Origin of the sequence: Clostridioides sp. ES-S-0048-02 (assembly GCF_020658495.1) — a bacterium.
Classification (GTDB): Bacteria; Bacillota; Clostridia; order Peptostreptococcales; family Peptostreptococcaceae; genus Clostridioides.
In genome coordinates this window covers 1-57,671 of the sequence record NZ_JACVWH010000001.1, presented here as the reverse complement: position 1 = coordinate 57,671, position 57,671 = coordinate 1, and the positions used below count along the sequence as shown (strand labels likewise).

Here is a 57,671-nt window from a genome sequence, read left to right as displayed (position 1 = left end):
GCACATTCAGCAATTTTACATTGTATAACTTCTGCTTGTATGTTATTTTCTTTAACCAATCTTTCTACTTTGTCGCAAACTACTGTTGATGTTGCAATTCCTGCTCCACATGCTACTAATATTTTTTTCATATTATCCTCCTACGATTTCTATAATATTTTATAATTCAAAATACGATTTTTATAATTAAATAAATTTCTCATATCTTTATTTATATATAAATAATTATACCATTTTATATCAAAATAATATCTTAAAATTATTCTTTTAATATGTTTTTTATTTCACTATCATTTAATTTTAAAGTATTATTTTTTATACAATATTCTATGTACTTTGATACATTTTTATAGTCATTCAAACTAAACTGCTTAATATTTAAATCATATTCTATGTCACTTATAATACCTATCAAATCAGATTTATTTGATAAAATATCCTTATACTTATCCTTTCTAATTACCTCTAATCTTTTAAATCTATAATTTTTATATCCTTCTATAATAATCAAGTCCATATCTTCATAAAACTTAATCATTTTATATAGTGGATTTTTATCTTTTAACTCTTCAATATATGCTAACCTCTTATTTGATATTATACAAACTTTCCTCGCACCTGATTTTCTATGTTTATAAGTATCTTTCCCTTCCTCATCTATCTCAAAATCATGGCATGTGTGTTTGATAACTCCAACATTATACCCTTCTTTACTTAATTCTCTTACTATACCTTCAATCAACGTAGTTTTACCTACTCCTGAATAAGAGACAATTGATAATACATTATACATAAAACCATATCCCCTTCATAAAACTATATAACAACAACATCTACTAATTGATTTTCTTTTATTATTTCTCTCTTTTTTATCTTAATCATGCAATTGCTTCTCAATGTTGCAGATAATCTAGCCTTGGCATCTTTTTTATCATTTAATGTAACATATAATTTACCTTCATCTGTATATAATTTTCCACTTACAAATCTATCGTTATTTGAGACTTTGTTAAATTCTCCTTTAAATATAGCTTTTATATAATGATTGCTGTCCTTATATGTTAAATACTCAATCACAGGAACAACTACATTATCAAATACCACAATTGCCGCATGTGGATTGCCAGAAAGCCCAAACAATATTTTTTCTCCCAATGTAGCTACATAACAAGCTCCTCCAGGTTTAATATTTATCTTCCAAAACAATTCTTTTGCTCCTATGTTTCTAAATACATCTGGTATTAAATCTTTATCTCCAACAGATACACCACCTGTAGTAATTAAAAAATCTACAGTTTCTAGCATATCCTTTACTTTTTTTTCTAATTCTTGTATATCATCAGTACAATTACATATTGTATCTGCTTGTATTCCAAGCTTTAAAAGCTTTGAATATAATGTATATCTATTGCTATCATATATTTTGCCATCCTCCAAAGTTTCATTTATATCTTGTAATTCTGTTCCTGTATTTAAAATACCAACTTTTAAATCATCATATACAGTTAATTTAGATATTCCAAGACTCGCTAATACTCCTATACCATCATACCCTATATTTTGATTTTTACTAATAATTAATTGACCTTTTTTTATATCCTCACCTTTAAATATATAATTGTCATATTCCTTTAGTTTTATATTTAAAGTTATCATGTCTTCTCTAGTTGTCACATCTTCTTTCTTTACTACACAGTTTGCTCCCTTTGGAATTTTTCCACCAGTCATTATCTTCACTGCTTCATTTTTATTTAATATACCATCAAACACTTCTCCTGCATATAATGTTCCTATAACCTTTAAATTTTTATTTTCAGAATTTGCATCATATGCATAACCATCATATGGTGACCTGTCAAATGGAGGACTATCAATTGTTGAATATATATCTTCTGCAACTACTTTATTTACTGCTTCTATAAGATTAACTCTCTTAATCCTACTTATTGGTATAACATTTTCTTCAATAATTTTTATGGCATCTGCTAATCCTATCATTTTAAATACACCCCAATATATTTTTTATTTAAAAACATTCTTAATGTAGTATAATTGTAAATTGCAATAAATCATTTTAGCTTATATTTAATTATAACTAATTGTTATCTATAATTGCAGTTTAAATTTAATAAATCTTATAAAATTATCATTAATTGTATTAATTTCAATTTTATACATTTTATAAAAAAAAACTGCTTCAAGTTAGAAATTTACTTCTACCTTAAAACAGACTTGTATGCTTTAAAATTCATTATTCTAATAAAGCTCCTTTTATTATTTTTACAACTTTATCACTCTCAATAGTTTTTATAGACTTTATTTTATTATCTACTATACTTATTGTAAGTATTTCTTTGTCTAATAATTTATTATCTTCTTTTAATCTATAACTCTTCACTACCCTATTTCCTTCATGGTTATATGCTGTTAAATTATAATTGGCATTACCCACGATTTCATTTATCCTAGATTCTTCAACTCCAATATACTCTCCCAAGTCAATGTTTTTATATTCCTCTAAGGATACAGCTGATTTTTCATTATCATTTGTTTCAATCATAATACCATAGCTTTCATCTATAGCTGTTATACTTTGTGATGAAAAGGAATTTGTTTCAACATTAACAACTTTATTTTTATTAATGTTAATGTATAAAGCACTTCCATCTAATTCATTGTTTCCAGTATATTTAGGGTAAACTAATGTCATATAACTTGATGTATTTATATCTTGCATTGTATTTGATTTTTTTAAATTCTTATTTTTTATATAATAAATTGTGTTATAAGGTATTCCCATATTTTTTATAACATATTTATAATCTTTATCCATCATTTCATTAACATCATTTTGAACTTTTGTCATAGTTTTTTGCTGTGTTGCTTTACTTGCTACTTGATTTTTCTCTTTAGTAGTTTCTTTATGACATCCAACAAGTACAATCCCTAAAATAGTTACACAAACTAATGACCTTTTTAACTTCATAAATCAATCCTCCTTTCTTAAATTTTATAATATTTATCTATATCTCATTGTGTGATTATCTTTTTTTTCAATAATTACGTTTATTATTTTATAAAATAATTATATAATATTTATTTAAATTTAATAAGATTAAGAAGCTATCTGTAATTTTTTTGTAACAAAACACATTTTAAAGTTGAATTTTGAAAATTCAATTTACAAGATACTTGTGGTAAATATCCTTATAACATTATACCAAATTATTCCTAAACAATCAAAAACTCCATAAACATTTTAAGGTTTTCTATTTCAAAAAATCACCTTTAACTATTAATTTATCAAATATGTTATAATAGTTTTAGATAATTTAAGGAGGATTAAATAATGGATTTTAAACAACTTGAAGTATTTGTTGCTGTTGCAAAACATCAAAGTTTTTCAAAAGCTGCAAGAGAACTTTTTTTAACTCAACCTACTGTAAGTGCACACATACAAAATTTAGAAAGAGAGTTAGAAACTGTACTTATAAACAGAAGCAACAAAGTTATTACACTCACAAAATCTGGTGAAATTCTTTATGAGCATGCCATATATATATTAAATAACTGCAAACGTGCAATTTATGATATAAAAGAATATTCAGGTAAAATAGAAGGCATTATAGATATAGCATGTAGTTCTATACCTGAAACTTATATTTTACCTGATTTTATGAAGAATTTTTCTATGAGTTATCCAGATGTAAAATTTTCCATAAGCCATTATGATTCTCAATATGCTATATCAGAAATTTTAAATGAACGGATAAGCTTTGGATTAGTTGGTTCTAAAATTAACAATCCTCAAATCGAATATCTAGACTTATTAGATGATGAACTTGTACTTATTACTCCTTCAGATTTTAAAATTGATAACAATAACAATTACATTGATATAGAAGAATTGGCTTCTGTCAATTTTATTATGAGAAAAGAAGGCTCTGGTACTAGAAACTTAATACTAAACACACTTAGCAAAAATAACTTTCCGGTAAACAAATTAAATGTAATAGCTCATGTAGAATCAAATGAAGCCATTAAAGAAATGGTTAGATTAGGCCTTGGTGTATCTTTTATATCATATATTTCAGCTATTGATTATCTAAATGCAGGCAAAATAAAATGCTACAAAGTAAAAGATGTTGATTTTACAAGAAAATTTTTCTTTATTTATTCTAAAAAGAAAACTTTTTCTCCATTGGAAGATAAATTTCTAAACAGACTATGTGAGTACTTTGAAATCATAATATAATAATTTTAATACACGACACTCAAATTTAAATTATAAGCTGTTAAATAATAAAATAATAAATAAGTAGTATTATACTATGTTCATTTAATTAATGAGCATAGTATAATACTACTCTATTTGCTTATTACTTATTACTTATTACTTATTACTTATTACTTATTACTTATTACTTATTACTTATTACTTATTACTTATACTATTGTATATTAAACTTATAAATTTATATTAAACTTATAAATTTATATTAAAAAACGATTTATATCCTTTGTACATTTCATATATATCTACTTTAGAAACAATCTCATGCGGTGCATGCATATTTAAAACACCAACACCACAATCTATAACCTCTGCACCTTGATTTGCTAAGATATAGGCTATTGTTCCACCTCCACCTTGGTCCACTTTACCAAGTTCAGCAGTTTGCCATACTACATTACCCTCGTTAAAAATTCTTTTTACTTCTGATATAAACTCAGCATTAGCATCATTACATCCACTCTTACCTCTCGAACCAGTATACTTATTTAAAACTATTCCATTTCCCATATATGCAGAGTTTCTTTTTTCATATGCCTCATCAAAATTTGGGTCATATCCAGCTGCAACATCAGCTGATAATACTTTACTATTTGCTAAAGCTCTTCTTAACTTAATATCACAGTAATCGCCTTCTAAAGCTATTAACTCAGCCACAGTATTTTCAAAAAACTTTGAATGCATACCTGTATTTCCTTGGGAGCCAACTTCTTCTTTGTCTACACATAATGTAACTGAAGTAAATTCTGGTTGTCTAGTCTCTAGTATAGCTTTTACAGCAGCATATGAACATACTCTATCATCATGACCATATCCTAATACCATTGACCTATCAAACCCCAAATCTCTTGCCTTCCCAGCTGGAACTACTTCAATCTCAGCGCTTAATAAATCTTCTTCAACTATACTATATTTTTCATTTAAAATTTTTAATATATTTGCTGTTATAGGTTCTTTTTCTTCGCCATCCAAAGGCATATTTCCAATTAATACATTTAAAGCTTCACCACTGATTCCTTCTGACAATTTCTTTTGCATTTGGTTTCCAGCTAAATGAACTAATAGGTCAGTTACACAAAACACTGGGTCACTGTCTTCTTCACCAATAGATACATCCACCTTTGTACCATCATTTAATATAACTACTCCATGTAAAGCAAGAGGAATAGCTGTCCATTGATATTTTTTAATTCCTCCATAGTAGTGAGTCTTAAAAAAACCTAGATTAGCTTCTTGATACAATGGGTTTGGTTTTAAATCTAATCTTGGAGAATCTATATGACTACCTATAATCTTCATACCTTTTTCTATATAGTTTTTACCTATTACAAAAAGTGCCACTGCTTTTTCTTTATTTATAGCATAAATCTTGTCCCCATGACTTACACTTCCATTTTCCATAGCTTCATCTATTGAAATATAACCATTTTCTTTAGCCAATTTTATAATTTCTTTTACTGAAAGTCTTTCAGTTTTTGATTTACTTAAAAAATCCATATAATTGCGAGCATATTCCATAACCTGTTCAATAGCATTCTCTTTTTTTTCAATTTCCCATGCATTCTTAAATTTATGCTTTAAGTCCATGTTTTCCTCCTATTAAGTTTTAATTTTTATTATTTTTCATATATTGTTCATATTCTTCTGGTGAGACTACTTTAACACTATCAAGTCTTGATTTAAAATGAGCTCTAAAATTTTCTAAATATTCCTTTCTTAAAATCTCCCTTTCTTTGATTTCATCATCAGAAAGAGCTCCCTCTTTATTTTTCTTTGCTAATTCATTAATCCTATCTAATTTCTTCTTGTCAAACATTTTTTCCTCCTAAAAAACTTCTATTTATTAATAAAATAATTTATTACTTTTTATATCTAACTTATTTTTATATTCACAGAAAAACTCTTCTATATTATCACTTATTATAGATATTCCCTTTTCTAACTCTTCCATACTTGGACGAGCTATATTTATTCTAAAAAATCTATCATCCACTAGATTATCAAAAAAATAAGTCCCTGGAAGCATGGATACTCCTTTATTTAACATAAAACTTGTAAAGCTTTGTGATGTATACCCTCTTGGCAATTCTAAAAAAAAGTTTATACCTCCACAAGATTTTCTAACTTTTAATTTACCACTCAATTTATCATTAATCAAGTTTTTTGCTAACTTGTACTTATCAGTATATATCTTCTCTATATGACTTAGATAATTCTTCCAATTGAAATTCTCCATATAGTAATACATTGATTTTTGAATAAGACCTGGTGTTGATATGTCTGATGAATATTTAGCCCACAAAACTTTTTTTAATAATTCATTTGGCATTTCTACAATTCCTATTCTTAAGCCTGGCATAAGTATTTTTGAAAAACTCTTTATATATACTACCCTATTTTTATCATCATAGCTCCTGACTGTCCTATTATCCTCTGAATCAAATATAAAATCACTGATAAAATCATCTTCAATTATATAAAAATCATGCTCTTCTGCCAATTCTATTAGCTTCTTTTTTTTATATGTAGAATAAGATATACCTGTTGGATTTTGAAAATTAGGCATAATATATATAAGTCTTGGTTTTATTTTTTCCAATTTTAATTTTAAAATACCTATATCAATTCCATCATCTAACATAGGTATAGATATTATTTTTGCACCTCTACTTTTAAATACTTCAATTGCTCCATTGTAAGAGGGTTCTTCCATAAAAACAACATCAGAATAACTTATAAGCCCTTTACAAACTATATCTATACCTTGCTGTGCTCCTGAGATTATTTGAATGTTTTCTTTAGTAGTATTTATATTTTCATCACTTAAATACTCTACCATCTTTTCTCTTAACTCCTCAGAGCCTAGCCCTTCATCGTAATCAAATATTGAACTTCCATCTTTAGATAATGCCATGTTTACAGCATTTTTAAATGAATCTATAGGAAACATATCATTAGATGGATTTCCATTATCGAAATGAATTAAATCATCTCTTTGTCTAATATTCTTGTTTTTCCCTTTATCTATACCATTTTTATAAGAATTTGAATTTGATACAAAAGTTCCACTTCCTATAATTTTATATACATATCCTTCATTTTCCAAAAGCTCATATACTTTAACTATAGTAGTATTATTTACATGTAAATAATCTGATAACTTTCTTATTGGTGGAAGTTTTTCATGCTCAACTAGTTCTTTGTTTATTATTAACTGCTTTATATGATTAAATATTTGTATATATTTAGTTGACTTCCTTTCACTTAAATCTATTTTGTATTTTTCCACATTTATCACCGCTTATTGTTTTTATATTTTATTGATGCCTTAGCATATATTTGATATTATTTAGTATGTATATATAATACCAAAATTTTTATAAAAAGGGGAAATATTTATGTTTTACGACTATCACATGCACTCAAGTTTCTCTACTGATGGAAAATCTACAATGGAAGAAATGATAAAAAAATCTATAGACCTTGGTATAAATGAAATTTGTTTCACAGACCATGTCGATTATGATGTTTATGCGGATGATTCTTTTTCGATTGTTTACGAAGATTATTTTAAAAGTCTAGAAACTCTTAAAAATAGATATAAAGATAAAATATCAATAAAAAAAGGGATTGAATTTGGAGTTCAAACTCAATTAATAGATACATATAGAAAAGAAGCTCATCAATATCCATTAGATTTTATAATATGCTCTATTCATGCTATAGATACAATGGATTTATACCTTGGTAGCTATTTTGAAGGTAAGACTCAACATGAGGTCTATGAGAACTACTACCTTTATTTGTATAATATTGTTAAAAACTACAAGGATTACTCTGTTTTAGGTCATTTAGATTTAATTAAAAGATATGCACCTTATGATACCATCCTAGATGACAGACTATTTTCAGATATAATTGAAGAAACTCTCAAGCAAGCTATCTATGATGGTAAAGGTATCGAAATAAACACATCTTGCTACAGATACAACCTGCCAGATTTAACTCCATCTAGATATATCCTTCAGATGTATAAAGATTTAGGAGGAGAAATCATAACCACAGGCTCAGATTCACATCATGTAAGTCAAGTTGCATATGAATTTGATTACATATATTCATTACTAAAAAACATGGGATTTAAGTATGTATCTAAATTTAATAAAATGAAACCAGAATTTATAAAATTATAAATTTTTACACCTCCTTATGAATATATTTAAAAGATAAGGAGGTGATTTTTTTGAAAGTACCTTATTTAGTACTATCAACAGTTATTTTATTTATGTCTAACTTTGTCGTAAGAATATTTGGATTTTTATATAAAATATTCTTATCAAGAGCTTTAGGCGAAACAGGTCTAGGTATATATCATATGATTTTTAACTTTTTAATGATTTGTTTAGCTGTTACAACAACTGGAATACCTACTGCACTTAGTTGTCTAGTTGCAAAAAGAAAAGCTTTAAATGATAAGCACAACACTAATGCTTTGTTTATATCAACTTTATACATATCATTTTTTGTAGCATTAATTATATCTATAGTTGCATCTTTCAATAGTTCTTTTTTATCACTTAAGTTTCTAAAAGACCCTAAATTGAACTTATTTATACTAGCAGTTTGTCCTGCCATAGTTATAATAACACTTTCAAATGTACTTAGGGGGTATTACTACGGCATAAAGAACGTAAAAGTTCCTGCTATTGGACAAATTATTGAACAGATGGGTAAAATTCTATTTGTTTTTTTACTCGTTATGTATGTAAATGATAAGTCTATGAATTGTTATATTGCTCTTTTAGGTATATCTATTGGTGAATTGAGTAATATCATATTTATGCTCATATGTTTATGTCGAGATTCTTCATTTGACAATAAATATATTATAAGTATAAAAGATTTTTATACTTCCTCTATGGAAACATTGAAAATGTCCATACCTATAACTTGCAATAGAATGTCAAATATACTTTTACAATCTATTAGCTCTATGATGATACCATCAAGATTAGCATTATCAGGCATGACTTATCAACAATCATTAAGTATGTATGGTGTCGTCAGCGGGATGGTAATGCCATTTATATTTTTACCATTTACTGTTGGCTCAGCACTTATTGTAAATTTGATACCTACTATATCACAAGAAATGGCCTTAAGAAAACGTAAAAGTGTCCTAAAAAAAATAAAGTATTCTGTACTCCTAACTTTGTTTGTAGGTATACTATCATCAGTGTTTTTTTATTTCTTTGGAAAAGATTTATGTATACTAGTATTTAAAAATAAACTTGCTGGAGAATATTTAAAAGCTATGTTTTTAGTACCACTATTTATGTCACTAAATCAAACACTATCTGGTATTTTACATTCAATAAGAAAAGAATTAGCTTCAAGTATAAACACTATCATTGGTATGTTAATTCAGCTAGTAGCTCTATATGTATTTCTTCCCATTCCAGGACTTAATATTTATGCATACATATACACAATGACAATAGTATCAATATTTACTTGTTTATTACATACTATAGTACTTTTTAAATCTATAAAATCTATACATTAGTTATAAATAACGTGAAGGCTACCAATGTAAATCATCTACTATTGGTAGCCTTCCTTAAATGATTTTTATTTATAATTTAAACTGTCTATATATCTACCTATCTATCTGTGGCAACCTGAATTTCCACTTCCATGATTAGGTCCACATTGCGAAAAATCACATACTTTAGAGAAAGTATCAACAAGTCTTGGTTGGATTGGGTTTGGTGATGCTAAAACTACTATTTGTTCACTTATTAATGTGCTAACTGTTTCTTGTAAGCAAAGTACTAAATCTATATCATTTGGTATAATTAATTCATACATAGGTTCACAACATTCATTACATTCTAATTTTAATATAGATTTTCCTATACAATCTACAGTTAAGTTAGTTTGGTATTCTTGTCTTAAAGTGACAGCTCTTCCGTCAGCTGGCAAGCATATTGGTGCTGAAAGTGTGTTAAAAGTAAATTCTACAAAATCAACTCTTCTCTTACATCCACCTCCTGCTCTAACTGCTGGGAAAGCTAATGCAACGAATTCTGTACATCCACATCTACCTCTTAGTTCTAATACTAGATTACGAACTGCTACAGTTAAGCCTCTTTGTTTATAAGCTACTGATTTGCCTTTTCCTTGTCTACAACATTCAGCGTTTCTTTCTCCACATACTGCATATTCAAAAGTTGTTTCACAGTTTCTTCCTATTATATCTCCTAATGGATCTAAATCGAAATCTTCTAAAGTTGTCATTCCTGTGTCTATAACTATTCCATCATTACTTAAGCATATTTTATCTATAGTTACACTTGCTCTACCTGCACTTGGAACTGAACCAAATACTTCTACTACTTCTGTTTCAAAAGTTAATGGTTCTCCATTTGGTCCAGTTGCATCTGTAAATGTTTGGAATTGCATAGTATCAAAAATTCTATTAGCTTCTATTGCAAATGGAACTGCATTTGCTACAGAAAAGTTTCTTGGAGATATAGGATTACAGCAGTTTGGTCCACATTTGTTTTCAAAACATTCATCTGAATCCATTTGGCATGGTTCACAATCACATTTACAATTATCATGGCATCCACAATTGTCATCACATGGATTAGGTTTGCATGGATTAGGTTTACATGGATTGCATGGATTAGGTTTACAATCATCATGACAATCACAATTATTATCATTGTTACATCCATTATGATGATGTGATTTTTTGAATCCTCTCATCTCATCTGAACTTATTTCATCTGTATACACTTCTTCTTCATTCATTGTAGACATTGGCTGATTTAGCATTCTTCTTTTATTTTTTTTGTAATCTTGCATTTTTCATTGCCCTCCCTGTAAGCGATTCTTATTAAGTCTTCGGCTTTTTATAGCCTAATTAATACTATGCACTTATAATCCTAATTGTTACTTAGCTTTTTAAATTTCTCAATAATTAGGTATATTTGGTAGAAAAATGCATTTTAATAAAAAAAAGTACTACTATTTAAAATAGTAGCACTTTTTTTGTCCCGAAACACCGGTGGCTAAGTAAATTCACACCCTAGGCACTCCCAGGTGGGTGACTTGCCAGTAACCTTTAACGTCCAAACTAAACAGGCATGTTATAATTTACTAGACACGGTCTCCCGTATTTCATTTGTAGGTTGAATTTAAAAAAGCCTTATCGTATGTTTCAGGATTTCATATTATTATTATATAATAAATTTTGAATTTTTTAAAGTGGTTTTATATAGTAATTAAGATAATCTTATTCTAGTATTACTTTTTCTTCCTTTTCTCTTTATGTATTTAGTTAATTATTACTTTCTCTTAGCTTTACTTCTAGTATTTTTTTCATTACGATTATGTTCATGCTTTTGTTCATTAACATCATATAATTCTTCATCATATACTATATTTTCATCATTTTCTGCATACTCATGGTCTGTTTCTTCATCTTCTGTTAATTCTTCTTCATTATCATCTATCTCATCTTCATAATCTAATTCTTCATCTTCATATGTTGACTCTTCATCTTCTTCATTATTATCTTCATATTCATCATCATCATCATTATTACTATCATCACCTCTTAAAAGATTTCCTAGCAGTTTAAGATTATTCATACTACCTAGATTATTTATATTTGCCAAAGAACTTAAACTAAATCCACCTTCACCAAAATCATCAGGTAAAAACAATTCTGCAAATAAATCTATCTTTTTTTTCATTCCTATAGCCTTTTCAACAGAATTTTTTCTCTTTTCTGGAAATACATCTATAATTTCTTTTATCATCATATTTTTTTTGTCTTCACTATCCATTTTTCTAAAAAAATCTGTTTCCTCTTCAACATCTACCACATCTATATTGTTAAGTTTCTTTATGCCTCTAACTAAGTCCAAAATACTTTCTATTTTTACTAGTATTTTCCTTTCATCTCTTGACATGTATTTTTTAGTTCTTGTTATTATTTCCATTCCCATTTCTAGGTCTTCTTCACTCAAATCCATAAGTCTTAGACCTCTTTTTATATCATTTGCATCAAACCTTAAAGTTTCATGTATAGCTTTTGATAATTTCTCATTTGAATTTTTTTTGTTTTTTCTGGCTCTATTATTTTTTTTTGATTTATCTTTATCATCAAATATAGAGATATTACCATTACTCAATGCAATCACTCCAATCAAAAATAGTAAGTTATTCAAGACAATTCCCCCTTATATTATATAATTGCCCTATATTAAAGTATGTTTTTCATATTTTAATGTTCCATTTTTAAAGCTCAGTGCATATATATTATCTATAAGAATTTTTATTTATATTATATATCACTCACAATTCACCACTTCAATATTATTTCTATATATAAATAGTATGAATATAATTCAATATATATTTATAGAAAGGGGTTTTTTTATGAAAAAAATAGATACAGATTCATTAGAAAAGATGGCTAAGCAAAAAAATATTGACAAGGATAAGATAGAAAAGATTGCTGATAATTACAAAGGGAAATCAGAAAGTGAACTTATGGAGGAACTTATAAAGATAGGTAAGAACCTAGATGGAAGAGAGGAAGTAGTATCAAAATTCAAAGCATTTTTAGATGACAATCAACGTAAAAAATTAGATACTATAATGGATAAAATATCAGATGCAGAGACTCAAAGAGATACTAAACCTGCTAAAACTAAAAAGACTAAGCAACCAACTAAAGGTAAATCAAATACACCTGCACCAAAAAATACACCAAATAATCAACAAAAAAAATCTAAGAGTATATTTAAGAAAACTAAAAAATCCAATCCTCATGAATAAACAAAAATAAACTACTTTTAAGGCTTAAAGTTATTATTTTTAACTAAAATATTTTAATTGCATATTATTTAAACTAAAAATCAGGTAGTGTTTTAAACACTACCTGATTGACTTTAATAACTTTATTTCTTTCTCTCTATAACACTTTCTCTATCAACAATTTGATAAGGTAATTCTATTTTCTTGTTTTCAATTAATTCTTTATTGATTAATTTAATAACCATTCTTATTGCTACTGCTCCCATATCATATAAAGGCTGATAAACTGTAGTAAGCTTAGGCCTATACATCTTAGCTATCTTAACATCATTAAATCCTGCAACTGATATGTCTTCTGGAACCTTATATCCAGCATCACAGATAGCATTTATAGCTCCTATAGCAGCCTCATCACCCGTAACAAAGGCTGCATGAGGTATTATTCCTTCATCCAATAATTCTTTCATACTATGGTATCCACTTTCATAATCAGTTCCACCATATTTGATTAAACTCTTGTCCAACTCTATATTATTACTTGAAAGTGCTTCTTCGTAGCCTGAAAGTCTTTCCATTTCTAAAACAGTATCATCTTTACTTGTCATTATAAAAGCTATCTTTTCATGACCTTTCTTTATAAGATGTTCTGTCATATCAAAAGTAGCTTCTTTATTACTAGTGCTCACTGTGTATATATCATAATTTCTAGCAGTTTTACTTATATATGTTGCTGGTATACCACAATTTTGTATATAGTTGATATGCTCTTGTTCAACTACCCATGAAATCATAACTATACCTTCTACTTGTTTTGCTCTTAATAGATTTATACTCTTTAACTCTTGTTCTTTATCAGAGTATGTATTAGCTAAAAGAATATCATAATCATACATTTTAGCAACTTCTTCTATTCCATTTAATATCTCATTAACAAAAGAATCTGAAACTTCTGGAACTATTACCCCTATTAATTGACTCTTTTTAGTTACTAAGCTTCTTGCAAGTGGATTTGGAATATATCCAGTTTCTTTTATAACCTCTAAAACTTTTTGTTTGACTTCATCAGTCACAGGTTTTGAATCATTTATAACTCTAGATACTGTAGATATTGACACGCCTGCTTGTTTAGCAACATCTTTTATCGTTATATTACTTTTCATTTTCATCCTCCTAATTTTGCTAAATTTATCTAAATCTGAACCAAATTTATACAGGTTCTTATTTTAACTATATTTATATAAGTTCTTATTTTACCATAAAAGCAAGTACATTTAAATACATTATATTTTATATTATACCCTATATTCAACAATTTTAATAATATTCATTCTTAATTTAAATTACATTAAAAAATAAAATAAAAAAATGCTGGTATAAAACATACCAGCATTTTTTCACTTTAACAGTTTAGTTTTAGCAGCCGCAGCCACAACCATCATCACCATCAAAGAATCCACCACATGAACAAGTTATTAATAATAGTATTAAGAATGGTATCCATGACATTATATCGATATCTCTCCAACAATCTTCAAAAGCTAAGAATAGGAAGAATAATACGATTATCCACCATCCTCCCCCACCAAAACATCCATCGTTTCCAAAAAATCTATCTAACATAATAAACTCCTCCTTTTTTAATAATTACTACTCTTATTCTAAACATCCACTACAGCAGCAAAGTATTAATAAAACTATTAAGAATGGAATCCATGCCATTATGTCAAATTCTGCCCAGCTCTCTCCAAAAGCTAAAAATAGGAAGAATAGTACGATTATCCACCATCCTCCTCCACCAAAACATCCATCTTCTCCAAAGAATCTATCTAACATTCCACGTTACCTCCTGTTGATATTTTGTTGAGCTTTTCGCTCCTAACATATACTATGCATTTGGTTTCCATTTTGCTAATGTATTTTTATTATTTTTTTATTTTTTTTATCTTAACTAAAAAAGGCAAAACCATAACTTGTATAAGTTACTGGCTCTGCCTATTTAATAATCAATATTTTTTAGCAACAACAACCATCATCGAAGTTAAATAACAACAATACTATTAATATAACCCATATCCATATATTGTCATCGCATAATAAGTCTTCTAAAATGTCTGTACATAATAATAAGAATACTATAACTATTATTATCAACATTTTATTACTAAAAAATCCTTCGCATCCTCCAAAGAAACGTTCCATATTGTCTTCTAATTTTGTCATAACTAATCCTCCTTGAATCATTAAGAGACTAACTTTTGTCTCTTTAATTAAATATATGTAGTAATAGACAGATAAGTTACTTCTAAAAAGTTTTTATTGATTAATTTATTTATTTCTTTTTCTCCTAGTTTATTGTATCTATCAACTTCATCTAAATAATCCTTTTTTTCTTCTGATATAGTATAAATTAAACTTTCTATTGATTTTACTTTGTATTCTTTATATCTTTCTATCAAGAAGGATGTTTTTGAATTTTCTATGCCTTTCTTTACATGCATTAATCTTGATATATAATCGTCCTTTTCATTAGATACATAGCTTTCCTTCTCTGCTACATCTTCAAGAATTAAATTGGTTTCCATTACATAGTCCTCTATTCGTTGCATATCTAAAGTTATTGAATTATAATAAAAATTTACTGCTATAAGTAAAAATATTCCTACAGATGTTAGTAATAAGCCTACATATTTCATAGCATTTCCTCCTAAGTTATATTTGTTATCAATAAAGTTTATTCATCAAATAAGACTTTATTACTACCTTTATAAAATTTTATTATTTTTTACTAATTGCATATTGAAAAATTTTTGATATTATATTAAACTAACATTAAAATTAATTAAAACTGCTGTAGGAGGCTTAAAATGTTTGAAAAAATAAAAGAAATAATAGCAGAACAATTAGGGTTAGACAATTTAGATGAAATAACTATGGAAGCATCTTTAATGGAAGATTTAGAAGCTGATTCATTAGATGCTGTTGAGATTATAATGGCTCTTGAAGATGAATTTGGTATAGAAATACCAGATGAGGAAGCTGAAAACTTTAAATGTATTGGTGATATATGTAAATATATCGAAGAAAATAAATAACATCATTTTGTCTACAAATATAAATAGTCTGTGTATACTTCTACTTAATATTTCTATTAGAAGTTTACACAGACTAATCTACATTTTATTTATAACTATATTAACTATACATTTCTTCTAACTTAATTTATATCCAATCATATAAATTACTCAAATTAAGATTACTTTTCTTCATAAAATGTTACATTCTTTATTACTATATCTATAGTTCCATCTTGATTTTGCTTTACAGTATATTTCATTGGGTCTTCAAAATCAGTTAGGTTCCCTTTTATATCAAAGCCATTATCAGTTTTTATACTTCTCTTTTTGAGCTTTTTCTCAACCCATTTTTTATCTATGCTAAAACCTTCATCAAGACCTTTTTCTTCCATATGCTCTTTAAAACTACCTTTTAATTCTTCATCCTTAATTGAATTATCAACAAAATCATTTATATCAATTTCATGTTTTTCTTTTAATGTATAATTTAATATACTTCTTACATCTTCTGCTTGTTTTATATCATTACTAAGAGCATTAGTTATCCAATTTTCGGCTGTATTTTTAAATACTTTTGTCTTATACTTATCATCATCTATTTTTTTAGCATGCAAAAATTCTGTTACAAACTTTGATTCTGAACCCTCTTTTTCTGCATCTTTGTCTAAGAGTCTTAGATGAAACTCATCATTCATTCCACTTAATCCAATTAAAGCTCCTTGTTTTTGTCTTAAAGTTTCTGGAATACCAATTTCATTTGATACCATTTGAATATTAAATTTATCATCTACAAACTCAATTGAATGAGTATACAATTTTTTATAATCTAATTTCAATATAGCAACACTCTTTTCATCTTTTACAGTATACAAGCAAATTGCCAAATCACAAGATTCTAATGCTACATTAATCTTCATAACATCAAACAGATAAGATGCTATTTCTTTAGAGTTTTTTAAAAATGAACTTTCATCATATATTATTTGTTCACAACAATTTTTAATTAAATTGTCATTATAATCTTTAAAAATCCCTTTTCTTAAATCTTCATCCTTTGAAATTCTCTTTATTGCTTTTTGAAAAAATCCATCTACTTCTTGATTAACTTTACCTTCAAAATCATTTAATATTGGAACATCACTATTCTTATCCAAAACATGTATTATAAATTTATGTATTATCATATATATCACCCCATCTATCTTAATTTCGATATTAACTCTTGCATATCCTTTGGTATATCTGTTTTAAATTTTAAAATTTCTTTTGTTCTTGGTTGTTCAAACTCTAAGCTATATGCATGAAGAGCTTGCCTATTTATAAGATTTCCATCTATATAACCATATAACTCATCACCTATTATTCCATGACCTATATGAGCCATATGAACCCTTATTTGATGTGTTCTACCAGTTTCTAGCTTTACTTCTAGTACAGTTGCATTTTTTAATCTTTCTACTACTTTATAATGAGTAACAGATGCTTGCCCTCTTTCATCTATTACTCTCTTTATTGAATCCTCTTCAGGTCTATAAATTGGTTCATTTATAGTTCCCTCATCTTCATCTATAATCCCATTCACTACTGTTATATATGTTTTTTCAACTTTGTTTTCACTCATTGATGTAGACAAAGTATGGTGGGCATAAGCATTTTTTGCTACTATAACAAGTCCTGAAGTGTTCATATCAAGTCTATTTACAAATCGTATTTTTACATTTTCTTTATGCTTCTCTATATAATAACTAATACCATTTGCTATTGTATTATCATAGTGACTTTTAGTTGGATGAACTACCATAAATGGTGGCTTATTTACCATAATTATATCAAAATCATCATATATTATTTGTAAATTTAAATCTTGTGGCTCAAAATTTGCTTTTTCTTCTTCTATTTTTACCTCTATTAAATCCCCACGAGACACTTTTAAACTTGGCTTTTTATATACACCATTTACTAATACACTTTTTTCTCTTTTCATTTTTGATAGTGACCTAACCGAAAAATTTAGCTTGTCCAGCAAAACTTCTTTTAGAGTCATTTCTTCTTCATTTGTATAGGATATAAGATTATATTTTTGATTTTCTTTTTTAAACAAACTTTTACCTACTTTCTTTTATATCTTCAAAACCATGATATTATATATTTTACACTATTTTTGTTTAATAGATAATAATTATTTTTTAACCATAAAAACCTGTAAGAATAACAAATAGTTACTCTTACAGGTTAAGTTCATGGTTAAATGTTTAATTTTTAAAAATTATAATCTAAAACTATCTTTTAACTATTAAAGTAGTTCCCATTCCACCACCTATACAAAGTGTAGCTAAACCAGTTTTAGCATCTCTTCTCTTCATTTCATATAAAAGTGTAGTAAGTATTCTTGCTCCTGAGCATCCTATTGGATGTCCTATAGCTATTGCTCCACCGTTAACATTAACTTTAGCCATATCTATGTTTAAATCTTTTACTACGGCTATAGATTGAGCAGCAAATGCTTCATTAGCTTCAACTAAATCTATATCTTCAATAGTCATATTAGCAGCTTCTAAAGCTTTTTTAGTTGCTGGAACTGGTCCATAACCCATTATTGTAGGGTCAACACCAGCTGTTCCATAAGAAACTATAGTTGCAAGAGGTTCTATTCCTAATTCTTCAGCTTTTTCTTTAGCCATTACTACTAACATAGCAGCACCATCATTGATTCCTGATGCATTACCAGCAGTAACTGTTCCATCTTTTTTAAATGCAGGTCTTAATTTAGCAAGTTTTTCTATTGTAGTACCAGGTTTAATATACTCATCTTTGTCTACTACAGTGTCACCTTTTCTTCCTTTTATAACCACTGGAACTATTTCTTCGTCAAATTTTCCTTCAGCTTGAGCTTTTTCAGCTTTATTTTGACTTGCAAGGGCTAATTCATCTTGTTCTTCTCTAGTTATATTCCATTGCTCTGCTATATTTTCAGCAGTTATACCCATGTGATAGTTATTGAATATGTCTGATAATCCATCTTTTATCATTGAATCAACAAAAGCAGTATCACCCATTCTTGCACCATATCTAGCACTTGGTACTAAATAAGGAGACATACTCATGTTTTCAGCTCCACCAACTAGCATTATATCAGCGTCCCCTAATGCTATAAGTTGAGATGCCATTGAAACAGATCTTAATCCAGAACCACAAACTATATTTATAGTCATAGCTGGTTTTTCTACTGGTATTCCTGCACCTAATGCTATTTGTCTTGCTATATTTTGACCAAGACCTGCTGTAAGTACTCCTCCTAAAAGTGATTCATCTATCATATCTGGAGTTATATTAGCTCTTTTTATAGCTTCTTTAGCTGCTGTTATACCTAAGTCTACTGCTGAAACTGATTTAAATGCTCCTCCAAAACTTCCTACTGCTGTTCTAGCTGCACTGGCAATTACTACTTCTCTCATATTCATTACCCCCATTAAATTAGATTTTTATCAGATTTTTGAGATTGTTTTTTTTTAGACAATATCAGTTAAATTTTTTAGATTTCAGTTCTTATTTATTATAATCATAGAATCCTATTTTAGTTTTTCTTCCTAATTGATTAGCTCTAACCATTTTAGCTAAAAGTGGATGAGGTCTATATTTAGTGTCTCCAAATTCAGTGTATAAAACGTTCATTATAGCTAAAACAACATCTAATCCTATTAAATCACCTAATGCTAAAGGTCCCATTGGATGGTTTGCACCTAGTTTCATAGCTTCATCTATTTCTTCTTTACTTGCAACGCCATCTGCATATATACCAACAGCTTCATTTATCATAGGTATAAGTATTCTGTTTACTACAAATCCAGGAGATTCAGATACATCTACTGGTACTTTATTGATACTCTTAGATAATTCAAATACTGTATCAAAAGTAACTTTTGATGTTAATTGACCGCTTATAACTTCAACTAATTTCATCATAGGAACTGGATTGAAGAAATGCATTCCTATAACTTTATCTGCTCTATTAGTAGAAGAAGCTATTTCTGTTATAGATAATGATGAAGTATTTGTTGCTAAAATAGTATCGTCTTTACATAACTCATCTAATAATTTAAAAACATCTTTCTTTATGTTCATATCTTCTACAGATGCTTCTATTATTAAGTCCATGTCTTTCAAATCTTCATAGTTAGTAGTTGAACTAACATGACTTAATATTTCTGCTTTTGTAGCTTCGTCCATTTTTCCTTTAGTAACCAATTTAGTTAAATTTTTATCTAATAAGCCTAAACATTTATCTATAGCACCTTGAGTTCTACTCTTTAAACATACATCATGACCACAACTTGCAAAAGTTTGTACAATACCACTTCCCATAGTTCCACTACCTATTACAGCTAATTTCATAGTTATAACCTCCTGTTATTTTAGTATTTATATTCTGTTAACTAGATTAAAGTATTTATTCAATCTAGTTAACAGCAAATATATTTTTAATTAGATTTGTTTATCCTTTTATAAAGTTAGCTTCTCTTTTTTCAATAAAAGCTGACATTCCTTCTTTTTGGTCTTTAGTTGAAAAACAAAGTCCAAAGAAATTAGATTCTATATCTATTCCAGTATCTATATCAGTTTGAGCACCAAGTTGTATAGCTTCTTTAGAGTATCTAACTGCAAGTTGAGCATTTTTAGCTATTGTTTTAGCTAGTTTTTCAACTTCTTCCATTAAAGCTTCTGGCTCGACAACTTTATTTACTAGCCCTATTTTTTCAGCTTCATCAGCTTTTATAACTTGACCTGTAAAGATTAATTCTTTTGCTTTTGCCAGTCCAACCAGTCTTGTAAGTCTTTGAGTTCCTCCATACCCTGGAGTTATTCCAAGAGTTACTTCTGGTTGCCCAAATTTAGCTTTAGCAGATGCAATTCTTATATCACAAGCCATTGCTAGTTCGCATCCTCCACCTAAAGCAAATCCATTTACAGCTGCTATTATTACTTTTTTACTATCTTCTATTTCTCTAAAAGCTTTAGCTCCTAGAAGACTAAAATCTTTAGCAGCTACGGCATCTAAATCTTTCATATATGCAATATCTGCTCCAGCTACAAATGCTTTTCCTTCCCCTGTCAGTATTACTACATCAATAGTTTCATCATTATTAATATCAGCAAATACTTCATAAAGTTCTTCTAAAGTTTTTGAATTTATTGCATTAAGGGCTTTAGGTCTATTCATTTTCACTGTACATATATTTTCATTTACTTCAACAGCTATATTCTCATAAACTTTAACATCGCTTGTACTCATAATACCCTCCCCAAGAAATTAGTTAGCTAAAACTTCACCTTTTTCTTTTGCAACACTTAATTGACTTATAAGTTCTGGAAGTACTTTGTGAACATCTCCAACTATACCAACATCAGCATATTTAAATATTGGAGCTTCTGGATTTTTGTTTATAGCAACTATAAACTCAGCATCTTCCATACCAGCTATATGTTGTATTGCTCCAGATATACCACATGCTATATAAAGGTCTGGTCTTACAGTTTTACCAGTTTGACCAACTTGTCTTGCTTTATCTAACCATCCTGCATCTATAGTTGCACGAGAACCAGAAACTTCTCCACCTATAACTTCAGCTAATTCATAAAGTATATCTAAATTTTCTTTTCCGCCCATTCCACGTCCAGCAGAAACTAATATTTTAGCATCTTCTATTTTAACTTGTTTTTTAGCTTCTTTTATTATTTCTACAACTTGAACTAATTTGTCAGCCTCAGTAAATTCTACTTTAAAACGATTAATTACAGCTTCTCTAGTTTCATCAACTTCATTTTTCTTCATAACGCCTGGTCTAACTGTAGACATTTGAGGTCTGAAATCTTTGCAAACTATTGTTGCCATTATATTTCCACCAAAAGCAGGTCTTGTCATTAATAATAATTTTGTATCTTCAGCTACTGCAAGTCCTGTACAGTCAGCAGTAAGTCCTGTATGTACTCTAGCAGATACTCTAGGTGCTAAATCTCTACCTATTGAAGTTGCTCCAAATAATACAACTATTGGGTCCGCTGCTTTTATTGCTTCATATGCAGCCTTTGTATATGGTTCAGTTGTATACACTGCTAAAGCTTCATCATCTACTACTATTACTTCATCAGCTCCATAATGTGCTAATGTATCTATTAAATCTTCTACCTTACTACCTAAAAGTAATGCAGAAACTTTTGTATCATAATCTTTGGCTATTTCTGTTGCCTTTCCTAATAATTCTAAAGAAACAGTTTGAATTACATTTTCTCTTTGTTCTATTACTACTAAAACATTACCCATTCTTTATCCCCCCTTAATTATATGATATATTTTTCTTTTAATTTATCTATAATAATTCCAGCTGATGCTTTTGCATCTTCGTTGTATATTGTACCAGCTGGTTTAACTGATTTCGTAAATGATTTAAATACGCTAGTTGGAGAACCTTTTAGACCTAAGTTAGAAGGGTCAACTTCTATATCTTTTACAGTCCAAGTTTCTACTACATCATTTTCAAAAGAATCATATATTCTTCCAACCTTCATGTATCTTGGTGTGTTCATATCTTTAAGAGTTGTTATAAGGCATGGCATTTTAACTTTTAAGTCATGACAACAATCTTCAAATTGTCTTTTTACTAAAACATATTCGCCTTCAGTTTTTATTTCTTCAGCATATGTTATTGATGGAAGTTTTAAATGTTCAGCTATTTGAGGTCCAACTTGTGCAGTATCACCATCTATAGCCTGTCTTCCAGCTATTATAATATCAAAATCTATATTTTTTAATGCTCCTGCTAATGCTGATGAAGTTGCCCAAGTATCAGCACCTGCAAAGGCTCTATCTGTTAATAATATTCCTCTATCTGCACCCATTGCTAAAGCTTCTTTTAAAGCCATATCTGCTTGAGGAGGTCCCATTGTTATTACAGTTACATGAGCTCCCATTTCTTCTTTTAATCTTATCGCTTCTTCTAAACCTGCTTTATCATCAGGGTTTATTATACTTGGTACTCCATCTCTAATTAAAGTACCTGTATTAGGATCTAGTTTAACTTCTGTTGTATCTGGAACTTGTTTTATACAAACGACTATCTTCATAAATCCTTCCTCCATATCTATTTTAATATCGACCTATTGTGTATATTTTAATATCTCTATTTTAATAATTTTCCTGAAATAACCATTCTTTGAACTTCACTAGTTCCTTCATATATTTCAGTTATCTTAGCATCTCTCATCATTCTTTCTACTGGATAATCACGAGTGTATCCATATCCACCATGAAGTTGTACAGCTTTTGTAGTAACTTCCATAGCTGTTTCTGCTGCAAATAATTTTGCCATTGCTGCTTCTACTCCATAAGGTTTTCCTAAGTCTTTATTTATAGCTGCTTGATATACAAGATGTCTAGCCGCTTGTATTCTAACTTCCATATCAGCTAATTGGAATTGTGTATTTTGGAATTTTGATAGTGGTCTACCAAACTGTACTCTTTCTTTTACATATTTAACTGTTTCATCAAGAGCACCTTGTGCTAAACCTAAAGCTTGTGCTGCAATACCAATTCTACCACCATCAAGAGTAGACATTGCTATCTTAAATCCTTGGCCTTCTTTTCCAAGTAAATTTTCTTTAGGTATTCTACAATCTTCAAATATTAATTCACTAGTAGCTGAACCTCTTATACCCATTTTCTTTTCTTTAACACCAAAGCTAAATCCAGGAGTTCCTTTTTCAACTATAAATGCTGAAATTCCTCTATTACCCTTAGATTTATCAGTCATTGCCATTACTACATATATGTCACCAGCTATTGCATTTGTTATAAATATTTTTGAGCCATTAAGTATGTATTCATCTCCATCTAAAACAGCAGTAGTTTGTTGTCCAGACGCATCTGTACCAGCATTAGGTTCAGTAAGACCAAATGCTCCTAATTTTTCACCACTTGCTAATGGTCTTAAGAATTTTTGTTTTTGTTCTTCATTACCATATTGATATATAGGCCATGAACCAAGAGATGTATGAGCTGATAATATAACTCCTGTAGTTCCACAAACTCTAGACAATTCTTCAACAGCCATTATATAACCTACAGTGTCTCCACCTTCTCCACCATACTCTTTTGGATACGGTATACCCATCATTCCTGCCTTTGCCATTTTTTCCACTGTTTCATAAGGAAATCTTTCTTCTTCATCAAGCTCTGTTGCTAAAGGTTTAACTTCATTTTCAGCGAAGCTTACATATAACTCTTTAAGCATCTGATATTTTTTAGAATTTAAATCCATAATAGCCTCCTCAGTATTTTATAAATATTTTATTTTCATTTATTAATTAAAATCTCGGCAACATCTATAATAAAGTATTTGAGTATACGTCGAGAAATTTATAACCTTAATTAAAGTCCGCCCTATATTTATATGCAATTATATTAACCGATTATGACATTAATTTAATTATAAATTGTTAATTTAAAGTCAACTGTTCTTAAAAAAAATCTCGCTTTTTGGAATTTTGTGAAATTTCAAGCTAGAATAAGACTTCTCTCACAATGGTTATAGATAAAATAATTTGTTTATGATGTTCATTCTAGGGTATATCAATAGTAAATGTTATGTATATTAGTATTTCAACCCATATATAAATTTTTTCTATCATATCAAAATTATTTTAATAGAGCTAAATAATCATATTTTTTCGTGATTATTTTTGTTTTTTAAATATCTTACATTTATAATAGTATCACTCAAAGGATAATTTTTCAATAATTTCTAATTATTTTTTTAACAATATTTACTACATTTTTTCCATTTTTTTGTCATTTTTTTATTATTTTGAAGAAAAATCAGAATTTTTTAACTTTTTTTTGGATTATTAGTTTAAATTAGATTTTTCTCTTAGATTTATAAATATTTTCCACATAAAAATATCCCCACACAGACTGTATACAGGGATATTTTTTTACTAATTTTCATTATATTTTTTACCAATTTTTACAAACATCTACCCATTTCTCACACTTAGAAAATTTCTCCATTTCATCACATGTAAGTTCTATTGCTGAATTACTGCTACCACATGCAGGAAATACTGTATCAAATCTCTTCATTGAATCATCTAGATATACTTTTAAAGGATTTTTTAAACCAAATGGACAAACACCACCAATAGCATGTCCAGTAAAATCTAGAACTTCTTCTGGTGCTAACATTTTAGCTTTACAACTAAACTCATCCTTGTATTTTTTATTATCAATCTTAGCATCTCCAGCTGTAACAATTAAAATTGCATCCTCTCCTATTTTAAATGAAAGAGTCTTAGCGATTCTAGCTGGAATAACTCCTGCTGCTTCTGCCGCAAGTTCTACAGTAGCACTAGATTGTTCAAACTCTAGTATGCTATCTTCCCTTCCAAATTCTTTAAAATACTCTCTTACATTGCTTATTGACATTGAACACCCTCCTAGCCTGAATATTTATAAATTTCATACTATTTTAATTATATATGCAATAACTTTATTTTTCAATTTTTTCAAATTACTCCATAACATTAGAATTCCATACATCATTATTTTTTCTAACTACTAGATATAAACCTTTTGCGATAGGCATTTCCACAGTAAATTCGCCCTTATATTCTACACTCATACCAGAGTCATTAAAATACCTGTAGTCAAAGTTTAACCCCTTTGGAATCACAAAATCGACATAACCTTGATTATTCGACTTTATCCCATAGTTTAAGGTTTTTTCAGTTATAGAATTTTTTTCATTAAACAAATCTATATTTACATAATAAGAGCATTTATTCTCTCCTTTTTTACTCTCAATACAATTCTCAAATCTCATTTTTGCACTGTTTAATCTATATCTGTATTTACTATTATTACTTATTTTGAATCTTATAACAGTACCAATTTCTTCGCTTCTTCTGCTATCAAAATCAAAAACAATTTCCTCTAAATGATTTATTTCATAATCTTTGACACTTACCATATCTCTATATGCTAATTTATTTATAGCTATGAATAGTGTAAAAACTCCCAAAATAAAAATTGAAACTTTTATAAACTTATTCATTTCTAATCTCCTTATATTTTACGCTATAATATTAATTAAAAACTTTTATAATTAAACTTATTTTTTTTTGAAATCTTAATAGAAAAATACATAGATATTATAAAAATCATTATAGTCAAAAATGTAATACTATATAGATTTATATATCTAGTATTAGTCATATCAGTAATATAATTTGAAAGGTATACGCCTCCTACCTTACTATAATTAACATGCTTTACTTGATATACTATCATACTAACCATTCTTAAAATACTCCCATATACAAAATAAACTAAAATACTTATTATTAATCCACAAATTTTCATTTTGCCATATCCAAATTTAAAAAATAAAGGAAGTACTATTGATAAAATTGCTAAAAATATATTTATAGAAAAGAACACATCATTTAAAACCATGCTTCTAAAAAACACTAATGATGTCAATTTACTTATTAAAGATGCAATTGTTGTTATAAAAATTATTAATCCCACACCTAATAAATACTTTGAATACACTATATCTTCAATACTAACTGGCATACTTCTTATAAATATTCTTGAATCACTTTCATAATCACATTCAAATGTATTTACAAAAATCAAATAACTTATGACAACACTTACAGTATAATACGAAATTGAATTAAGGAAAAAATAAAAAATAAAAAATAGCAATATGTACTTCAAATTACGAATCCCATCTGAACTAACTCCTACTATTAAATCTTTTCTTATCAAATTGAACATTATTTCACCTCATTTACATAATAATACATTAGTTCTTCTATAGTAGGATTTTTAACTTTATGTTTATCAATTTCTATCAATAAGCTTTTTACTTTTAAGCTATCTCCAACTTTTAGTAGTGCTTCACTATAATATTTATACTCTTTTACACCCACTATATTTTCTTTAATTTCGTCTAATTCTGCTTTATTTGCCCTAATTATTTTATATTCCTGCTCTATCATATCTTTCTTTATTGTAAAAATTTGATTTCCTTTATTTACAAAAATAAGATAATCCGCAATCCTAATTAAATTATCAGTATTGTGAGTTGAAATTATTACACTACTACTTCCATTTTTCACAAAATCTTTTAGATACTGCATTATTTCTTTTCTTACAATTGGGTCTATTCCAGCGGTTGGTTCATCCAAAATAAGTAGTTTTGCATTATGGCTAAGTGCATTTGCTAGCATAAGCTTCTCAGATTGTCCTTTGGATAAATTCTTAATATGTATATTTTCTTCTATTTCAAATTTTTCAAGATATTCATCAAATCTTTCTCTATCAAAATTACTATAAAATAAAGATACTATTCTTCTAAACTCTTTCACCTTCAAATGCGGATAAAATTGTAAAGAATCATATACAAAACCAATATTGTTTTTAAAACTTACTGGAGAGTTGTCAATTGTTTCATTACAAAGTTCAATTTCACCTTCATCAGCATCAATAATCCCCATTATAATTTTTATTAAAGTTGTCTTTCCAGAACCATTTGGTCCTATAACTCCAATAATCTCTCCTTCTTTTAATTCCAAGTTTATATTATTTAATTTAAATTTACCTAATTTTTTTGTGATATTTTTTACCTTAAACACGTCTTCACCTCTTATGTAATTTTTTATACCCCCTATACATATTTTAACACATTCACAACAAGCTAGGTCATTTATAAATTTATAAATTAAGAGTTATAAAACTATGTTATAATACAAAGTATGAAGAGGTGAATATATGAAAAGAATTATAACTATAAATGCAAACCAATTAAATAAGTCCCTTGAGACTAAAGAACTCTTAACTAGAAAACTTGTCAACGCTGGCTTTGAGGTGTATTCAGATATTTATCCAGATACAGAACTTATTATATCAATTGGCGGTGATGGCTCTTTTTTAAGAACAGTTAGAGATTTCGATTTTCCTGAAATTCCCATAATGGGTATAAATACAGGACATCTGGGATTTTTTCCTGATATTTTACCAGATAAGATTGATAGCTTTATTGAAGCTTATATAAAAAAGGATTATATTATTCAAGAAATGTCACTTCTTAATGCTGAAGTATATACAACTACTAGCGGCTCTAACATGCTTGCTGTAAATGAAGTTGTTATAAGAGGAGACAAGTCTAGAACTATACATCTTAATCTAAGCCTTGATGATAAACATATACAAAATTTTAGTGGAGATGGTATGATTATTTCTACTTCCACAGGTTCAACCGCCTACAACTATTCTGCTGGTGGTAGTATTGTTGATATAAAACTTGAACTTATGCAGATTACACCTTTACATCCAATAAACACTAATGCATATAGATGTTTTACATCAAGTATAATATGTTCAAATGAATCTGTTATAAAAATTGCACCAGAATACAGATTTGAAGATTCATTATTGATTGTTGTTGATGGTGTTGAACACAGATTTAGACAAATTGAAAATATAAAAGTTAGCATGTCTGATGCAAAAATAAAATTACTTAGGATGTCAAATTACGAATTTTGGCATAGAGTATCTGAAAAATTTTTATAGACTGCACTTAGGAGGATTTTAATATGAAAATAGGAATAATGAGTGATACTCATGGTAGTTTACTTTACTTTGAAAAAGCATTAAATGTATTATCTGATTGTGATATTCTTTTACATGGAGGAGATGTATTATATCATGGTCCTAGAAATGATATTCCAGAAGGATATAACCCTAAAAAATTTATTGAAGTATTAAACAAATTAGAAAATATTATAATTGTTAAAGGTAACTGTGATGCAGATGTCGACCAGATGGTAATAGAACATCCTATTCAAAGTCCTTATGTCATAAGCCAATTTGGAGAAATTAGGATTATATTAAATCATGGTTATACAGAAACAGAAGAAGAAATTATTGATAAATCAAAGAAAATGGGTGCTGACATATTAGTTTTAGGACATACTCATGTAAAGAAACTATATATGGATGACAATTTAATAGTTATAAACCCTGGAAGTACTTCTATCCCCAAAGATGGAAGCCATTCTGTAGCAATTATAGATATTATAAAAACTGATGATGAAGATGAACTTGAACTTGATATCAATTTAATCGATATTAATACTGGAAATATAATCAACATTAACTAAATGTAGTATTCCATAAGAATGTATTAAAAACGTTAAAGGCTAATACTTAAAACATATAGAGTAAATTTAATTACAAAAGTAAAATATATTATAAAAAGACACTTTACACTAAAGTGTCTTTTCTATTCTATATCATCATAAAACTGTATAACAACATACGATATTGTAAAGTATCACAAAATTTCTACTAATTATGTTTTAAATAACTTCATCTGTATAACCTACAATATTATAAAGTGTATATTTGCACAAAAACAAGTAAACTAGGCTATTTGCAACTTAATTAGAATTTCAAATACATTAATTCAAACTTCTAATTAAACATAACTTAGTTTACTTGTCTCTATTATATAATATTGCTAATTGATAAAACTACTGTAATCCTAATGCTTCTGTATAAGGATTACTATTTTTTCCTCCACCAACTTGTACAAACTTATTTGCTTTTACTTTCTTTATAAAACTTTGTTGCCCATTACTTAAACTTCCACTTGCAAGAATGACAGGCGATTTTGTTTTTGCTGCCAATACTCCAGCAGCAAGCCCATCAACTAAATCAGCTTCTCTACCACTTCCATCCTTTGCAAAATACATATTACTAACCTTACTTAATTTTCCATAAAATTTTTCTAAAACTTTAGCATTTGTGTCTTTTCTATCTGTTCCAGCTAGTCTTTCTGAATTTACTAGTTGTCCCTCAAGTTTTTTGCTTATATTATATTCTCCACCTATTATGTATGTCTCATTTGAATTTTGTGTTATAAAACTTTTAGCCTCACTTCGTATACTATCTTTACTTGCATATATTATAGCCATATTATCACTTGCAGCTGGACTTGATATAGAAGTTGCATCTGCTAGACCATTATAGCCATTAACTACTGCTATTTTTGAAACGCCTAAATCTCCTGTATCATCCAATTGTTTAGTAAGAAGCAAAGAAGTTTCTTCTCTATCTGCTCCTCCAATTCTGCTTACTAAAACACCTGTATCTTCAAGATATTTTTTTACATTTGATGAAATTGCTCCTTCACTTCCAATTAAAATAATTTCTTCAGGATTAAGTCTTGTTATCTCATCTGCTACATTTTCTGGTACATTATTTTTATTAGTAAGTAGTATTGGAGCATCCAATTTGCTTGCCAAAGGAGTTGAAGCTAGTGCATCTGGTAATGAATTTGAATTTACTAGAAAAACCCTCTCTGAGCCATTATTCCATCCACTTTGAGATATTTTTATAGCTGTATCAAATCTATCTTCCCCAATTAACTTTTCTCCCTTTGGAGATTTTCTGTTTTGAATATAGCTATTCATATTTTCCTGCGAATTTTGATTCTTGCTAGTTGTATCTGCATATACACAGCTAGGCATTACAAGCCCTAATACAAGTGCAAATACCATTATTTTTTTAGATTTAATTTTCAATATAATTCCCCCTTATTTAAAATATTAATACTTATAGACACTCTGCAATACTTATTTATACCCCAAAGTAAATATAATTACCTTTTATCAAGATAATTATAAAATAGCTACATCATCTTAAATACAAAACAAACTTATAATCCATTTGTTTCATAAAGAATGATATAGCTATTATAACTTTAAACTCTTAATTTTTGAATACTTTTTAACTAAACTCTTTCAGCATATTTTTCAGCTATTCTTATAATTAATTTAGTAGCTTTCTCCATAGAACTAACTGGAATACATTCATTTTTACCATGGAAGTTTAATCCTCCCGTAAATATATTTGGACAAGGTAGTCCTTCAAATGATAGTCTTGCACCATCAGTACCACCTCTTACAGGAACTAAACGTGGCTTTATGCCTACTTCTTCCATTGCCTCTTTGGCTATATCAACGATGAACATAACTGGCTCAATCTTTTCTTTCATATTATAATAAGAATCTTTTAAGTCTAGTTCCACTCTATTATCATATTTCTTATTTATTTTTTCTATATTTTCTATCAATATAGATTTTCTTTGTTCAAATTTTTCTCTACAATGGTCTCTAATAATATAAGCCATGCTTACAGTTTCAACATTTCCATTTATAGTATTTAGATGCCAAAAGCCTTCATAACCTTCTGTTGTTTCTGGTCTTTCATCCGCTGGGAACATTTCTGATATTTCAGCTGCTATATGTATAGCATTGACCATTTTATTCTTAGCTGAACCTGGATGAACGTTTCTACCATGTATAGTAATAGTTGCATTTGCTGCATTGAAGTTTTCACATTCAAGTTCTCCAACTACTCCTCCGTCTAAAGTATATGCATATTTTGCTCCAAATTTTTTAACATCAAATAGATTTGCACCTCTTCCAATTTCCTCATCAGGTGTAAATCCTATTTTTATATCTCCATGCTTAATTTCAGGATGATTGATTAAGTATTCTATTGCAGTTACTATTTCGGCTATTCCAGCTTTATCATCAGAACCAAGCAAAGTTGTTCCATCAGTAACTATTAAATCATCTCCTTTAAATTCTACTAATTCTGGAGAATCTTTTATATAGGTAACAACATTTAATTCTTCATTTAAAACTATATCTTTTCCATCATAATTTTTTATTATTCTTGGTTTAATATCTTTTCCACTTATATCTTCAATTGTATCCAAGTGTGATATAAACCCTATAGTATCTACACCTTCAACATTTCCTTTTAAAGTAGCCATTACATAACTGTTTTCATCTAAACTTACTTCATCAATACCAATTGATTTTAACTCTTCAACTATATATTCAGCTAAAACTCTTTGACCTTCTGAAGATGGACAATTTTCACATTGAGAATTCGATGTTGTATCAAATGATACATACTTTAAAAATCTTTCTACTACTTTTTGCTTCATGAATATACCTTCTTTCTTACAATATTAATGGAATTTTTATTTATTAGTGAATAAAATTTTACTACAAAAATATATTAATTATTTATAGTTAAAAGATATCCACCTTCTTAAGTATATCATGCATACATACCAAACCCAAACAAAAAATTACTCCTATTATTCCCTTTACCTGAATTCCAATAAAAATTGCAGCCAGTGTTGCTAATGGATTTAACCCAACATTTACTGATACTAATTTAGGTTCAAGTATTTCTCTTATCAGAGACAAAACAAAAAATATTATAGTCATACTTACAGCTATAAAATAATTTTTTATAAGAAAATAGTACACGATTATTGGAAGGTATATTGTTATTATTCCTAAAAATGGAATTAAGTCCATTAAAGCTCCTACAAAAGCTACTATAAGACCATATTTCAATCCAAATATAGCAAAACTTCCCCATATAGTAAAAAAAGTTATAGCCATAAGTATTGTATAAGCTCTTATATACCCTACAAGAGAAAGACCTGCTTCCTTCTTTACATTCTTTACCTTTTTTCTTACATCACTAGTAAACATATTATAAAAATTATTTTCAATTTTATCTAAATCTTTTGCTATAAAATATGTAGCAATAAACAAAGTAATTATAAATATTATAATATATGGAATAGAAGTAGCCAGTCCAATTATACTTGTAAGGAGATTTTTTGTAATATGCATTACTTCATTACTAAACTTACTTACTAATTGTTCTATATCAAAGTTAGCTATTTCTTGAAATGATTTCATATAGTTATTTACTTTATTTAAAAAATACATAATTGTATTGCTTATATCTTCAGGGTTAGCAGATATATTATTTAGGAATCTCATTAATTCTTTCACTGAATTTATTGCTATTATTGTAGTAACTGTACTTACTACTGCTACTGCAAGAAAACTCAAAACTAATGTAGATACACCCTTATTGATGCTAAACTTATTTTCTAATTTTTGGGATATAGGATTAATCATAAGAGCTATTATTCCACCTAAAAAAAATGGAGCTATGTATGGAAACGCTTTATAAATAAAAATAAACAACAATGTGTATATACAAAAAAAGATAGTGTTATTTTTTAATTTGTATAAAAAATCATTTTCTAATATATTCATCTTAAAAATCTCCTTCCTTCTAATTTATATTTCTATTTTGTCCATTTAATACTAGTTTTATTTGAATATAAAATAAAAATAAGTGCATTAAATATAGAATTTAAATTCTACATTCAATGCACTTATAATAAATTTAAGAACATTATTACATCATGTATATATTCTTATTTTTTTTATTCTGTTTTTTTCTATACTTTCTATACAAAATCTTATATTATCAACTTCAATTACTTCATTTTCTTCTGGCAGTCTGCTTAAATGTCCAATTATAAACCCACCTATAGAATCAAATTCTTCAGATTCTAAGTTTACACCTATAAGTTCATTGACATCACCAATTTTAGTACTTCCATCTACAATATACTCATCTTCTTTTATAACTTGTATTTCATCTTCTTCTTCATCATATTCATCTTCTATATCACCAACAATTACTTCTACTAAATCTTCTATAGTCAAAAGCCCAGATGTCCCACCATATTCATCTACGACTATAGCCATTTGACTTTTTTCAAGTTTCATCTCTTCAAGAAGCTGTGTTATCTTTTTAAACTCATATGTGAAAAATGGTTCTCTCATATAATTTTTAATATCAAATGACTCTATTTCCTCATCTGATAAAAATATAATATCTTTTATATTAAGTATTCCTATAATATCATCTACAGTTTCTTCATATACAGGCATTCTACTTAGTTTTTCTTCTTTAAATACTTGTATGATTTCATCGTAACTATCTTCCATATCTATAGCTACCATATCTATTCTCTGTATCATTGCATTTTTAGCTTGCATATCTCCAAATTCAAATACATTATTTATGATTTCTCTTTCTTCCATTTCAAGGACGCCTTCTTCATGGCTTACATTTACCATAGTTTTTAATTCCTCTTCAGTTATAAATGACTTGGCTCCTTTATGTGTTATACCAAACAATTTAAATATAACATTCGTAATTATATTAAATACCCATACTACTGGTCTTAATACAAATATAATTACTCTTATAGGCTTAGATACCAAAAGAGAAACCTTTTCTGAGTTACTTGCTGCTATAGTCTTTGGAGTAATTTCACCAAATATTAACACTAGTACTGTCATAACAGCTGTAGCAATTGCTACTCCTTTTTCTCCCATCAACCCTATAAACAGTGACGTTGATATGGATGTTGCTGCTATATTTACAACATTATTTCCAACTAATATAGAACTTAAAAGTTTATTTGGGCTTTCTATTAATGAACTTACTAACTTAGCTCCTTTGACTCCTTCATCTTGCATATATCTTATTCTGATTTTACTTAAAGACATTAAAGCTGTCTCTGATGCTGAGAAAAATGCAGACCCCATAAGTAATACTACTAAAATTATAATCTGGACCAAACTATTGGGCGATTCCAACACTTACCACACTCCTACTTACTTGTTTTTTTATATTGACATTAATTATAAATAAATTTAATATTAGTTTTAATTATATCACAATTATATATTTTTTGGAAATGTTAGATAATATATTCAATTAACATATTGTTTCTAACTGTATTCAATTTTTACTTTTGAACCTACACCAGCTTCACTTGATGAAACCAATAACTTAACAGGAACCCTATTTTTAAGTTCTTCGACATGACTTATTATACCCACACTTAGATTATTACTATGCAATCTTTCCAATGATTCTATAACAATCTCCAAAAGTTCACTGTCCAATGAACCAAATCCTTCATCTAAGAAGAAGAATTCAAGCGGTGCACTTCCTTTTAATTGTATTTGAGATGAAAGAGCAAGTGCTAATGATAGTGAAGTTAAAAATGTCTCTCCTCCAGATAGAGTATCAATACTTCTTCTTTCTCCTCCATTAAAATTATCTCTCATTACAAAATTGAGTGTTGAGTCAATTTCAAGTGCATATCTTCCTTTAGTTATTCCTTCTAGTCTTTTTGATGCTTCTAAAGCTATATACTTTAGTTGATTTGTAGAGACATATTCTACAAATTTATTTCCTTGTATACATTTATCTAATTCTTCTAACAAATCTACTTTATGTTCAACCAATCTAAGTTCCTTATTAAAATCATTTATCTTATCTAAAGAATCTTTTAATGTTAGCAACCTATTTTGATTAGCTCCAATGTCTTTGGATATATTTCCTATTTCTACTTTCATATTATAAATATTATCTTTTAATTGTTCAAAGTATTCTTTTTTAATAATTCTTCCATTTAATTTTTCTTTTGATGATTTTATTTTAAATGATAATAACTTTTGTTCTTCTTCATATTCTAATATTTCTTCAATCAATTTTTTTACTTCTTCACTTTCTAATAACGCTCTTTTTACTGCGTATATACTTTCAAACTTATTTTCTGCTAGCAGTTTATTTAATATTATTTTTTGTTCTTTATATTGTTCTTTAGCAGTTTTAAGTCTTCCATCTATATTGTGCTTTTCAGCAAGATTTTTTTCATATTCTGACCTTTGTTCTTCTAGCTTTACTTTACTAGACTCTTCTTGTTCTAGTATCTTGCATATACGTTCTTCAACACTATGTAAAAGATTTTCAGCTAAATCACCTTTTGTTATGTTAATTACTTCTTTATACTTACTGTCTCTATTCACTTTTTTTTCTACATATAACTCTCTAGCTTTTATTAACTCTAATTCTATTTCATGTAACTTACTTTCTTGTTCTCTTATTTTAATATCTAATAAATCTCTGTTTTTTAATAAGTTTGAGTATCCAGTATTTAATAATTCTAATTTTTTTTCATTTTCTCTTATTTCTTCTACTTTTGATGATAGATTTGAGACTTTAGTAATTGTTTTTAATCCTAAATACTCTTGTTTTAATTTCTTACATTTATGTTCCAGGTTTTCAATTTCGATATTTAAGTCTTTTATTAATTTCTTATAGTTATTCAGACTTTCATTTATCTTTAATTCTTCTTTTTCAATTCTATTTTTTTCTTCTTTTGCCAATGTTATTTTATTTTCGGTGCTTTCCTTCTCTTTTTCCCACTCTTGAATATTAGACTTAAGTACAGCTAATTTTCTTTGTTCATCATCAAGTCTTTTAAATAATTGACTTGATGGAATTTCCCCAAGCTTTCCTTTTACATCTTCCAATTCTTTAGTTTTCATTTTTTCTACAGACACATAACCACTTACTTTAGAATTTAATTCTTCAATATTGTGTCTTATGCTTACTTTTTCTTTTTCCAATTTATCCAATTTGTCTTTGACAAAAACTATATTTTCATCATAATTAGTTATATTATGATTTTCATGGTGCTTTGAACCACAAACTGGGCATGGCACATTTTCTTTTAATTCACGTCTAAGTTCAGAAGCCAAATTCAAGTATTTCAGTTCTTCCAACTCTTTCTCAAGGTCTTCTCTATTTTTTCTATTATTCTCAAGCTTTTCATTTACTAGACTTAGCTCTCTCTCAATATTAAATTTCTTTTCTAAAACTACCTTTAATTCATCTTGTATATTATTTTTCTTACTTTCATTTTCTTTGGTATTATTTGCCTTATTTCTTAATTCAGTTACATATTCAGATTTTAAAAGCAAATCTTCACTTTTACCAGGACATTTCTTAAGAAGAACATCTAAATGAAGAGACAAACTTTCTAGGTTATGGTTGATATCATTTTTATCTCTATCAATATATCTAACTTTTAAATTTATATCTTCTGTATCCTTAGATATTTCTCCTAGCTTATTTATTTTTTGAGTTTTCTCTTCTAGTACTTTATTATAATCTTTCTCATATTCATATGCTAAAAATATTTTTTGTTTTAATTCTGCACTTATATTTACTTTATCTATTTTTCCTTCAACTTCTTTTACAGACTTAATAACTGCTTCTTTTCTAGATTCAGAATCTTTTTTTAGTTTTTCTAACTCCATTTTGTTTTTACTTAAATCAAGGCCATTTTCTTTTAATTCTTTTAATTCCTTATCTAGTAAAACTAATTCTTCTTCTAGTTTTATTGCTTGTTGTAACTTTATTTTTTCCTCACTTAACTTAGGAACTTCTTCATTTTTAATTCGACTTATTTTTTCATATCTATGCTTTGTAACTTCAAGTTCTTGATTTAAAATTACTAATTTTTTATCTAAATTATCTACTGTGAAACTGTCCTCTTTTATTCTTTTTTCTAAATTTTGAACTGTGCCTATATATGGGTCCACTCTTCTTGCATTATTATCATTTTCTACAAGATTAGTTTTTTCTTTTATCTCATTGCTTTTTAGATTAAGTTCATTTTTTCTAAGCTCATTTTTCTCTAGTTTCAATTGTTCCTCATATATTACTTTACTCTCTTCATAAGATTTTTGAGCTAAATCTAAAGTTTTATTTTTATCTTTTTCTAGTTTTTTTAACTCTATTAGTTCTTGATTGATATTATTATACACTTCTTCTGTAATTCCATCGTATTGACTTAATTTTGATTTCAAGTCTTTTAACTTTTGCAAATGTAAATTTTTTCTCTTTTTTACCTTATCTCCAAGACTTCTTCCATACTTTTCAAGATTGAAAATTCTCTCTAACATGTCTCTTCTATCTGCACGTGATAATCTCAAAAACTCATTGAATTTGTCTTGTGGTAAAACTACTGACCTCGTAAAATCGTTTGATGTTAGTCCTACAACTTGAGCCACTTTTTCATTTACTTCAACAACTTTATCAGCCAAAACATTTTTTGTATTATCATTTAACACCTCTACTAATCTAGCGCCAGAAGTTTTTGTTCCTGTTTTACTTCTTACAATAGTTCTATCTACAATGTATCTTCTTCTTGTATTTTTGCTTCCTATCTCAAATTCATATGATATAATTGCTTTGTCACATACACTGTTTATATATTCTTTTGTATTTCTAGATATATTTCCATACATAGCAATGGTTATGGCATCTAAAATTGTAGATTTCCCACTTCCAGTAGTCCCAAATATTCCAAACAAACCTCTTTCAATTAGCTTTTCAAAGTCTATAACTTGTTTATCAATATAACTATTAAGTCCAGTCAGTTCTAATCTAATTGGTCTCATCTGTTGATTCACCTTCTTCACTTATTATATCTAGAAATAAATCCATAAGTTCTCCTTTTGGTTCTACTCCTCTACTAAAGGAATAAAATTCTTTGAATAATTCTGCCATAGACTTTTCTTTTATATCTACACTTTCTTGTTCATAACAAGATGTTATTATCGGTTTTATCTCTATTATGTCTTTTAATAATTCTTTCATTTTTTTAATTTCACTTTGAGATATTATCTCATCAGTATTTATTTCAAAGTATGACCAAATATCTCTACCTTGATTTTTCTCACATATATCTAAAGCTTCATCTATACCATTACATTTAAATACTTCTATTGGCTTGTAATTATTAAAATAAATTTCCTCGATATTTGGTTTTTCTCCTGCTTTTATATCCACTATATACGCACCTTTAGTATATGCTCTTTCATCTTTGCTGTATTGAAGCGGAGAACCAGAATAATATGCATTTAAACGTTCAGAAGCTTTTTGTTGTTTGTGCAAATGTCCTAATGCAGTATATTGAGCTTTTTCTGGTAAGTCTTTTTTTTCAACCAGAAAGCTTCCCCCTAGTTGTATTGGTCTCTCTGATTCTGTACTCTCTCCACCTATTACAAATATATGTGATACTGCTATATTTATAGTATCGCTTCTAAAATTTTCTCCTAAACTTCTAAATATATCACCTACTTTTTCAGAGTAAGTCTTTTGCTTTTCCAAATCATCTTCACTTGAAAAAACCTCATTTAATCTTTTTTCACTTGGATAAGGTAATGTAGCAATTACAACACTTTCTCCATTTATATTTAGTGTTGTGCATCCTTGTACAGCCTCTATTATTTCAAACTTTTCATACTTAGCTCTTTCTGTAGAACTTGATGGATAACCAAATATAAGTATACCCTGTTCATGTGCTAAAGGTGTTATTGCAGAAAGTCTCTCTGGATTATCATGATTCCCAGAAATTATTATTACACATCTTTGTCCATTATTAGCAAGTCTTGAAACAGTTCTATAAAACAGTTTTTCTGCTTGAGCTGGTGGATTAGAATTATCATATATATCACCAGCAATTATTACCATATCAACTTCATTTGATTCTACTATTTGTATGAAGTCCTCACAAAATTTTGCCTGCTCTTCAATTCTAGAGTGGCCTTCTAGGTATTTCCCTAAATGCCAATCTGATGTATGAATGAATCTCATTTTTTCCCTCCCCATTTATATTTATGTCTAATTTATATCAAAATAATTAATAACAAACAGCCTCATCAATTCCAAATAAATATATACATTTTTCTTTTACTGATTTTCCAGTTAAAGTTTCAACAACATCTGCATATAAATCTAATTGTCTCTTATATTTCTCTATTATCTGATTTATATTTTCTTCATTTACAAAATCTGTTTTATAATCTACTAAAACTATCTGATTATCTTCTTCAAAATAAGCATCAACTATACCTCTTAACATGACACTTTCTTTGTCATAAATTTTCTTATCATCATTTTTTATCAATTCTTCATAAAGATATATATCTTTCATATTTACTTGTGCATAAATTGCCTTTTCTCTATTTATAAGTTCAGCATTTAACATCCTTTTTCCTATATTAGATGTAAAAAATTTATATATTTTATAAGGATTTACTATACTAGCTTGCTTTTCTGTTATTATACCCTTTGAAATAAAACTTTTTATTTGCATCTTTATATCACTTATGTTGTTTACCTTCTTTAAATCTAAAACTTCCATAACTAAGTGAATTATTGTACCTCTTTCTGCTCCATTTATTTTTTCTTTTTCTTCATCATTTTGAATAAATAGAGGTTTTTTTAAGGTTATTTTTTGTTCGAATATAGTATTTATCAACTCTTCTTCATAATTATTTTGTATCTTTTTTATTTCTGTAACTGATATACTAGCAGGTTTTTTTGTACTAAATTCATATGGATATATATAGTTTAACTTTTCTTCTATTTCAGCATAATAATCGCTATCAGGCTCATCTACATCTATTTTTTCAAGAATTTCTTCAATACTTTCTTTTTCTTCATCATTTTTCTTTTGTATTAAAATATCATCCTTATTCCATAACTTTCCATACCATTTTGAATTATGTTCAACATTAAATGGCACATCTAATCCCATATCTTCCAATAAATTAGATAAATCTTTATGTTTTAATACACAAGGCATTATCCAATCTAAGAAATTCTTACTTTTTAGTATTTCATATTGTGATATTGTATCTAAATTTTCAATTCCATTGGACCATTTTTTCATGCTATCTTGTACATTTCTAGTAGAGCCTGTTATAATCAGTTTCTCTTTTGCCCTCGTAAATGCAACATATAAGACTCTCATCTCTTCTGATAAATTTTCTATATTTATTTTGCTTTTTAGTGCTTCTTTAGCTATACTTGGAAAAGAAATTCGTCTCTCATAATCCACAAACTGAGGTCCATATCCTAAGTTATGATGATATAAAATACTCTTTTTAAAATCTTGAGTATTGAAATTTTTTCCCATAGCACAACATATAACTATTGGAAATTCTAGACCTTTACTCTTATGGATACTCATTATTCTAACAACATTTGCATTTTCTCCAAGTGTTTTTGCACTCCCCATATCAGAGCTAGATTTTTTTAATTTCTCTATAAAATTTACAAAGTTGAATATTCCCTTAAAGCTAGTCTCTTCAAATTGTTTTGCTCTCTCAAAAAGTACTTTCAAGTTGGCTTGTCTTTGACTTCCACCTGGTAATGCTCCAACATAAGCATAGTATCCAGTTTTTGTATATAAATACCATATAAATTCATCTGTACTCATGTACATTGATTTTTCTTTGAATTCTTTTAGTTTAATCAGAAAGTCTTTGCTTTTATTTATACATTCTTCACTTGGTACAAAATCCGACTTATTTTCATTCTGTGATTCTGTAAATTCATCATACTCTGATGTACTTTCTAAAACTTCATAAAAAGTTTTATCTTTATTTTGAATTCTAATATCAATTAAATCTTCTGGTGTAAATCCAAATATAGGTGACTTTAACACAGCTATAAGTGGTATATCTTGCATTGGATTATCTATTATCTGAAGTAATGATAGTATTGTTTTTATTTCAATTGTATCAAAATATCCAACTCCAACATCAGCATAAGTAGGTATATCCATATTCATCAACTCATCTGCAAACACAGGTGCCCATGCAGATGTAGCTCTTAAAAGAATCACTATATCCTTAAATTCCACAGGTCTATAGGCATCAATTCCTTTATCATAAACTTTTTGAATCTTTCCGTCTTCATTGGCTCTCATTAAATCCTTAATAATCTTTCCAACCATTCTAGCTTCAAGTTGTATATTGTCTAGTTCTTCATCTTCTTCTACTTCATTTTCTTCATTATTAACATTATTATCTTTATTATTTATAATATCATTACTAGGTTTAGTATTTTTTTGTATAAGGTGTATTTCTGTTGCTCCGCCAACAATAGAGTTCTCATCTAAATCTGATTTAAAATCTGCACCCAAATTAAGTCTTTCTTTTTCTGTATATTCAATCTCTCCTATATTCTCATTCATTATATTTTCAAATATATAATTTACAGAGTCTACAACTTCTTCTCTACTTCTAAAGTTTTTATAAAGCATTATTTTTCTGTGAGAACTTCCTTTTTCATCTTTATAGTTATTGTACTTTTGTAAAAACAACTCTGGTTTTGCTTGTCTAAATCTATAGATACTCTGCTTTACGTCACCAACCATAAATCTATTTGGAGTATCTATGTTTGCTACAGTTTTGAGCAGTACTTCTTGTACAAGATTGCTATCTTGATATTCATCTATAAATATTTCATAGAAATTATCTCTATACCCCATAGCTATATCAGAAGGTACGATATTTCCGTTCTCATCTATATTCGTAAGTATATTTAAGGCAAAATGCTCTATATCATTAAAATCTATTATTCCTTTTTCACTTTTTTTATTGCTGTATTCTTCTTCAAATCTTAGAACAATATTGGATATTGGTTTAACTATATTATAAAGATATTTAATTTCGTCTTTAATAGATTCGCTATCTTTATTAAATGTAGCATTTATTATACTTTCTAAAGATTTTTTAATTTTATCTCTTATTACTTTTGCTTTTTCTTTTGATTCTTTTATATATGAAGGAGCATCTTTTGGTATCCTTTTTATACCTTTTACATAGTTTTCAAAAGACATACTTGACATCTTCTTATGTGCCTCATTCCATGATTTATTACATGCTTCTGAAATATCAACCACTCTCTTATACTCAATCGAAAGCTTCTCTGTAAAAGTTTCTAGCTCTTCTATTGACTTAACTTCTTTTAAGGCCTTTTCCATATTTGAGCAAATTCCATCAATTTCTATTTTTACAGTGTCTAATATAGCTCTAGCCCAAATAGATTCTGAAAAATCAAAGTCCTCATCAATGTTAAATCTCTCTGCTGAATCAACAAGCCATTTTTTAGGCTCAGGAGAAGCCATTGCAAATGAATATATTCCTAAAATAATATCCTGAACCTCTTTATCTCCGCCTCTTTCTGCATAACTTTCAACTAAATTTAAAAAACCCTCTTCTCTTTCTTCATATAATTTTTCAAATACTTCTTCTATTGCCTCTTGTTTCAAAATAGCGCATTCAGTTTGGTCTCCTATTCTAAAATTAGGGTCTAGGTTTATTCTATGGAAGTTTGATTTTATAACATCTAAACAAAATGAGTGTATTGTTGTAATACTTGACTTATTTAATAAGACAAGTTGATTTTGTAAATGTTTATTTTCTGGATTTTCATCTAATGCTTTTCCTATAGCATCACCTATTCTCTCTCTCATTTCTGATGCAGCCGCATTAGTAAATGTAACTACTAATAATTTATCTATATCAATTGGATTTTCTCTACTTGTTATCATTTGAATTATACGTTCAACCAGTACTGCTGTTTTTCCCGACCCAGCAGCAGCTGCAACAAGTAAGTTACAGTCTCTACTTTCTATAACTTCTGTTTGCTCTTTTGTCCATTTAGGAGAACTCATCAATCAACATCTCCTTCCATCATTTTTATTATCTCTTCATTGCTCTTATTATTTAAAATTTTATATTTATTATCTTTCATAGTTGAATCAAATTGACATATAGCTGAATAATCACAAAAATCACATGATGTTCCCTCTTTATGTTTATATGGAGATATCTTTATTTCACCACTCAACATTTCTTCACATAAATCCTTTATCGAATGTTTTACATATTTTCTAAGTAACCTAAAATCTTCATAACTTACTGTAGATGTGCTTTTACCTACATTTCCATCCTTTGTAAGACCTACTGGTATTACTAATGAATTTTTTCTTTTTCCATCTATCAATGACTTATCCATCTCTTTTATTATATGAGAATCTTTTACCACAAGCCCTTTCATTCTAAGCTCTTTTAATATTGCTTCTTGAATTTCAGCGTCATCTTTATCTTCATTAAACTTTGCTATTGGGTTATTTATTCTACAATATAATATTGCTGCTGGATTTAAATTTATATCTTCTTCTTCTTTTACACTTTCAAGGATTGCATCAAGATATACAAGTAATTGTAATTGTAGGCCATAGTATATCTCTGTTAAACTTATAGCTTTATTACCTGATTTATAATCTACTATTCTTATATATTTGTTTTCACCTTCTTCAAACTCATCTACTCTATCTATTTGACCGATTAAATTTACTTCTTCTCCATTATTCAAAACTATTTTTATAGGAGGGTATTTACCGTCTTTACCAAATTTAACTTCATAATCTACAGGTTCAAATGAACCTTGTTTTATCTGTTGGCTAATTATATTTATAGCTGTTGTAAGCATATTCTTCAATCTATACGCAAGATATTTATATCTTTCAGAACTATTTAATATATATCCTGGTATCTTTGAGATTATTTCATCAACTATAATACCTACCTTTAATTCTATATATTCTTCATCAATATCTTTCCACAATAAATTATCTTGTGATAGTTCTTTTGAAAATCTATCTAAAATATTATGAACAAAGGTTCCTAAATCTGGTGGTGTAAATGAATACTCTTTACGCTTTCTGGCTTTAAGGCCATATTGTATAAAATAAGCAAATGGACACTCTGCATATTTTTCAAGCCTAGACACACTAAGAGAATTACTTTTATATAATGACCTTATTTTTTTCTCTTCAATCCTATGAACTTGATTGGTATAACTAAGACCTTTTATAACTTTTTTTGTTATAGAACTATATAGTTCATCCTTTAGATAGTATCTATATATATCTAACCAGATACTATTCATTTCTTCTTTGCTATACTCATCACTATCGTAGTTTTTTATTACACTTATAAGCTCGTTAAATGTAGGTGATTTTACAGTTATTTTTTTAAGTATATCTTCATTAGTTCTTTTATCTTCTTCTATCAAATAACTTTTATTTTCTACATTTGGGAATATTTTCTTCAATCTTGATACAATTATTGAAGGTCTAAGTGTCTTACCCTCATGGTCAGATATAGGATATGTTATAATTAGATTTTCAGATGTTGAAGTAAGGGCTTTATATACTAAAAATTGTTCTTCAAAACTTCTAGTTTTACTATCTATGTCAACTTCAATACCTTTATTTCCAAGACTCTCCCTATCATTATCACTTAATATTCCACTATCTTTTGTAATTAAAGGAAATACACCATCTGTAGTTCCTATTAAGTATAAGTATTTTGTATTTGGATTTTTCATTCTGTCCACACTACTTACAAGTACTTGGTCTATACTAGGAGGAACTAGCCCTAACTCATACTCATCAAAACCAAGAGTTATTAATTTTATAAATTTTTCTAAGGATATTATTTCTTCACCCATAAGTTCCACCATTTGGTCTAAAACATCTACTACTATATCCCAAACTTGTGAATACTGATTAGCAACATCGAGTTCTCCTTTATCCTTAAAATTTACTATTAAACTCTCTATAGTTTCTGGCATATTTATATCTAGTAAAAACTCATATATATACTTACAAATTTCTTTTACTCTGTTTTTTCCCTTTAATTTTTCTTGTAAATTTATTATTGGCTCTAATACTCTATTTTTTATTTTATTTATTTTATCTTTTAATTCTACCTCAAATTCACTTTCTTCATTAGTAAGACTTTGTGTTATTCTATAATCCCACTTTTCATCAAACCATTTCTTACCTTTAATCCCATTGGCTAGTACATAATTTTCTAGTAAATTTATATCATCATTATCAATTCCTATAAGACCACTCTTTAAATACCTAAACATAGTTTCATATCCATATCGTCTGTTTTTCATTTCTAGAGCCGAAATAATTAATATAACTATTGGATTACTTTTTGCTTCTCTCTTTTTATCTATAAAGTTAGGTATGTTATACTCATTAAATATAGAATGTACCAAAAAATCATATCTATTTAAGTCTCTTGTAGCAAGAGTTATATCTCTATATCTAACATTTTTGTCTCTAACCAAATGTACAATTTCTTTAGCTATTTCTTCTACCTCTGAATATAGATTATTAAATTCTTTTATTTTTATATTTTTAGTTGGATTTATATATGTTTTATATGGATAAGCATTATAAAACTTTTCTAAATGTTGTAACTCTTGAATTCCTTCAAATCTTTTTATAGTGCCTGTATTTAAATTTACTTGTGGTAATATTTTTATTCCTTCTTCATTACATAATTGAGTTAATTTTGAATAAGTAAACTTAGTTCTAGAAAATACATCTGCTTTGCTATATCCAATATAATTAACATTATCTACAGTCAAAGATATATTAACATCTTTAGCTTTATTTAATATACTTTTTATAACATTGTATTGATTTGGTGTAAAACCTGTAAACTCATCTATATAAACATAAGCTCCTTCTAAATAGTTACTCAATTCTATTTTGCCTGATAATGAAGTCAACATATCTTGAGCATCTATATAATTTTCATGTAATTTTCCTTCAAAAGAATTATATATCTTACTTATATCTTTTAACTTTAAACTTAATGTCTCATTTTCTAATTCTCCAGATATATTTTCTAACATTTCAGGACTTATATTGTACTGTTTCATTTCTGATATCATAGCTGTAATTGAACTTACAAAACCAGATTGCGACTTTGATTTTGAAAATACATTTAACTCTTCACTTACATCTTCTATCGCTCGATACACCATCATTGCTTTTCCACTAGAATTTATATTTACATCTGTTAATCCTCCTGTTTGAGAAAAAACTATGTTACTCAGTGTTTTAAAACTAAGCACTCTAACTCTTAAGTACTTGTCCTTTTCTCTTCCTAAAAATAGTTTGCTTACTCTATTTTCAGCTTCAAATGTATACTGTTCTGGAACTAAAAGTATAACAGATGTCATTTCATTTTTTTGAGATTCTTTTTTAATTTCATCTAATATATATGTAGATTTTCCACTTCCACATCTACCTAATATAAACCTAAGTCCCATAAATTTCCGCCTCCAAAATACTATAATCTATTTCTTTGTCATTGCATAATTTATTAAACTCACAATACTTACAATGACTTTTATTTCTATAGCACATACGTTCTTCTTTATTATATACCTTTTCTATATCATTGTATAGATTGTGTTCGTATGTATGTTCTTCATAATTAGTACTTTTTATCATGTTTATATAGTTTTGAATCTTATTTCTATTTGCTTCATGTTTTTCTTCATCATATGAGATATTAATTGGCAAATCATCAAATTCAGGTTGGTAATATTTCATACTTATATCTTTAACATTTACTTCTATTTTTAAAACTTTTGGTATAACTTCTTTTGCCAAAAACATATAAACTATTGTTTGAATCCTACTTTCCACATTTTTATAGTTAATCTTTTTAGACTCAGTTTTCCAGTCCCATATCTCTATATTGCCTTTTCCAACTACAATTAAATCATACTTTGCTTGTAATATGTCCCCATTTAAATTCATCCTTACTTCATATTCTGGTAAATACATTTTTTCTTTTTCGATAGGAACAATTTTTTTTATATTCTCAATCCATTTTGAAAATCTTTTACTATTTTTATCATCTTCATTAAAATAGATTCCAAGTGGTATATTACTAAAGTATCTTTCACAAATTAAATGAAAGTCTCTTCCAGTTTTTAAACTATCATAATATTCTCTACTACCTATATCATCATTTTTCCAATTTATTTTATCAATATACTTATATTTAAATTTTAGTGGGCACGATTTATATGTGTTAATTGAATTTTGACTATAAGAAAAATATTTTAATTTATCATTCAATCATATCACTTCTCTCTTAACTTTATTTTTTAATAACTATTTATTATATATTAATTTGGCATTCTTTCAACAGTATATAAGCTAAACTCATCATATATTAACTTATATTTCTTTCAATAATATATCAACTTAACTCATCTATATGTTAATTTGACCTTTTCTCAATAATATATTGATTCAACCTTCTTAAATAAACACAAGGATTCTGTTCTTTTCTTTTATTACCTATATCATTTTCATCTCTATAAGCACTCCCTGAAAGTACTAACATCTCCTTTGCCCTAGTGATTCCTACATATAAAAGTCTAATCTTCTCATTTATAGAATCAATTTTAGTTTGATAAGCGTAATCAGTTGAAATACTACCTTTTAATATAGCTTCAATTTCTGACTTAATAATAGCCATTGGATTTTTGTATTTTTCTTTTAAGTACCATTTATCACTCTGAAATTTCTGAGTAATATTGTCAGGGAAATTATATTCAACAAGACCTAATAAAAACACACAATCCCATTCCATCCCCTTTGATTTATGATAATTACATAGTGTTATGCTACCAGGTTCTGGCTCATATCCATTTATCTCATAAACTACATCTATTATGTGATTAAACACCTTATTTTTAACATCAAATAGAACATTGTAAACATCTTCTAAGTCCATATATATATTTTCCGAAACTAAATACTTTATATAAAAAGATATATAATCTAATACTGCTTTATCCTCTTTTTCTAAGTTGAGCTTTTTACCAATGAACAGTATCAGCAGGTCTAACCTTATTATTGGGTATTCTAATATCTGTTTTATAATATCTATACCATATTTAAAACTTGTATATATATCGCTTTCTTCATTAATTTCTAGTGATTCAAATTTATCTTTATTAAATTTCAAATCATATATAATTTCTTCTGTTGTATATTTTTTTAATCTGTCTAAAAAATTCTTTTCTTCTATCTCATTGTCTGTATTTATAAAAACCTTATCAAGTACGATTATTAACTTTTCTATATCATCGCAGTTTAGCATAAAATCTATAATAGAAGCTATGCTATTTATAACCTTTCTTTTACTTAAAGAATTTGGACCCAATTCTTCAAAGGTTAGACTATACTCTCTAAGTTCCTTAGCAACTTGTGTAACTTGTTCATTAAATGGAACTAGTATTCCTATACTCTTATCTGGATATTTCTTTTTTATACCTTTAACATATTTAGCAGTTTGTTCTATTTCATTTTTCCAACTATTATACCATTTTACATTTATATTATAATGCTCTGGCTTAGGGTTTTCTTTATATCCAACTCCAGTTGGAACAGTTTTTATTTGCATATCCTCAAGAGCATATCTGCATTCCTCTTGTTTAAATTCTTTTGTAACATATTCTACAAGTGAATTTGCTAAATCTAGTATATCTTTTGAACTTCTATTTGACATATCCATCCTATAACAACACTTTGCATTTTTTATAAATTCTTTAAAAAACCTAGGGTCTGATGATGAAAATGTACCTGTTATACTCTGATTTATATCTCCCACTCTAACTAAATTATTATTTTCACTTGATATAATTTTTATTATATTCCCTTGTATTTCATTTGAATCTTGACATTCATCTTCAAAAATATATTTATATCTAGTTTGGAATTTTTTTCTAAGTCCTTCATCTAAGCATAAGGTTTTTTCTGCTAGAATTAATATATCATCATAATCTAGTAAGCCATTTTGCTTTAATTTTCTATCATACAATTTGTATATTGGCAAAATCACTTTAAGCATGCCTTTGTGCCCTCTTGATAGTATCTCTTCAAGCTTATCTGGAGAAATTCCCTTGTATTTAAGTTCACTTATAGCATTTCCTACAAATTCAAAAAAACCTCTCTCCCAAGCTTCAAGAGTTATCTCTTTCCATCTCTCATCTTTTTGCTCCTTTAGAAACCATCTAAATGCTCTTTCTCCTCCATCAAATCTAAATTTATTTATACATTCATTTAATATAATACTTTTTTGTAAATCATCAGCTATATTAAAATCTTCACTTAGCATTACTATTTCGGGTTTTTCCTTTATTATTTTTACAGCTAGACTATGTATAGTCATTACTTCATATGAGTTAATATCGTCTATTTTGTTTTCTTCAAGTATTTTTTTTATTCTACCTTTAAAATTATTTACAGCACTATTCATATATGTAAGAACTAATATTTTACCACCTTTATGTTTCTGTTCAAGGAGTAGTTTAGCTACTAAATTGGTTATTATAAATGTCTTGCCAGCCCCAGGAACTGCTGGAACTGCCATAGTTCCATCCTCATAATTTATTATTGGTATTTGGTCTTCTCTATAGTTTATATTAATCATAAATTTTATCTCCTTTATGTGAGAGTTTCAAAAGTATACTATATAGCATACTTTCTTGAATATAACCATTAATTGTGTATTCACTCTTATATGCATAAACTTTCTTTGCACTTAACAATAAATTATATATTGTATTATATAGATAATATTTCTTGTAGTACTCTTCCATTTCATTTGTATAAATTTTTTTCTCTTCAAAAGATTTTCTAAGTACAATTAAATTACTTATATCTTTTTCTATTTTCATATTCCAAGAATTACTTCCTATATCTACCAATATCTGGACACTTCTATCTATATTTGATGATATATATGAATAAGGAGTTGTTATTACTATTTTATCTTTGCTTTTTAACTCTTCTATATCAATAACAGAATAATAATCATTTATTGTCGTCTTTAAAGCTTCTATAAAAATCTTTTCTTCTTTCAATCCAAGTAGGTTTGCACTTTCACTAAATGATTCACTTTCAGTTATTATCTGTTTACATAGACCAACATTCTTTTTACCATCTTTTAAATTTAACATTTTATCTATATAAAATTGAATTAAAAATTCATGTATTTTTATATCACTTTTCTTTTTTTCTTCAATATACTGTAAAATATCACGATATTGATTATATCCTCCTATTTTATCAACTTCTAAATACCTTGTTTCTTTAAAAATCTTAAATGCTTTTATTCTGTTTATGTCTAAAAGAGTCTCTAAAAAACTTATATATTCTTCATCTTTTATAAAGTCTAAATATCCATAAAATATGCAAGTTGCAACCACTAAAGCATTTCCATATGGGTAATCTATAGCTTTTTTATCTTTTTTAGTGTTAAAAACATCTATATTTTTTTCTTTCAAAGAATCTCTAATTTGATACTCCAATATTGTATTGTTTATAGGTGATATAATTGCTATATCTTTTGGAGATACTCCACTTTCTATAAGTGTTACAACCTTTTCGCTCACTAAATCTAACATTTCATTATATAGTTGACTTGATTGATTTAATTCTATACTTGAGGGTAATAAATATAAATCTTCTATTTTTATATTACTTTTTTCAAAGTTAATTTCTTCTTTAAATTTAATTTTAGATATTATCTTTTCATTTATATAACCCATGTCAATATTATTAAATACAGAATAATCTTTACTAAAATCAAAGAATATATAGCTTTCTAATGCATTGCTTGACACCTTTTCAATAAAATCTACTTCTGCATTACTTGAATTTTCAAGACTATCAACTACTATATATCTCAATTCTTTAAGTAAATTTTTTAAATAAAACTCATCATTAAGAAGGTAATTATTATATAGATATACACTCAGTGCATTATCTAAAATTGAATTTGAAAGCAGTGTATTTATATAATATGATATAATTTCATCCATCTGAGTATATGAAAATCTATATATACTATTTCTATTTTTCTTTGATGAATATATTTTTTCTCCAATAAAATCAAAGTCAATTAAATTAAATGCGGACTTACTTATATTTGTAATTATACTTCTTGCGATTGATTTATTCGTTCCTGTGATATCTTCGAAATATCCTTCTTTCACTCTTTTTTCCTTAACTTTTTTAATTATTAAATATTCACTTAAACTATTTGATATAAATGTTGGAGATATAGATTTTTTATTTATTCCTTCACATTTCTCTATTATAAGTGCCCAATATTTTAATAATTCTTTTTTTACAAATCCTATATATGTTGTTATTTTTAATTCTTCACTATAATCTAATTCTAATGACCTCTCATATCTTATTCTAGTATTGTTATTTGGTACTAATAAAATAATACTTCTTGAGTTATTTTCAGTTCTATTCAATAATTCCTTATATTTGCCTAAGGATTCATTTTCATCTTTTTTTAGACTGCTTTTTTTTAATAAATATTCCACATAATCACCTTCCTTAATTAAATTAAGTGTATATTATCTAATTATATCATATTGTGCATTTTTCAAAATACAATCAAATTATTGAATTTAACTACAAAAAAGACCATATATACACTGTTATGCATTTGTATATGCAACAATGTATATATAGTCTTTATATATTTACACACCCATACTTCAAATTATAGCTTTAATATAAACTCACGATCATAAATTTATATTAAACTTTAATCACTCTATTTTTAATTACTTTAATGATTCTTCTATTCCTTTAGCTATTTGTGTGCCCATTTCTTTTACTTTTGCAGGTGAATTTATTAACTTCATATCACTCTCATTATCCAAAAATGCACATTCTACAAGTACAGCTGGCATGTCATTGGTTCTTAAAACGTATAAATAATCTTTTGTAGGGTCACTAGTAAGTACTCTTGTTTTTATACCTCTATTTGTAAGTTTAAATTTCTCTAAAATTCGATTTAATATGTTTGTAGCCACAGTCTTAGAAGTTCCTCCATTTTTATCTTTAAGCTTGTAAAACACTTCTACTCCATGGCCTTTTCTATTATTATCACCATTGTAATGTATACTTGTAAATAAGTCTGGTTTAAGTGAGTTAGATAAAGCAGTTCTACTTCCAAGTGATAAAGTCTTATCTGTATCTCTAGTCATAATTACATTTATTCCTTTTGAACGTAAATATTCAGTAGTTGCAAGTGAAGTATTTAAATTGTAATCTTTTTCAATCATTCATCCAAATGAATTTCCAGGTGCTGAACCACCATGTCCTGGGTCAATCATAACTGTCTTTGCTCCATTACTAGCTCCTGGGTCTGTCGGTGTTGTATTATGCTTAGATAATGATGATGCTATAGAATTCATTACCTTAGAAGTTAATCCGCCTCCTATCTTATACACTTTATTAGCAGATTTAGCTTCTAAATTATCCTTATGATATGCAGATACATATGTTTTTGGTGTTATAAGTATTGGAGATTTTAAACTAGCAGCCAATGGTCCTGCTGCTAAAGCATCAACAAGTACATCTGACTTAGCTACTAGAACAGCTTCTAATTCATCCTCTGTATAGAATGTTTTTATTACATTTGCATTTGTTTCATGTCTATCTGCTCCATATACTCTATTTTTAGTAACACTATCTTTAGTTATATCATTTATTTTATTGATAACATTTGTTGATAACATTTGAGGACCACCTATAAAGTAAGCATTTTGTAAATCCTCACTTTGTAACCACTTATACGTATCGTTTGTAAGACTGTCTTTATCACTTAATATAATTGGTTGCTTATCTTGACCTGCTTTTGCTGCAATAGTAAGTGCATCTACTTCTCCACCATTTGCATTTGTTATATATACTTTATCTACATCATGATTTTTATCTATTTCTTTTGCTATCAATAAAGATGTCTCATATCTATTAGAACCATTCAAACGTGTTTGACTAGCACTTACAGTTGATTTTATTTGATTAGCAGTAGTTTTAGAAATAGAATTCTCATCTCCAATTATAATTATATCTTTAGGATTTAGACGCTTTAATTCTGCTTTTACACTATCAGACACATTATTTTTTTCAACCAAAAGTATTGGTGCATTATATGTAGTTGCTAGTGGAGTTGATATAATACCATCTATGCTTACATCTCCATTTATTATAACTACTTTATCTGAACCATTTTTCCATCCCTCTTTACTTATTTTAACAGCGGTTTCATATCTATCACTTCCTGTAAGTTCTGTGATAGGTGCAGAAGTCTTTCTCAAATATTTATTTACATCTTTTCTCGAAGTTATATCTTCAATTATACATTCCTGTGTTACATTGTAGTCTTTTAGATTTAATCCCATAGCTTCTAATTCTTGTTTGTCTAAAGTCTTAGGATTAGTTGCGCTATTTATTGTTATCCCTTGTAACTCCCAAACATTTAGATACTCTGGGTCTTTATTATAATTTATAGTTCCTTCATATACCCCAGTTGATTGATTGTAGTTCAGAGTTGTATCTAGTGGCATATCATAACATTTATATTTTAATGTAATGCTATCAGCATCTGGTTTTTCTTTAAATTTTATACTTACTTTTGATGTACTTCCTAAAACTATACTTTTTTTCTCCAAATTTATGTTTAAGTTAGCATTATTTTCCATAGCATTAGACTCAGTAGCAAATGCCATTGTAGGTGCAACAATTGCCATTGAAAGAACTCCTGTTGTTATTAATCTCGTATTTTTTTCATATTAATCTCCTTACTTAACATAGATTTTCACCTTGCTTTTTTTATCTTTTAATTTTTTAAAACACAGCAAAGTGTGCTTATCTAAATTTGCAAAAATTTATTAAAAATTAAATTACAAAAAATAAACAATTACAAAAAATAAACATAATTAAATATATCTGCTCATTTCCACTATATCATTTATTACTAAAAAAATCTATAAATGACAAATAAAAACATATAATGATTATATTTTGTAGAGTTTTATATCAAATTTTTATAAGTCAATAAAATTAATTTTTCAAAGTTGAATTCTAAATGTTACATATATATTTTAATAAATAAACATCATATAAATATTATTCAAGTCCTCGACCTATTAATACCTAGAAGTTAAATACATCTCTATAATTACACCTGAGACTTAGCAACCAAAACTTCAACACAAAAAGACTATGTATACACTATTTGCACTTATATCTGCAACAACTTATACATAGTCTTTATTACTAACAGAATTATATTTTTATTTTATGGATTTAAACTAAATCTAAAGTCATAAATTAATTTATGCTGAGTTTTTTAAGTATTTTCATTATGTACTATTTTAATGACTCTTCTATACCTTTACCTATTTGTGTACCCATGTCCTTTACTTTTGATGATGAATTCAATAAACTCATATCCTTCTCATTATCTAAAAATGCACATTCTACAAGTACAGCTGGCATATCATTAGTTCTTAAAACATACAAGTAATCCTTTGTAGGGTCAGTTGATAGTGTTCTTGTTTTTATACCTCTATTTTTAAGATTAAACTTCTCTAAAATTCTATTTAATATGTTTGTAGCTACAGTTTTAGTAGTTCCACCATTTTTGTCTGCAAGTTTATAAAATACTTCTACTCCATTTCCAGTTGTATCAGATGCATTATAGTGTATACTTGTAAATAAATCTGGTCTTAAAGAGTTAGATAGGGCAGTTCTATTTCCAAGTGATAAAGTCTTATCTGTATCTCTTGTCATAATTACATTTATTCCTTTTGAACGTAAATATTCAGTTGTTGCAAGTGAAGTATTTAAAGTATAATCTTTTTCTCTAATTCCACCTAATGGTTTACCTGTTGTTCCAGTATCCGAGCCACCATGACCTGGGTCAATCATAACTGTCTTTGCTCCATTACTAGTTCCTGGGTCTGTCGGTGTTGTATTATGCTTAGATAATGATGATGCTATAGAATTCATTACCTTAGAAGTTAATCCGCCTCCTATCTTATACACTTTATTAGCAGATTTAGCTTCTAAATTATCCTTATGATATGCAGATACATATGTTTTTGGTGTTATAAGTATTGGAGATTTTAAACTAGCAGCCAATGGCCCTGCTGCTAAAGCATCAACAAGTACATCTGACTTAGCTACTAAAACAGCTTCTAATTCATCCTCTGTATAGAATGTTTTTATTACATTTGCATTTGTTTCATGTCTATCTGCTCCATATACTCTATTTTTAGTAACACTATCTTTAGTTATATCATTTATTTTATTGATAACATTTGTTGATAACATTTGAGGACCACCTATAAAGTAAGCACTTTGTAAATCCTCACTTTGTAGCCACTTATATGTATCGTTTGTAAGACTGTCTTTATCACTTAATATAATTGGTTGCTTATCTTGACCTGCTTTTGCTGCAATAGTAAGTGCATCTACTTCTCCACCATTTGCATTTGTTATATATACTTTATCTACATCATGATTTTTATCTATTTCTTTTGCTATCAATAAAGATGTCTCATATCTATTAGAACCATTCAAACGTGTTTGACTAGCACTTACAGTTGATTTTATTTGATTAGCAGTAGTTTTAGAAATAGAATTATCATCTCCAATTATAATTATATCTTTAGGATTTAGACGCTTTAATTCTGCTTTTACACTGGCTGGTACACTGTTTTTTTCAACTAAAAGTATTGGTGCATTATATGTAGTAGCTAGTGGAGTTGATATAATACCGTCGATGCTTACATCTCCACTTATTATAATTACTTTATCTGAACCATTTTTCCAGCCTTCTTTACTTATCTTAACTGCTGTTTCATATCTATCACTTCCTGTAAGTTCTGTTATAGGAGCAGAAGTTTTTCTCATATATTTACTTACATCTTTTCTTGAAGTTATGTCTTCAATTATACATTCCTGTGTTACATCATAATCTTTTAAATTTAATCCCATAGCTTCTAATTCTTGTTTATCTAAAGTCTTAGGATTAGTTGTGCTATTTATTGTTATACCCTGTAATTCCCATACATTTAAATATTCTGGGTCTTTATTGTAGTTGATTGTTCCTTCATATAATCCAGTTGATTGATTGTAGTTCAGAGTTGTATCTAGTGGCATGTCATAACATTTATATTTTAAAGTAATGCTATCAGCATCTGGCTTTTCTTTAAACTTCACACTTACTTTTGATGTACTTCCTAAAACTATACTTTTTTTCTCCAAATTTATATTTAAGTTAGCATTATTTTCCATAGCATTAGACTCAGTAGCAAATGCCATTGTAGGTGCAACAATTGCCATTGAAAGAATTCCTGTTGTTATCAATCTTGCATTTTTTTTCATATTAATCTCCTTATTTAACACAAATTTCTATTTTATTTATTTTTTATCCTACTTACTGTTAAAATTACTTTTAAAACATATGTCAAAGTGTATCTCCCAAAAATTTTAAAGAAAGTTATAAAAATAAACTTACAAAAAAACAAAAAAAATTAAATATTTAAATATTTAATTATATTCACTATATCATTTATTGCCAAAAAAATCTATAAAAGACAAATAAAAACATATAATAATTAGATTTTTATAAAATTTTATGCAAAAAAAAATTACGTGGCTACGTCCTACTCTCCCAGGCAGTTTCCCACCAAGTACCATCAGCGCTAGAGAGCTTAACTTCTGTGTTCGGAATGGGAACAGGTGTATCCTCTCTGCTATTGTAACCACATAATCTTTTGGAGCGGGTGAAGGGGATCGAACCCTCACAGCTGGCTTGGAAGGCCAGAACTCTACCATTGAGCTACACCCGCATTAAATTTTTATAGCTAGTAAAACTAGTTTTTTAAAGTTAACACTCTAAAAACTACATATATATTTTAATTAATGAACATCAAATAAATATTGGTCAAGTCCTCGACCTATTAGTATCGATAAGCTAAATACATTGCTGCACTTACACCTTCGACCTATCAACCAGATAGTCTTTCTGGGGTCTTACCCTTGCGGTGGGAAATCTTATCTTGA

The 57,671-nt window shown here is 27.7% G+C and carries 45 protein-coding genes, 1 tRNA gene, 2 rRNA genes, 1 other RNA gene and 1 pseudogene (1 of these 50 running past the window's edge); 7 read left to right on the top strand and 43 right to left on the bottom strand.

What is annotated here, in order from left to right; genetic code table 11:
- From IC173_RS00255 to IC173_RS00240, 4 genes are all read right to left on the bottom strand, one after another.
- Positions 1–131, bottom strand: partial view of a PTS sugar transporter subunit IIB gene (locus tag IC173_RS00255; protein WP_227434042.1) — the beginning only. The gene continues 145 nt to the left of window position 1, outside the view; 131 of the gene's 276 nt are visible here — the first part of the coding sequence; the start codon lies at positions 129–131; its stop codon lies beyond the left edge, outside the window.
- Between the two features lie 128 nt (positions 132–259).
- Positions 260–793: a molybdopterin-guanine dinucleotide biosynthesis protein B gene (gene mobB / locus IC173_RS00250; protein WP_227834683.1), complete on the bottom strand. Its 534-nt coding sequence runs from the start codon at positions 791–793 to the stop codon at positions 260–262.
- Positions 794–816: 23 nt separating this feature from the next.
- A complete protein-coding gene (locus IC173_RS00245) occupies positions 817–1,998 on the bottom strand; it encodes a molybdopterin molybdotransferase MoeA (protein ID WP_227434040.1) in 1,182 nt (393 codons plus the stop codon).
- A gap of 253 nt (positions 1,999–2,251) precedes the next feature.
- Positions 2,252–2,986: a hypothetical protein gene (locus tag IC173_RS00240; protein ID WP_227434039.1), complete on the bottom strand. Its 735-nt coding sequence runs from the start codon at positions 2,984–2,986 to the stop codon at positions 2,252–2,254.
- A gap of 363 nt (positions 2,987–3,349) precedes the next feature.
- Between IC173_RS00240 and IC173_RS00235 the strand changes: the two genes are divergently transcribed.
- On the top strand, positions 3,350–4,255 hold the full coding sequence (locus IC173_RS00235) for a selenium metabolism-associated LysR family transcriptional regulator (RefSeq protein ID WP_227482171.1): 906 nt from the start codon (positions 3,350–3,352) through the stop codon (positions 4,253–4,255).
- Between the two features lie 231 nt (positions 4,256–4,486).
- Here the strand turns inward: IC173_RS00235 and IC173_RS00230 are convergent, their stop codons facing one another.
- The 3 genes from IC173_RS00230 to IC173_RS00220 are packed head-to-tail and all read right to left on the bottom strand — an operon-like array spanning position 4,487 to position 7,583.
- Entirely contained in the window at positions 4,487–5,881 is a 1,395-nt protein-coding gene (locus tag IC173_RS00230; protein ID WP_227855000.1) for an aminopeptidase, read from the bottom strand.
- 19 nt (positions 5,882–5,900) lie between these two features.
- Positions 5,901–6,110, bottom strand: a complete 210-nt coding sequence (locus IC173_RS00225; protein ID WP_227482170.1) for a DUF896 domain-containing protein — start codon at positions 6,108–6,110, stop codon at positions 5,901–5,903.
- A gap of 27 nt (positions 6,111–6,137) precedes the next feature.
- Positions 6,138–7,583, bottom strand: a complete 1,446-nt coding sequence (locus IC173_RS00220) for a PLP-dependent aminotransferase family protein (protein WP_227434036.1) — start codon at positions 7,581–7,583, stop codon at positions 6,138–6,140.
- A 109-nt stretch (positions 7,584–7,692) separates the two neighbouring features.
- Between IC173_RS00220 and IC173_RS00215 the strand changes: the two genes are divergently transcribed.
- On the top strand, positions 7,693–8,487 hold the full coding sequence (locus IC173_RS00215) for a histidinol-phosphatase HisJ family protein (RefSeq protein ID WP_227836228.1): 795 nt from the start codon (positions 7,693–7,695) through the stop codon (positions 8,485–8,487).
- A gap of 50 nt (positions 8,488–8,537) precedes the next feature.
- A complete protein-coding gene (locus IC173_RS00210; protein ID WP_227831261.1) occupies positions 8,538–9,860 on the top strand; it encodes a polysaccharide biosynthesis protein in 1,323 nt (440 codons plus the stop codon).
- A 101-nt stretch (positions 9,861–9,961) separates the two neighbouring features.
- Here the strand turns inward: IC173_RS00210 and IC173_RS00205 are convergent, their stop codons facing one another.
- The 3 genes from IC173_RS00205 to IC173_RS00195 all read right to left on the bottom strand — a co-directional run bounded on the left by IC173_RS00205 (position 9,962) and on the right by IC173_RS00195 (position 12,537).
- Complete coding sequence (locus tag IC173_RS00205) at positions 9,962–11,167, bottom strand: hypothetical protein (protein WP_227482168.1); 1,206 nt, start codon at positions 11,165–11,167, stop codon at positions 9,962–9,964.
- A gap of 184 nt (positions 11,168–11,351) precedes the next feature.
- A non-coding RNA gene (gene ssrS / locus IC173_RS00200) (6S RNA) lies at positions 11,352–11,532 on the bottom strand.
- Positions 11,533–11,649: 117 nt separating this feature from the next.
- A complete protein-coding gene (locus IC173_RS00195; protein WP_227854999.1) occupies positions 11,650–12,537 on the bottom strand; it encodes a hypothetical protein in 888 nt (295 codons plus the stop codon).
- A 211-nt stretch (positions 12,538–12,748) separates the two neighbouring features.
- Here IC173_RS00195 and IC173_RS00190 point away from each other — a divergent pair, with 211 nt between their 5' ends.
- Complete coding sequence (locus tag IC173_RS00190; protein ID WP_227434031.1) at positions 12,749–13,150, top strand: hypothetical protein; 402 nt, start codon at positions 12,749–12,751, stop codon at positions 13,148–13,150.
- A gap of 122 nt (positions 13,151–13,272) precedes the next feature.
- On the opposite strand, the gene ccpA is transcribed toward IC173_RS00190, so the two are convergent.
- From ccpA to IC173_RS00165, 5 genes are all read right to left on the bottom strand, one after another.
- Positions 13,273–14,295 (bottom strand): LacI family transcriptional regulator CcpA, encoded by a 1,023-nt coding sequence (ccpA, locus tag IC173_RS00185; RefSeq protein WP_413926669.1) that lies wholly within the window; start codon positions 14,293–14,295, stop codon positions 13,273–13,275.
- 247 nt (positions 14,296–14,542) lie between these two features.
- Positions 14,543–14,749 carry a hypothetical protein gene (locus IC173_RS00180; RefSeq protein WP_227434029.1) on the bottom strand — a complete coding sequence of 69 codons (207 nt, stop codon included), beginning with the start codon at positions 14,747–14,749 and terminating at the stop codon, positions 14,543–14,545.
- A 33-nt stretch (positions 14,750–14,782) separates the two neighbouring features.
- The gene (locus tag IC173_RS00175; protein ID WP_227434028.1) at positions 14,783–14,962 is read right to left on the bottom strand and encodes a hypothetical protein; all 180 of its coding nucleotides are present in this window, start codon (positions 14,960–14,962) and stop codon (positions 14,783–14,785) included.
- A 180-nt stretch (positions 14,963–15,142) separates the two neighbouring features.
- Positions 15,143–15,349, bottom strand: a complete 207-nt coding sequence (locus IC173_RS00170) for a hypothetical protein (RefSeq protein ID WP_227434027.1) — start codon at positions 15,347–15,349, stop codon at positions 15,143–15,145.
- A 47-nt stretch (positions 15,350–15,396) separates the two neighbouring features.
- Positions 15,397–15,822: a hypothetical protein gene (locus tag IC173_RS00165; protein WP_227434026.1), complete on the bottom strand. Its 426-nt coding sequence runs from the start codon at positions 15,820–15,822 to the stop codon at positions 15,397–15,399.
- Positions 15,823–15,993: 171 nt separating this feature from the next.
- Here IC173_RS00165 and acpP point away from each other — a divergent pair, with 171 nt between their 5' ends.
- On the top strand, positions 15,994–16,221 hold the full coding sequence (gene acpP / locus IC173_RS00160) for an acyl carrier protein (protein ID WP_227434025.1): 228 nt from the start codon (positions 15,994–15,996) through the stop codon (positions 16,219–16,221).
- Positions 16,222–16,382: 161 nt separating this feature from the next.
- Here acpP and IC173_RS00155 read toward each other — a convergent pair whose 3' ends face one another.
- The 12 genes from IC173_RS00155 to IC173_RS00100 all read right to left on the bottom strand — a co-directional run bounded on the left by IC173_RS00155 (position 16,383) and on the right by IC173_RS00100 (position 27,897).
- On the bottom strand, positions 16,383–17,387 hold the full coding sequence (locus tag IC173_RS00155; protein WP_227834685.1) for a nucleoid-associated protein: 1,005 nt from the start codon (positions 17,385–17,387) through the stop codon (positions 16,383–16,385).
- Between the two features lie 14 nt (positions 17,388–17,401).
- Positions 17,402–18,304, bottom strand: coding sequence for an RluA family pseudouridine synthase (locus IC173_RS00150; protein ID WP_227482164.1), 903 nt, complete (start codon positions 18,302–18,304; stop codon positions 17,402–17,404).
- Positions 18,305–18,482: 178 nt separating this feature from the next.
- Positions 18,483–19,658, bottom strand: a complete 1,176-nt coding sequence (locus tag IC173_RS00145; protein WP_227434022.1) for an acetyl-CoA C-acetyltransferase — start codon at positions 19,656–19,658, stop codon at positions 18,483–18,485.
- A gap of 91 nt (positions 19,659–19,749) precedes the next feature.
- Positions 19,750–20,595, bottom strand: coding sequence for a 3-hydroxybutyryl-CoA dehydrogenase (locus IC173_RS00140; protein WP_227482163.1), 846 nt, complete (start codon positions 20,593–20,595; stop codon positions 19,750–19,752).
- A gap of 100 nt (positions 20,596–20,695) precedes the next feature.
- Positions 20,696–21,493: an enoyl-CoA hydratase-related protein gene (locus IC173_RS00135; RefSeq protein WP_227434020.1), complete on the bottom strand. Its 798-nt coding sequence runs from the start codon at positions 21,491–21,493 to the stop codon at positions 20,696–20,698.
- 18 nt (positions 21,494–21,511) lie between these two features.
- Positions 21,512–22,522 (bottom strand): electron transfer flavoprotein subunit alpha/FixB family protein, encoded by a 1,011-nt coding sequence (locus IC173_RS00130; RefSeq protein WP_227434019.1) that lies wholly within the window; start codon positions 22,520–22,522, stop codon positions 21,512–21,514.
- A gap of 17 nt (positions 22,523–22,539) precedes the next feature.
- The gene (locus IC173_RS00125; protein ID WP_227434018.1) at positions 22,540–23,322 is read right to left on the bottom strand and encodes an electron transfer flavoprotein subunit beta/FixA family protein; all 783 of its coding nucleotides are present in this window, start codon (positions 23,320–23,322) and stop codon (positions 22,540–22,542) included.
- Between the two features lie 56 nt (positions 23,323–23,378).
- Positions 23,379–24,515, bottom strand: a complete 1,137-nt coding sequence (locus IC173_RS00120; RefSeq protein ID WP_227434017.1) for an acyl-CoA dehydrogenase — start codon at positions 24,513–24,515, stop codon at positions 23,379–23,381.
- A gap of 695 nt (positions 24,516–25,210) precedes the next feature.
- Complete coding sequence (locus IC173_RS00115; RefSeq protein ID WP_227434016.1) at positions 25,211–25,678, bottom strand: YbaK/EbsC family protein; 468 nt, start codon at positions 25,676–25,678, stop codon at positions 25,211–25,213.
- 85 nt (positions 25,679–25,763) lie between these two features.
- Positions 25,764–26,306 (bottom strand): hypothetical protein, encoded by a 543-nt coding sequence (locus IC173_RS00110; RefSeq protein WP_227434015.1) that lies wholly within the window; start codon positions 26,304–26,306, stop codon positions 25,764–25,766.
- Between the two features lie 35 nt (positions 26,307–26,341).
- The gene (locus IC173_RS00105) at positions 26,342–27,037 is read right to left on the bottom strand and encodes an ABC-2 transporter permease (protein ID WP_227434014.1); all 696 of its coding nucleotides are present in this window, start codon (positions 27,035–27,037) and stop codon (positions 26,342–26,344) included.
- Positions 27,037–27,897 (bottom strand): ABC transporter ATP-binding protein, encoded by an 861-nt coding sequence (locus IC173_RS00100; protein WP_227434013.1) that lies wholly within the window; start codon positions 27,895–27,897, stop codon positions 27,037–27,039. Before IC173_RS00100 ends, IC173_RS00105 begins: the two co-directional genes overlap by 1 nt.
- Positions 27,898–28,033: 136 nt before the next feature.
- On the opposite strand from IC173_RS00100, the gene IC173_RS00095 reads away from it, so the two are divergent.
- The gene (locus IC173_RS00095; protein ID WP_227434012.1) at positions 28,034–28,834 is read left to right on the top strand and encodes an NAD(+)/NADH kinase; all 801 of its coding nucleotides are present in this window, start codon (positions 28,034–28,036) and stop codon (positions 28,832–28,834) included.
- Between the two features lie 23 nt (positions 28,835–28,857).
- Complete coding sequence (yfcE, locus tag IC173_RS00090; protein ID WP_227854998.1) at positions 28,858–29,424, top strand: phosphodiesterase; 567 nt, start codon at positions 28,858–28,860, stop codon at positions 29,422–29,424.
- Positions 29,425–29,796: 372 nt separating this feature from the next.
- Here yfcE and IC173_RS00085 read toward each other — a convergent pair whose 3' ends face one another.
- The 16 genes and pseudogenes from IC173_RS00085 to IC173_RS00005 form a co-directional block, all read right to left on the bottom strand.
- Positions 29,797–30,849 carry a cell wall-binding repeat-containing protein gene (locus tag IC173_RS00085; RefSeq protein WP_227482159.1) on the bottom strand — a complete coding sequence of 351 codons (1,053 nt, stop codon included), beginning with the start codon at positions 30,847–30,849 and terminating at the stop codon, positions 29,797–29,799.
- Positions 30,850–31,058: 209 nt separating this feature from the next.
- A complete protein-coding gene (pepT, locus tag IC173_RS00080) occupies positions 31,059–32,285 on the bottom strand; it encodes a peptidase T (RefSeq protein WP_227434009.1) in 1,227 nt (408 codons plus the stop codon).
- An 88-nt stretch (positions 32,286–32,373) separates the two neighbouring features.
- Positions 32,374–33,426 carry a sporulation integral membrane protein YtvI gene (ytvI, locus tag IC173_RS00075; RefSeq protein ID WP_227434008.1) on the bottom strand — a complete coding sequence of 351 codons (1,053 nt, stop codon included), beginning with the start codon at positions 33,424–33,426 and terminating at the stop codon, positions 32,374–32,376.
- Positions 33,427–33,576: 150 nt separating this feature from the next.
- Complete coding sequence (locus tag IC173_RS00070) at positions 33,577–34,830, bottom strand: HlyC/CorC family transporter (protein WP_227482158.1); 1,254 nt, start codon at positions 34,828–34,830, stop codon at positions 33,577–33,579.
- Positions 34,831–34,962: 132 nt separating this feature from the next.
- Positions 34,963–38,490, bottom strand: coding sequence for an AAA family ATPase (locus IC173_RS00065; protein WP_227834688.1), 3,528 nt, complete (start codon positions 38,488–38,490; stop codon positions 34,963–34,965).
- A complete protein-coding gene (locus IC173_RS00060) occupies positions 38,477–39,688 on the bottom strand; it encodes an exonuclease SbcCD subunit D C-terminal domain-containing protein (protein WP_227854997.1) in 1,212 nt (403 codons plus the stop codon). Before IC173_RS00060 ends, IC173_RS00065 begins: the two co-directional genes overlap by 14 nt.
- Positions 39,689–39,734: 46 nt before the next feature.
- A complete protein-coding gene (addA, locus tag IC173_RS00055; RefSeq protein ID WP_227854996.1) occupies positions 39,735–43,562 on the bottom strand; it encodes a helicase-exonuclease AddAB subunit AddA in 3,828 nt (1,275 codons plus the stop codon).
- A complete protein-coding gene (addB, locus tag IC173_RS00050) occupies positions 43,562–47,032 on the bottom strand; it encodes a helicase-exonuclease AddAB subunit AddB (protein ID WP_227854995.1) in 3,471 nt (1,156 codons plus the stop codon). Before addB ends, addA begins: the two co-directional genes overlap by 1 nt.
- Positions 47,022–47,852, bottom strand: coding sequence for a PD-(D/E)XK nuclease family protein (locus IC173_RS00045; RefSeq protein WP_227434002.1), 831 nt, complete (start codon positions 47,850–47,852; stop codon positions 47,022–47,024). The genes addB and IC173_RS00045 overlap by 11 nt, the downstream gene beginning before the upstream one ends.
- A 145-nt stretch (positions 47,853–47,997) precedes the next feature.
- Positions 47,998–50,217, bottom strand: coding sequence for an ATP-dependent helicase (locus IC173_RS00040; RefSeq protein ID WP_227831271.1), 2,220 nt, complete (start codon positions 50,215–50,217; stop codon positions 47,998–48,000).
- Positions 50,210–52,126, bottom strand: a complete 1,917-nt coding sequence (locus tag IC173_RS00035) for a hypothetical protein (protein WP_227854994.1) — start codon at positions 52,124–52,126, stop codon at positions 50,210–50,212. Before IC173_RS00035 ends, IC173_RS00040 begins: the two co-directional genes overlap by 8 nt.
- A 246-nt stretch (positions 52,127–52,372) precedes the next feature.
- Positions 52,373–54,346 (bottom strand): annotated as a pseudogene (locus tag IC173_RS00025) (N-acetylmuramoyl-L-alanine amidase).
- Between the two features lie 622 nt (positions 54,347–54,968).
- Positions 54,969–56,990: an N-acetylmuramoyl-L-alanine amidase gene (locus tag IC173_RS00020; protein ID WP_227482150.1), complete on the bottom strand. Its 2,022-nt coding sequence runs from the start codon at positions 56,988–56,990 to the stop codon at positions 54,969–54,971.
- A gap of 268 nt (positions 56,991–57,258) precedes the next feature.
- A 5S ribosomal RNA gene (gene rrf, locus IC173_RS00015) occupies positions 57,259–57,375 on the bottom strand.
- A gap of 8 nt (positions 57,376–57,383) precedes the next feature.
- A tRNA-Gly gene (locus tag IC173_RS00010) sits at positions 57,384–57,457 on the bottom strand.
- Positions 57,458–57,548: 91 nt separating this feature from the next.
- A 23S ribosomal RNA gene (locus tag IC173_RS00005) occupies positions 57,549–57,671 on the bottom strand; the annotation flags it as partial.

Bases quoted from the DNA above. Each gene is read 5' to 3' on its own strand.
- IC173_RS00155 (WP_227834685.1), bottom strand. From the start codon at position 17,387: ATGATAATACATAAATTTATAATACATGTTTTGGATAAGAATAGTGAT.
- IC173_RS00065 (WP_227834688.1), bottom strand. From the start codon at position 38,490: ATGAGACCAATTAGATTAGAACTGACTGGACTTAATAGTTATATTGAT.
- IC173_RS00060 (WP_227854997.1), bottom strand. From the start codon at position 39,688: ATGAGATTCATTCATACATCAGATTGGCATTTAGGGAAATACCTAGAA.
- IC173_RS00115 (WP_227434016.1), bottom strand. From the start codon at position 25,678: ATGTCAATAAGCAATGTAAGAGAGTATTTTAAAGAATTTGGAAGGGAA.
- IC173_RS00095 (WP_227434012.1), top strand. From the start codon at position 28,034: ATGAAAAGAATTATAACTATAAATGCAAACCAATTAAATAAGTCCCTT.
- IC173_RS00135 (WP_227434020.1), bottom strand. From the start codon at position 21,493: ATGAGTACAAGCGATGTTAAAGTTTATGAGAATATAGCTGTTGAAGTA.
- IC173_RS00040 (WP_227831271.1), bottom strand. From the start codon at position 50,217: ATGATTAATATAAACTATAGAGAAGACCAAATACCAATAATAAATTAT.
- IC173_RS00130 (WP_227434019.1), bottom strand. From the start codon at position 22,522: ATGGGTAATGTTTTAGTAGTAATAGAACAAAGAGAAAATGTAATTCAA.
- addA (WP_227854996.1), bottom strand. From the start codon at position 43,562: ATGAGTTCTCCTAAATGGACAAAAGAGCAAACAGAAGTTATAGAAAGT.
- IC173_RS00125 (WP_227434018.1), bottom strand. From the start codon at position 23,322: ATGAAGATAGTCGTTTGTATAAAACAAGTTCCAGATACAACAGAAGTT.
- mobB (WP_227834683.1), bottom strand. From the start codon at position 793: ATGTATAATGTATTATCAATTGTCTCTTATTCAGGAGTAGGTAAAACT.
- IC173_RS00020 (WP_227482150.1), bottom strand. From the start codon at position 56,990: ATGAAAAAAAATGCAAGATTGATAACAACAGGAATTCTTTCAATGGCA.
- IC173_RS00225 (WP_227482170.1), bottom strand. From the start codon at position 6,110: ATGTTTGACAAGAAGAAATTAGATAGGATTAATGAATTAGCAAAGAAA.
- IC173_RS00230 (WP_227855000.1), bottom strand. From the start codon at position 5,881: ATGGACTTAAAGCATAAATTTAAGAATGCATGGGAAATTGAAAAAAAA.
- pepT (WP_227434009.1), bottom strand. From the start codon at position 32,285: ATGAAGCAAAAAGTAGTAGAAAGATTTTTAAAGTATGTATCATTTGAT.
- yfcE (WP_227854998.1), top strand. From the start codon at position 28,858: ATGAAAATAGGAATAATGAGTGATACTCATGGTAGTTTACTTTACTTT.
- acpP (WP_227434025.1), top strand. From the start codon at position 15,994: ATGTTTGAAAAAATAAAAGAAATAATAGCAGAACAATTAGGGTTAGAC.
- IC173_RS00205 (WP_227482168.1), bottom strand. From the start codon at position 11,167: ATGCAAGATTACAAAAAAAATAAAAGAAGAATGCTAAATCAGCCAATG.
- ccpA (WP_413926669.1), bottom strand. From the start codon at position 14,295: ATGAAAATGAAAAGTAATATAACGATAAAAGATGTTGCTAAACAAGCA.
- IC173_RS00190 (WP_227434031.1), top strand. From the start codon at position 12,749: ATGAAAAAAATAGATACAGATTCATTAGAAAAGATGGCTAAGCAAAAA.
- IC173_RS00175 (WP_227434028.1), bottom strand. From the start codon at position 14,962: ATGTTAGATAGATTCTTTGGAGAAGATGGATGTTTTGGTGGAGGAGGA.
- addB (WP_227854995.1), bottom strand. From the start codon at position 47,032: ATGGGACTTAGGTTTATATTAGGTAGATGTGGAAGTGGAAAATCTACA.
- IC173_RS00240 (WP_227434039.1), bottom strand. From the start codon at position 2,986: ATGAAGTTAAAAAGGTCATTAGTTTGTGTAACTATTTTAGGGATTGTA.
- IC173_RS00120 (WP_227434017.1), bottom strand. From the start codon at position 24,515: ATGGATTTAAATTCTAAAAAATATCAGATGCTTAAAGAGTTATATGTA.
- IC173_RS00180 (WP_227434029.1), bottom strand. From the start codon at position 14,749: ATGTTAGATAGATTTTTTGGAAACGATGGATGTTTTGGTGGGGGAGGA.
- IC173_RS00145 (WP_227434022.1), bottom strand. From the start codon at position 19,658: ATGAGAGAAGTAGTAATTGCCAGTGCAGCTAGAACAGCAGTAGGAAGT.
- IC173_RS00235 (WP_227482171.1), top strand. From the start codon at position 3,350: ATGGATTTTAAACAACTTGAAGTATTTGTTGCTGTTGCAAAACATCAA.
- IC173_RS00245 (WP_227434040.1), bottom strand. From the start codon at position 1,998: ATGATAGGATTAGCAGATGCCATAAAAATTATTGAAGAAAATGTTATA.
- IC173_RS00110 (WP_227434015.1), bottom strand. From the start codon at position 26,306: ATGAATAAGTTTATAAAAGTTTCAATTTTTATTTTGGGAGTTTTTACA.
- IC173_RS00170 (WP_227434027.1), bottom strand. From the start codon at position 15,349: ATGACAAAATTAGAAGACAATATGGAACGTTTCTTTGGAGGATGCGAA.
- IC173_RS00165 (WP_227434026.1), bottom strand. From the start codon at position 15,822: ATGAAATATGTAGGCTTATTACTAACATCTGTAGGAATATTTTTACTT.
- ytvI (WP_227434008.1), bottom strand. From the start codon at position 33,426: ATGAATATATTAGAAAATGATTTTTTATACAAATTAAAAAATAACACT.
- IC173_RS00105 (WP_227434014.1), bottom strand. From the start codon at position 27,037: ATGTTCAATTTGATAAGAAAAGATTTAATAGTAGGAGTTAGTTCAGAT.
- IC173_RS00140 (WP_227482163.1), bottom strand. From the start codon at position 20,595: ATGAAATTAGCTGTAATAGGTAGTGGAACTATGGGAAGTGGTATTGTA.
- IC173_RS00215 (WP_227836228.1), top strand. From the start codon at position 7,693: ATGTTTTACGACTATCACATGCACTCAAGTTTCTCTACTGATGGAAAA.